The organism is Micromonospora sp. NPDC048887 (assembly GCF_040649715.1).
In the GTDB taxonomy this organism is placed as follows: domain Bacteria; phylum Actinomycetota; class Actinomycetes; order Mycobacteriales; family Micromonosporaceae; genus Micromonospora.
Genome location: NZ_JBEZGA010000019.1, coordinates 53,838 through 110,274, shown reverse-complemented (window position 1 = coordinate 110,274; position 56,437 = coordinate 53,838). Strand labels below are relative to the sequence as shown.

At 71.1% G+C, this 56,437-nt stretch carries 49 protein-coding genes, 1 tRNA gene and 4 pseudogenes (2 of these 54 only partly in view); 27 read left to right on the top strand and 27 right to left on the bottom strand.

All coding sequences use genetic code 11. The features are described from left to right. The 3 genes from AB0C17_RS24945 to AB0C17_RS24935 form a co-directional block, all read right to left on the bottom strand. Positions 1-702, bottom strand: partial view of a carbohydrate ABC transporter permease gene (locus AB0C17_RS24945; RefSeq protein WP_357390666.1) — the 5' portion only. Its footprint begins 114 nt before the window's first position; 702 of the gene's 816 nt are visible here — the first part of the coding sequence; it begins with the start codon at positions 700-702; its stop codon lies off the left edge, out of view. Next, positions 699-1,646, bottom strand: coding sequence for a sugar ABC transporter permease (locus AB0C17_RS24940; RefSeq protein WP_357480675.1), 948 nt, complete (start codon positions 1,644-1,646; stop codon positions 699-701). Before AB0C17_RS24940 ends, AB0C17_RS24945 begins: the two co-directional genes overlap by 4 nt. Positions 1,647-1,723: 77 nt before the next feature. Continuing rightward, on the bottom strand, positions 1,724-3,010 hold the full coding sequence (locus AB0C17_RS24935; RefSeq protein ID WP_357480671.1) for a sugar ABC transporter substrate-binding protein: 1,287 nt from the start codon (positions 3,008-3,010) through the stop codon (positions 1,724-1,726). 136 nt (positions 3,011-3,146) lie between these two features. On the opposite strand from AB0C17_RS24935, the gene AB0C17_RS24930 reads away from it, so the two are divergent. Next, complete coding sequence (locus AB0C17_RS24930; protein ID WP_357390672.1) at positions 3,147-3,911, top strand: FCD domain-containing protein; 765 nt, start codon at positions 3,147-3,149, stop codon at positions 3,909-3,911. Positions 3,912-4,012: 101 nt separating this feature from the next. Here AB0C17_RS24930 and AB0C17_RS24925 read toward each other — a convergent pair whose 3' ends face one another. Then, positions 4,013-4,681, bottom strand: a complete 669-nt coding sequence (locus tag AB0C17_RS24925; protein ID WP_357390674.1) for a response regulator transcription factor — start codon at positions 4,679-4,681, stop codon at positions 4,013-4,015. Continuing rightward, positions 4,678-5,835: a sensor histidine kinase gene (locus AB0C17_RS24920; RefSeq protein ID WP_357471800.1), complete on the bottom strand. Its 1,158-nt coding sequence runs from the start codon at positions 5,833-5,835 to the stop codon at positions 4,678-4,680. The genes AB0C17_RS24925 and AB0C17_RS24920 overlap by 4 nt, the downstream gene beginning before the upstream one ends. A gap of 168 nt (positions 5,836-6,003) precedes the next feature. Between AB0C17_RS24920 and AB0C17_RS24915 the strand changes: the two genes are divergently transcribed. Both AB0C17_RS24915 and AB0C17_RS24910 read left to right on the top strand, forming a co-directional pair. Next, on the top strand, positions 6,004-6,765 hold the full coding sequence (locus AB0C17_RS24915) for an ABC transporter ATP-binding protein (RefSeq protein WP_357471803.1): 762 nt from the start codon (positions 6,004-6,006) through the stop codon (positions 6,763-6,765). Further along, the gene (locus tag AB0C17_RS24910; RefSeq protein ID WP_357471806.1) at positions 6,759-9,188 is read left to right on the top strand and encodes an FtsX-like permease family protein; all 2,430 of its coding nucleotides are present in this window, start codon (positions 6,759-6,761) and stop codon (positions 9,186-9,188) included. The genes AB0C17_RS24915 and AB0C17_RS24910 overlap by 7 nt, the downstream gene beginning before the upstream one ends. Positions 9,189-9,625: 437 nt before the next feature. On the opposite strand, the gene AB0C17_RS24905 is transcribed toward AB0C17_RS24910, so the two are convergent. The 3 genes and pseudogenes from AB0C17_RS24905 to AB0C17_RS24895 form a co-directional block, all read right to left on the bottom strand. Continuing rightward, a complete protein-coding gene (locus AB0C17_RS24905) occupies positions 9,626-10,888 on the bottom strand; it encodes an ATP-binding protein (RefSeq protein WP_357480668.1) in 1,263 nt (420 codons plus the stop codon). A gap of 141 nt (positions 10,889-11,029) precedes the next feature. After that, positions 11,030-11,454: pseudogene (locus tag AB0C17_RS24900) on the bottom strand (hypothetical protein). A gap of 93 nt (positions 11,455-11,547) precedes the next feature. Next, positions 11,548-13,896, bottom strand: a complete 2,349-nt coding sequence (locus tag AB0C17_RS24895) for a DEAD/DEAH box helicase family protein (RefSeq protein WP_355512341.1) — start codon at positions 13,894-13,896, stop codon at positions 11,548-11,550. A 61-nt stretch (positions 13,897-13,957) separates the two neighbouring features. On the opposite strand from AB0C17_RS24895, the gene AB0C17_RS24890 reads away from it, so the two are divergent. From AB0C17_RS24890 to AB0C17_RS24880, 3 genes are all read left to right on the top strand, one after another. Beyond that, the gene (locus AB0C17_RS24890; protein WP_262012688.1) at positions 13,958-14,269 is read left to right on the top strand and encodes a hypothetical protein; all 312 of its coding nucleotides are present in this window, start codon (positions 13,958-13,960) and stop codon (positions 14,267-14,269) included. Positions 14,270-14,275: 6 nt separating this feature from the next. Then, a complete protein-coding gene (locus tag AB0C17_RS24885) occupies positions 14,276-15,427 on the top strand; it encodes a hypothetical protein (RefSeq protein ID WP_262012687.1) in 1,152 nt (383 codons plus the stop codon). A gap of 679 nt (positions 15,428-16,106) precedes the next feature. Continuing rightward, a complete protein-coding gene (locus AB0C17_RS24880; RefSeq protein ID WP_223201434.1) occupies positions 16,107-16,226 on the top strand; it encodes an IS3 family transposase in 120 nt (39 codons plus the stop codon). On the opposite strand, the pseudogene AB0C17_RS24875 reads toward AB0C17_RS24880, so the two are convergent. Continuing rightward, positions 16,212-18,866 (bottom strand): annotated as a pseudogene (locus AB0C17_RS24875) (LuxR family transcriptional regulator); the annotation flags it as partial. The gene AB0C17_RS24880 and the pseudogene AB0C17_RS24875 sit on opposite strands and share 15 nt — an antisense overlap. A gap of 296 nt (positions 18,867-19,162) precedes the next feature. Between AB0C17_RS24875 and AB0C17_RS24870 the strand changes: the two are divergent. Continuing rightward, positions 19,163-22,606, top strand: a complete 3,444-nt coding sequence (locus AB0C17_RS24870) for a M28 family peptidase (protein WP_318528071.1) — start codon at positions 19,163-19,165, stop codon at positions 22,604-22,606. A 422-nt stretch (positions 22,607-23,028) separates the two neighbouring features. Here the strand turns inward: AB0C17_RS24870 and AB0C17_RS24865 are convergent, their stop codons facing one another. Beyond that, complete coding sequence (locus AB0C17_RS24865; protein WP_124778772.1) at positions 23,029-23,478, bottom strand: hypothetical protein; 450 nt, start codon at positions 23,476-23,478, stop codon at positions 23,029-23,031. Positions 23,479-23,483: 5 nt separating this feature from the next. Next, positions 23,484-23,831, bottom strand: a complete 348-nt coding sequence (locus tag AB0C17_RS24860) for a hypothetical protein (RefSeq protein WP_091113588.1) — start codon at positions 23,829-23,831, stop codon at positions 23,484-23,486. 353 nt (positions 23,832-24,184) lie between these two features. On the opposite strand from AB0C17_RS24860, the gene AB0C17_RS24855 reads away from it, so the two are divergent. The 5 genes and pseudogenes from AB0C17_RS24855 to AB0C17_RS24835 all read left to right on the top strand — a co-directional run. After that, on the top strand, positions 24,185-25,657 hold the full coding sequence (locus tag AB0C17_RS24855; protein ID WP_051611166.1) for a helix-turn-helix transcriptional regulator: 1,473 nt from the start codon (positions 24,185-24,187) through the stop codon (positions 25,655-25,657). After that, positions 25,654-26,196 carry a flavoprotein gene (locus AB0C17_RS24850; RefSeq protein WP_046569670.1) on the top strand — a complete coding sequence of 181 codons (543 nt, stop codon included), beginning with the start codon at positions 25,654-25,656 and terminating at the stop codon, positions 26,194-26,196. The genes AB0C17_RS24855 and AB0C17_RS24850 overlap by 4 nt, the downstream gene beginning before the upstream one ends. Positions 26,197-26,628: 432 nt before the next feature. Next, complete coding sequence (fxlM, locus tag AB0C17_RS24845; protein ID WP_043330488.1) at positions 26,629-27,867, top strand: methyltransferase, FxLD system; 1,239 nt, start codon at positions 26,629-26,631, stop codon at positions 27,865-27,867. A gap of 23 nt (positions 27,868-27,890) precedes the next feature. Further along, positions 27,891-28,028 carry an FxLD family lanthipeptide gene (locus AB0C17_RS24840; protein ID WP_082159628.1) on the top strand — a complete coding sequence of 46 codons (138 nt, stop codon included), beginning with the start codon at positions 27,891-27,893 and terminating at the stop codon, positions 28,026-28,028. 68 nt (positions 28,029-28,096) lie between these two features. Beyond that, positions 28,097-28,594, top strand: a pseudogene (locus tag AB0C17_RS24835) (lantibiotic dehydratase); the annotation flags it as partial. 702 nt (positions 28,595-29,296) lie between these two features. On the opposite strand, the pseudogene AB0C17_RS24830 reads toward AB0C17_RS24835, so the two are convergent. Then, positions 29,297-29,503: pseudogene (locus AB0C17_RS24830) on the bottom strand (helix-turn-helix transcriptional regulator); the annotation flags it as partial. A gap of 394 nt (positions 29,504-29,897) precedes the next feature. Here AB0C17_RS24830 and AB0C17_RS24825 point away from each other — a divergent pair. After that, positions 29,898-29,970: transfer RNA gene (locus AB0C17_RS24825), tRNA-Arg, on the top strand. Between the two features lie 237 nt (positions 29,971-30,207). On the opposite strand, the gene AB0C17_RS24820 is transcribed toward AB0C17_RS24825, so the two are convergent. Then, on the bottom strand, positions 30,208-31,002 hold the full coding sequence (locus AB0C17_RS24820; RefSeq protein WP_357471813.1) for a maleylpyruvate isomerase N-terminal domain-containing protein: 795 nt from the start codon (positions 31,000-31,002) through the stop codon (positions 30,208-30,210). A 289-nt stretch (positions 31,003-31,291) separates the two neighbouring features. On the opposite strand from AB0C17_RS24820, the gene AB0C17_RS24815 reads away from it, so the two are divergent. Beyond that, positions 31,292-31,582 (top strand): hypothetical protein, encoded by a 291-nt coding sequence (locus tag AB0C17_RS24815; RefSeq protein WP_357480665.1) that lies wholly within the window; start codon positions 31,292-31,294, stop codon positions 31,580-31,582. Positions 31,583-31,784: 202 nt separating this feature from the next. On the opposite strand, the gene AB0C17_RS24810 is transcribed toward AB0C17_RS24815, so the two are convergent. From AB0C17_RS24810 to AB0C17_RS24795, 4 genes are all read right to left on the bottom strand, one after another. Next, on the bottom strand, positions 31,785-32,447 hold the full coding sequence (locus AB0C17_RS24810) for a DUF6882 domain-containing protein (RefSeq protein WP_357471819.1): 663 nt from the start codon (positions 32,445-32,447) through the stop codon (positions 31,785-31,787). 75 nt (positions 32,448-32,522) lie between these two features. Beyond that, positions 32,523-32,696 carry a hypothetical protein gene (locus tag AB0C17_RS24805; RefSeq protein ID WP_357381221.1) on the bottom strand — a complete coding sequence of 58 codons (174 nt, stop codon included), beginning with the start codon at positions 32,694-32,696 and terminating at the stop codon, positions 32,523-32,525. Positions 32,697-32,971: 275 nt separating this feature from the next. After that, a complete protein-coding gene (locus AB0C17_RS24800; protein WP_357471822.1) occupies positions 32,972-33,796 on the bottom strand; it encodes a hypothetical protein in 825 nt (274 codons plus the stop codon). A 38-nt stretch (positions 33,797-33,834) separates the two neighbouring features. Then, the gene (locus AB0C17_RS24795; protein WP_357381225.1) at positions 33,835-34,920 is read right to left on the bottom strand and encodes a family 43 glycosylhydrolase; all 1,086 of its coding nucleotides are present in this window, start codon (positions 34,918-34,920) and stop codon (positions 33,835-33,837) included. A gap of 230 nt (positions 34,921-35,150) precedes the next feature. Here AB0C17_RS24795 and AB0C17_RS24790 point away from each other — a divergent pair, with 230 nt between their 5' ends. Together AB0C17_RS24790 and AB0C17_RS24785 are read left to right on the top strand one after the other, a co-directional pair. Beyond that, complete coding sequence (locus tag AB0C17_RS24790) at positions 35,151-35,927, top strand: HAD-IIB family hydrolase (protein WP_357381227.1); 777 nt, start codon at positions 35,151-35,153, stop codon at positions 35,925-35,927. 119 nt (positions 35,928-36,046) lie between these two features. Continuing rightward, positions 36,047-37,834, top strand: coding sequence for an adenylyl cyclase (locus AB0C17_RS24785; RefSeq protein WP_357381229.1), 1,788 nt, complete (start codon positions 36,047-36,049; stop codon positions 37,832-37,834). Positions 37,835-37,881: 47 nt separating this feature from the next. On the opposite strand, the gene AB0C17_RS24780 is transcribed toward AB0C17_RS24785, so the two are convergent. Together AB0C17_RS24780 and AB0C17_RS24775 are read right to left on the bottom strand one after the other, a co-directional pair. Further along, entirely contained in the window at positions 37,882-38,472 is a 591-nt protein-coding gene (locus AB0C17_RS24780) for an ATP-dependent Clp protease proteolytic subunit (protein WP_357381231.1), read from the bottom strand. A 125-nt stretch (positions 38,473-38,597) separates the two neighbouring features. Continuing rightward, positions 38,598-39,239 (bottom strand): helix-turn-helix transcriptional regulator, encoded by a 642-nt coding sequence (locus AB0C17_RS24775; protein ID WP_357480662.1) that lies wholly within the window; start codon positions 39,237-39,239, stop codon positions 38,598-38,600. 273 nt (positions 39,240-39,512) lie between these two features. Here AB0C17_RS24775 and AB0C17_RS24770 point away from each other — a divergent pair, with 273 nt between their 5' ends. Then, complete coding sequence (locus AB0C17_RS24770) at positions 39,513-40,526, top strand: potassium channel family protein (protein WP_357381235.1); 1,014 nt, start codon at positions 39,513-39,515, stop codon at positions 40,524-40,526. A gap of 23 nt (positions 40,527-40,549) precedes the next feature. On the opposite strand, the gene AB0C17_RS24765 is transcribed toward AB0C17_RS24770, so the two are convergent. After that, positions 40,550-41,032: a MarR family winged helix-turn-helix transcriptional regulator gene (locus AB0C17_RS24765; protein WP_357480659.1), complete on the bottom strand. Its 483-nt coding sequence runs from the start codon at positions 41,030-41,032 to the stop codon at positions 40,550-40,552. An 83-nt stretch (positions 41,033-41,115) separates the two neighbouring features. Between AB0C17_RS24765 and AB0C17_RS24760 the strand changes: the two genes are divergently transcribed. Continuing rightward, the gene (locus AB0C17_RS24760; protein WP_357471825.1) at positions 41,116-41,763 is read left to right on the top strand and encodes an NAD(P)H-dependent oxidoreductase; all 648 of its coding nucleotides are present in this window, start codon (positions 41,116-41,118) and stop codon (positions 41,761-41,763) included. A 79-nt stretch (positions 41,764-41,842) separates the two neighbouring features. On the opposite strand, the gene AB0C17_RS24755 is transcribed toward AB0C17_RS24760, so the two are convergent. The 3 genes from AB0C17_RS24755 to AB0C17_RS24745 form a co-directional block, all read right to left on the bottom strand. Next, the gene (locus AB0C17_RS24755; protein ID WP_357381241.1) at positions 41,843-42,877 is read right to left on the bottom strand and encodes a 2-oxoacid:ferredoxin oxidoreductase subunit beta; all 1,035 of its coding nucleotides are present in this window, start codon (positions 42,875-42,877) and stop codon (positions 41,843-41,845) included. Next, on the bottom strand, positions 42,870-44,717 hold the full coding sequence (locus tag AB0C17_RS24750) for a 2-oxoacid:acceptor oxidoreductase subunit alpha (RefSeq protein WP_357381243.1): 1,848 nt from the start codon (positions 44,715-44,717) through the stop codon (positions 42,870-42,872). The genes AB0C17_RS24755 and AB0C17_RS24750 overlap by 8 nt, the downstream gene beginning before the upstream one ends. A 196-nt stretch (positions 44,718-44,913) precedes the next feature. Further along, positions 44,914-46,320, bottom strand: a complete 1,407-nt coding sequence (locus AB0C17_RS24745; RefSeq protein WP_357480656.1) for a hypothetical protein — start codon at positions 46,318-46,320, stop codon at positions 44,914-44,916. Between the two features lie 124 nt (positions 46,321-46,444). Between AB0C17_RS24745 and AB0C17_RS24740 the strand changes: the two genes are divergently transcribed. After that, positions 46,445-46,822: an NADH-quinone oxidoreductase subunit A gene (locus AB0C17_RS24740; protein WP_030501070.1), complete on the top strand. Its 378-nt coding sequence runs from the start codon at positions 46,445-46,447 to the stop codon at positions 46,820-46,822. Between the two features lie 28 nt (positions 46,823-46,850). Here AB0C17_RS24740 and folP read toward each other — a convergent pair whose 3' ends face one another. Next, positions 46,851-47,720 (bottom strand): dihydropteroate synthase, encoded by an 870-nt coding sequence (folP, locus tag AB0C17_RS24735; protein ID WP_357471831.1) that lies wholly within the window; start codon positions 47,718-47,720, stop codon positions 46,851-46,853. A 161-nt stretch (positions 47,721-47,881) separates the two neighbouring features. On the opposite strand from folP, the gene AB0C17_RS24730 reads away from it, so the two are divergent. Genes AB0C17_RS24730 through AB0C17_RS24715 form a run of 4 tightly spaced genes read left to right on the top strand, consistent with a single transcriptional unit; the run spans position 47,882 to position 50,289 of the window. Continuing rightward, positions 47,882-48,511 (top strand): DivIVA domain-containing protein, encoded by a 630-nt coding sequence (locus tag AB0C17_RS24730; protein WP_357471833.1) that lies wholly within the window; start codon positions 47,882-47,884, stop codon positions 48,509-48,511. Beyond that, entirely contained in the window at positions 48,508-49,008 is a 501-nt protein-coding gene (locus AB0C17_RS24725; protein WP_355095947.1) for an SRPBCC family protein, read from the top strand. The genes AB0C17_RS24730 and AB0C17_RS24725 overlap by 4 nt, the downstream gene beginning before the upstream one ends. Positions 49,009-49,044: 36 nt before the next feature. Further along, complete coding sequence (locus tag AB0C17_RS24720) at positions 49,045-49,629, top strand: DNA-3-methyladenine glycosylase I (protein ID WP_357381251.1); 585 nt, start codon at positions 49,045-49,047, stop codon at positions 49,627-49,629. A 36-nt stretch (positions 49,630-49,665) separates the two neighbouring features. Continuing rightward, positions 49,666-50,289, top strand: a complete 624-nt coding sequence (locus AB0C17_RS24715) for a hypothetical protein (protein WP_357471836.1) — start codon at positions 49,666-49,668, stop codon at positions 50,287-50,289. A gap of 22 nt (positions 50,290-50,311) precedes the next feature. Here AB0C17_RS24715 and AB0C17_RS24710 read toward each other — a convergent pair whose 3' ends face one another. After that, entirely contained in the window at positions 50,312-51,103 is a 792-nt protein-coding gene (locus AB0C17_RS24710; protein ID WP_357381255.1) for an enoyl-CoA hydratase-related protein, read from the bottom strand. A 3-nt stretch (positions 51,104-51,106) separates the two neighbouring features. After that, positions 51,107-51,925 carry a PaaX family transcriptional regulator C-terminal domain-containing protein gene (locus tag AB0C17_RS24705; RefSeq protein WP_357471839.1) on the bottom strand — a complete coding sequence of 273 codons (819 nt, stop codon included), beginning with the start codon at positions 51,923-51,925 and terminating at the stop codon, positions 51,107-51,109. Between the two features lie 190 nt (positions 51,926-52,115). Between AB0C17_RS24705 and AB0C17_RS24700 the strand changes: the two genes are divergently transcribed. Continuing rightward, positions 52,116-52,283 (top strand): DUF3117 domain-containing protein, encoded by a 168-nt coding sequence (locus AB0C17_RS24700; RefSeq protein WP_013283866.1) that lies wholly within the window; start codon positions 52,116-52,118, stop codon positions 52,281-52,283. A gap of 145 nt (positions 52,284-52,428) precedes the next feature. Next, positions 52,429-53,907, top strand: coding sequence for a leucyl aminopeptidase family protein (locus tag AB0C17_RS24695; RefSeq protein WP_357471842.1), 1,479 nt, complete (start codon positions 52,429-52,431; stop codon positions 53,905-53,907). 31 nt (positions 53,908-53,938) lie between these two features. Here AB0C17_RS24695 and AB0C17_RS24690 read toward each other — a convergent pair whose 3' ends face one another. Then, positions 53,939-54,511, bottom strand: coding sequence for an O-methyltransferase (locus AB0C17_RS24690; RefSeq protein ID WP_357381262.1), 573 nt, complete (start codon positions 54,509-54,511; stop codon positions 53,939-53,941). 290 nt (positions 54,512-54,801) lie between these two features. Between AB0C17_RS24690 and AB0C17_RS24685 the strand changes: the two genes are divergently transcribed. Further along, positions 54,802-56,106, top strand: coding sequence for a trypsin-like peptidase domain-containing protein (locus AB0C17_RS24685; protein ID WP_357381264.1), 1,305 nt, complete (start codon positions 54,802-54,804; stop codon positions 56,104-56,106). 72 nt (positions 56,107-56,178) lie between these two features. Further along, positions 56,179-56,437, top strand: partial view of a preprotein translocase subunit TatB gene (locus tag AB0C17_RS24680; RefSeq protein ID WP_357381266.1) — the 5' portion only. Its footprint extends 164 nt past the window's final position; the window shows 259 of its 423 coding nt (coding positions 1-259); its start codon is at positions 56,179-56,181; the stop codon falls past the right edge of the window.

The following is a 56,437-nucleotide window of genomic DNA, read 5'->3' as shown; positions in this document are numbered from 1 at the left end:
GTCGATGCTGGCGTAGCCGACGAAGTCGAAGATCGCCACGGGCAGGGTCTTCGTGTCCGCACCGGAGAGCACCAGGGCGAACATGAAGTTGTTCCAGGAGAAGATGAAGGACAGGATGCCGGCGGTGGCGACGCCGGGCACGGACAGCGGCAGGGTGATCCGCCGGAACGCGCCGATGTGGGTCAGCCCGTCGACAAGCGCCGCCTCTTCCAGGTCCTCCGGCAGGCTGTCGAAGAAGCCCATCATGATGTAGACGATCAGCGGCAGCGACACGAACATGTGGCTGAGGATCAGCACGGTGTACCCGCCGACCATCTGCAGGTTCGAGAAGACGTAGTACCAGGGCACCAGGAGCGACACGCCCGGGATGATCCGGGCCATGAGCACCACGAGCGCTGACTTCTTCATGTTGAACCGGCTCATCGAGTAGGCGGCCGGCACCCCGAGGACGAGCGAGAGCAGCGTGGCGGCGAACGCCACCCACAGGCTGTTGCCGATGAACTGCACGTAGTTGGCCTGCTGGAGCACGTTGTCGTAGTTGTCCAGGGTGGGCGAGAAGACGAAGGCCTTGCCGGTGTCGTAGATGTCGACGTTGGTCTTGAACGACGCGGCGATCATCCAGAGCAGCGGCGCGATCAGCCCCAGCACCACGACGGTCAGGGCAACCGCCCGGAAGACCTTGAACGGCTTGCCCGGCTTCATCGGTCCAGCCCCTTCTTGCGGTAGGTCAGGGCCCACATCACCCCGATGATGATCAGGAAGAAGATGATCAGGACCGTCGACGAGAGGCCGTACTCGTTGTAGTCGAAGCTCAGCCCGTACGCATAGACGTTGAGCGTTTCGACCTCGTGGAACGACCCGCCGCCGCGACCCTTTGTGGCGTAGAGGATGTCGAAGGTCTTCAGCGCGTCGATGCCGCGCAGCAGGATCGCGACGATCACCGTGGGCATCAGCAGCGGCAGCGTGACGTGCCGGAACCGCTGCCAGGTGCTGGCGCCGTCGATGAGGGCGGCCTCCTGCGGCTCGTCCGACAGCGACGTGAGGCCGGCGAGCAGGATCAGCACCACCATCGGGGTCCACTGCCAGATGTCGATGAACATCGTCGTCGGCAGTGCGCTGTTCTGACCGGACAGCCAGGGCTGCGGGCCGATCCCGACCCAGCTGAGCACCTGGTTGGCCATGCCGATGGTGGGGTCGAAGATCAGCCGCCACATCATGCCGACCGCCACCGGGGTGGCGACCAGCGGCAGCAGGATGGCGACCCGGACCCAGCGCTCACCGCGGAACGGCCGCCACAGCAGCAGGGCGATCGCCATGCCGAGCGCCACCTCGACGGCGAGCACGACGCCGGTGAACAGGACGGTGCGCCACACCGCCGGCCAGAACCGGTCGGTGTCGGCGAGCACGTCCAGGTAGTTCTGGAACCCGATGAACTCGCTCTCGGCGCGGACCGATCCCTCGGCGTCGGTGAGGCTGAGGTATCCGGTCCACGCCACCGGAAAGACGATCAGCACGGCGACGAACGCCATGGCGGGAGCCGCGAAGAGCCATTTGCGGTGCGCGTTGGCCCAGCGCGACCAGCCCGACTCCGCCGGGGCCGCGCCGGCCTTCGACGGACTGTTGACTGGTGTGGTGACGGCTGACATGAGGTCTCCGAGTGCTCAGGGCCGGGACCCGGCGCGGGGACGGCGGAGCCGGTAGGCCCCGCCGTCCCGCGGTCGGGTTACTTCGCCTCGTCGTCGAGGAACTTCTGGAACGCCTCGTTCGCCGCGTCCGCCGAGGCGGCCGGATCCTTGCCGGTGATCGCGTCGACGATCGGCTGGCCGACGATCTCGCGGGCCTGGGCGACCTTCACGACCAGCGGACGGTCGTGACCGACGCCGTTGTCAGTGCTGGCCGTGGTGGCCTCGGCGAGGTCCTTCGGGTAGGTGGCGATGGCCTGCGGGTTGGCCCAGACCGAGGCGCGGGCGCCGGGGACGCCGGCCTCCTGCTGCGCCAGCGACTGCTCCTTGCCGGCCGCCCACTCGATGAACTTCCAGGCGTTGTCCTTGTTCTTCGACTGGTCGTTGATGCCCAGCGCCCAGGACGGGATGTTGTAGGGCTTCGAGCCGGCCGGGCCGGCCGGGAAGGGCGCGAAGCCGACGGTGTCGGAGACCTTCGACTTGGCCGGGTCGGTGGCGTTCTTGTAGAGCGAGTTGGCCTCGGTGTAGAAGGCCGCCTTGCCCTGGGTGAAGATCGCCATGGCCTCGGACCAGCTCATATCGGTGCTGACGTTGTCCGGGCCGTGCTCGCGCAGCAGCCCGCCGTAGTAGGCGTACGCCTGCTTGGCCTGGTCGGTGTTGACCGCGGCCTTGCCGTTGGCGTCGACGAAGTCACCGCCGAAGCTGAACAGGAAGCTGGAGAACTGGGTGACGGCGGCGGCCTTGCCGGTGCGGGAGACGAAGCCCGCGACGCCCGGGTTGTCGGCCTCGACCTTGGCGGCCTGCGCCTTGAGCTCGTCCAGGCTCTTCGGCGGGGTGTCGAAGCCGGACTTCTTCAGCAGGTCCTTGCGGTAGTACAGCACCTCCGACTCGGTGATGATCGGCACGCCGACCACCTTGTCGTCGTAGGTGGTGGCCTGCACCGGGCCGGCCTGGAAGTCGCTGAAGTCGAAGGCGCTGTCCGCCTTGGACCGCTCGGTCAGGTCGGCCAGGTACTTGTTCTTGCCGAACTGCTTGCCCTCCTGCAGCGGCCGGTACATCATCACGTCGAGGTCGCTGGATCCCGCGTTCAGCTTGACGTTGTACTGGTCGGACAGCTGGTCCTCACCGAGCTGGGTGACCTCGACCTTCAGGCCGGTCTGCTTCTCGAACTCCGGCAGCGCCTTCTTGACGTTCTCCGTCCAGACGTGGTTCACCAGCGTCACGCGCACGGTCTTCGAACCGCCGCTGTCCTCTCCACCGCCGCAGGCGGCCAGGCCCATGGCGACCACCACGGCCAGAGACGTACCGATTATCGATCGACGTCGCACGCCATCTCTCCATTTCTCGTGGTCGCCGCCCCGGGGGAAGAGCGCCACAACGCTGTAACGTCCGCTTAACTACGGGATGCTAGGTCGAAAAAGCTGATTTATTCAAGGGGTTGACCGAACTGATATGATCGTTGGCGTGGAACCGTACTCCTCCGGGGGCGTCGGCACCCAGCCCGCTCCGGCCGAGGTCGGGTTGCACGCCCGCGTCCTAGAGCACCTCGGCACCGCCATCTGCGGCGGAGAGTTCGCCCCCGGGGCGGTCCTCAACATCGACGACCTGGTCGACCGGTACGAGGTCTCCCGCTCGGTGGTCCGCGAGGTGCTGCGTGTCCTGGCGTCGATCGGGTTCATCGAGACCCGCCGACGGGTAGGGGTGACGATCCGGCCCGCGCACGACTGGAACGTCTTCGATCCGCAGGTGATCCGGTGGCGGCTGGCCTCGGCCAGCCGGCTCGCCCAGCTCCGGTCCATCACCGAGCTGCGCACCGCCATCGAGCCGCACGCCGCCCTGCTGGCCGCCGAGCGGGCCGGTCACGACGAGGCCAGCGACCTCGTCGGCCTGGCGGCGAAGATGTGGGCCGCCGGCAAGGCCGGCGACGAGGAGCGCTTCCTGCGCCTGGACATCGAGTTCCACCGGCGGGTGCTGCTCGCCTCCGGCAACGAGATGTTCGTCCGGCTGCAGGACCTGGTCGCCGAGGTGCTCACCGGCCGGCACAAGCACCACCTCATGCCGCACCACCCGCACGAGCAGGCGCTGCGCCTGCACGCCGAGGTGGCCCAGGCGATCCAGCGGCACGAGGGCGAACGCGCCCGGCTGGCGATGGTGCAGCTCATGGAACAGGCGTTCGAGGAGATGCGGTCCCTCTGGGAGCAGACCGCCGAGCCCCGCGCGATGAGCTGACCCGCCCCGGCGGGTTCAAGCTCGGAGAACCGGCCCGTGCCGACAGGCCTACTACGCCAGCCCGAGCACGCTTGGTGTCTCTCCGCGGCGGGGCGACGCTCTCAGCGCAGGCCGCCCGGTCCGACCAGGCCCGTCTCGTAGGCGACGATGACCAGTTGCGCCCGATCACGTACCGCCAGTTTGGTCAGCAACCGCCCGACGTGCGTCTTCACGGTGGCCAGGCTGAGACCGAGGTGCCCGGCCAACTCCGCGTTGGACAGGCCCCGGCCGATCAGTGTGAGTACTTCCCGTTCCCGTTCGGTAACCCCCTCCAGCTGTCGTGGCAGCGGCCGGGCCGGCTCCGGCCGACGCGCGAACTCGTCGATGAGCCGGCGGGTCACAGTCGGTGCGAGCAGTCCCTCGCCGGCGGCCACCACCCGGATGCCGGCAAGCAGGTCCGCCGGTGGGGTGTCCTTGAGCAGGAAGCCGCTGGCCCCGGCGCGTAGGGCTCCGTAGACGTATTCGTCCAGGTCGAACGTGGTCAGGATGACGACCCGGGTGCCGGCCGTGGCGGGGTTGCCACAGATCCGCCGGGTCGCCTCGATACCGTCCATCTCTGGCATCCGCACGTCCATCAGCACCACGTCCGGCCGGTGTTCGGCGGTCAGAGCCACAGCCTCGACGCCGGTGCCGGCCTCACCGACCGTGGTGAGGTCCGGGGCCGAATCGACCAACAGCCGAAAACTGCCGCGTAGCAGCGCCTGGTCGTCGGCGATCAGCACCCGGGTCACGCGGTCGCCCGGTAGGGCAGGCTGGCCGTCACCGCGAAGCCGCCGCCGGAGCGTGGCCCGGCACGGAACTCGCCCCCGTGCAACGTCACCCGTTCCCGCATGCCGATCAGTCCGTGTCCCTCCCCGCCGATCAGGACCGGACGGTCGCCGTCGTCCATGACCTCGACCCTGACCTCGCCGGGCGTGACGGTCACCGTCGCCCGGCAGACGGCCGGTGCCGCGTGCTTCACCACGTTTGTCACCGCCTCCTGCACGATCCGGTACACCGCCAGGCCCACTGACTCCGGCACCACGCCGGGCGAATCCTCCCGACGTACGTCGAGCCGTACGTCGACACCGCCCATCGCCGCCTGCTGCGCGAGTACGGGCAGCGCGTCCAGCCCGGGCGGCGGGGCGTACGGGGTGTCCTCGCGCAGCGCGCCGAGCACCCGGCGTACGTCGGTCAGGGCGTTGCGGCCGGTCTCCTCGATCACCCGCAGGGCGGCCCCCGCCTCGCGGGGATCGGTGTCGGCGACGTGGTTGGCGACGGCCGCCTTCACCACGATGAGGCTCAGCGTGTGCGCGACCACATCGTGCAGCTCGCGGGCCACCCGCAACCGCTCCTCGGCGGCGGCTCGGCGGACCAGGTGCTCGCCCTGGCGGGCGGCGACGCCCCGTCGCTCGCGGACCAGCCAGCCGATCATCCAGGCGGGCGCGATCATGGCGGCGGCGTAGACGACCCCACCGGTTCGCGACCAGAGGTCGCTCTCGGTCAGCGCCAGGGCGACGCTCACCAGCGCGAGGCAACCGGCGGCGCAGAGCATCGACCGGGGCGTACGTGTCGACACGGCCATCGTGTAGAGGGACAGACCGATGGCGAGCCCCGGAGCGGCAGCGGCGTAGCCCGGGATCACACCCGTGATCAGTGCGACTGCGGCGACGGAGCTGATCACGACGGCGACGGTGATCGGCCACCGCCGCCGGACGGCCAACGGCAACCCGAGGGCCATCCCGACGAGCACCGACACCCAGAGCGGTTCGCGCACCCCACCGTGCAGCGGTGACTCCAGTGCCGCGTACGGGCCGAGCAGCGTGCCGATCGCCAGGGCGAGTACGGCGTCCACGGCGGCCAGTTCCGCCGGTCGCAGCCGCCGGATCGGCAGGATGGCGGTCACCTGCCGAAGCGTATCGGCCGGCCGGCCGGGCCGCGTCCACCTGCGGTCGGTCATCCTCGGGTACGACGTCTGACGCTTTCCGATCCCCGGATCCCCTCAGGGGCGGGTCGAAGAGTGTCCACACCGGCACGACGCGCCGCACCCGCCGTGACCGGCACCCTGGCGGTCATGACCACACAAACGGTGATCCTCACCGGGCTGCGCGCGGTGTACGGCACCGGAGCCCGCCGGGTGGCGGCGCTCGACGGCGTGACGACCAGCTTCGCCAGCGGCACCTTCACTGCGGTGATGGGCCCGTCGGGCTCGGGGAAATCCACCCTGCTGCATTGTGCGGCCGGGTTGGACAAACCGACAGTGGGGACCGTCGAGATCGACGGCAGGCGCCTCGACGATCTGGGGGAGGACGAGCTGACCCGGCTGCGCCGCGACCGGATCGGCTTCGTGTTCCAGGGGTTCAACCTGGTGTCCACGTTGACCGCGGCGCAGAACGTCGAGTTGCCGCTGCGGCTGGCCGGGCGCCGTCCCCCGGTCCGGGACGTCGTCGCCGCGCTCGACGCCGTGGGACTGGCCGGCCGGTCCGGGCACCGGCCGAGCGAACTGTCCGGCGGTGAACAGCAACGCGTCGCCGTGGCCCGGGCGTTGATCACCCGCCCCGCGGTGGTCTTCGCCGACGAACCGACAGGGGCCCTGGACAGCGCGGCATCCCGGCAGGTCCTCCGGCTGCTTCGCGCACTCGTCGACGATCACCGGCAGACGGTCGTGATGGTGACCCACGATCCCACCGCCGCCGCGTTCGCCGATCGGGTCCTCCTGCTCGCCGACGGTCGCGTCGTGGACGAGATGACCGGCGGGATCACCGCTGCGGCCATCGCCGCGCGGATCGCCGAGGCGGAGATCACGGCGGGAAGCGCCGTGGAGCCGTCGTGCTGAGCGTCCGGCGGTCGGCCGGCGCGTTTGCGGCCGTCGCCATCGGCGTCACACTGGTCGCGGCGGCCACCCTGCTGCTCGCCTCCGGCCGCCCGCGGGTGCCCGACCGGCTGGCGAACGCGGCGGTCGTGGTGCAGAGCCCCGAGGCCGGTGCGCCGGCCGACTCGTTCGCGCCCACCCGGCCATGGTCCGCCGCCAGGTCGGCGGAACTCACCAGCAGGCTGGCCGAGGTGCCGGGCGTCACGGCGGCGGTGCCCGACCGGACCTTCTACGCTCAGGCGCTCGTCGACGGCCGGCCCCCGGGCACCGATGCACAGCGGGAGGACGCCCATCAGGGGCACGGCTGGTCCAGTGCCCGGTTGGGCGGACTCCGTCCCACCGCCGGCGAGCCGCCCCGGCGGGCCGGCGAGGTGGTCGTCGACCGCACGCTCGGGCTGCGTCCCGGCGGGCCGGTCACCCTGCTCACGGCGGCGGGTGCGCAGCCGTACACCGTCACGGGTCTGGTCGATGCGCCCGGCCTCTACGTCGCGGACGAGGTCGCGGCCGTGCTCGCGCCCGGAGTCCGGGCCATCGGCCTGCTCGTCGCACCGGGCGCCGACCCCGAGGTGGTTGCCGATACGGCTCGCGGTCTCCTCGGCCGCGACGGGCGGGCGCTGACCGGGGACGACCGTGCCGCGCTGGAACCCCGGGGGGATGCCCGTACCCGCTGGATCGGCATGCAGGTGCTTACCGCCACGGCGGCTCTCGCCGGCTTCGTCACGGTCTTCGTGGTCGCCTCCACCTTCGCGTTCACCGTCGCGCAGCGCCGCCGTGAGCTGGGCCTGCTGCGCGCCGTCGGCGCCACCCCGCATCAGGTCCGCCGCATGGTGTACGCCGAGGCGCTCGTCGTCGGCGCCTCGGGCGGGACTGTCGGACTGCTGGTCGGCGGTGGGCTTGCGCCGCTGCTGGGCCCGCTTCTCGTCGACGCCGGCTTCGAACCGTCGAGCTTCCGGGTCGGGTACGAGCCCTGGCCGGTCGCGCTCTCGCTTGTCGCCGGGCCGGTGATCTCGCTGCTGGCTGTCTGGTCGGCCTCGCGCCGGGCGGCGCGGGTTCGACCGCTTGAGGCGTTGCGCGATGCGGCGGCGGAGCAGCGACCGATCGGGCGGCTGCGCATCGCCACCGGCGCGCTGCTCGTCGCGGTGGGGGGCGCGCTCAGCGTCGGGACGGCGACCGCCGACGAGGCCCGCGTCGCGGCGCAGTACGCCCTGTACGCGGTGATGGCCTTGGTGGCCGGTGCCACCGTGCTGGCGCCGGCGGCAGTCGGCCCGGTGGTGCGGATGCTGCGGTCGCCGGTGCGCCGACCGGGTGGCGCGATCGGGATGCTGGTCCGGGCCGGGGCGTTGACCGCGACCCGGCGGACAGCCTCGATCGCCGCCCCGGTGCTGCTCACTGTCGCGTTCGCGGTGCTGGTCTCTGGAATGGTGCGCACCACCACTGCTGCCTACGCGGCGGGCCGGGCCGACAACGTCAACGCCGGCTGGGTCGTCGTGCCCGACCGCGCGCCGGGCCTGTCGGACCAGGCCGTCGCGACGACCGGGGGTGCCGCCCTGCTACCGACGACGGTCTTCGATGCCAACCCGGACTCGTCGCCGGAGAACCGGCCACTGACCGCGCTCGGCGTGGACCCGGCGGGCTTCACCGCCGCGAACCGGGCGCTCACCGTCGTTGCCGGCTCACTGGATGACCTGAGCGGTGGTGACACGGTGGTCCTCCCCGCCTCGGCGAACCGGCAGCCGTCCGAGCCGTACGCGCTTGTCTTCGCCGATGGCGAGCGCGTGTCGCTGCGCGTCGTCGCGGTCGTCACCGACGACTCGATCCCCGGCGACCTGCTACTGCCCCGGTCGCTGGTGCGGGCGCACGACCCCTCGGCGCTCACCTCCGCCGTGTACGTCCAGGACCGGGTCGATCCTCCGGTCGGAGCGCGGATCGTCGACGTTTCGGCGTGGGCGGCCGAGGCGGACCGCGCCGAGGATCGCCTCGTCTGGCTCTTCACCCTGCTGCTGATCGGTGTGTCGGCCGGCTACGGGGCGGTTGCGGTGGCGAACACGCTGCTGATGGCCGCTGCCGGCCGGGTGGCTGATCTGCGGCTGATCCGGTTGGCCGGTGCGACCCGGAAGCAGGTCATGTGGCTGGTCACTGCCGAGTCAACCCTGGTGGTCCTGATCGGCGCGCTGCTCGGCGGGGCTGTCGCCCTCGTCGGTCTGCTGAGCATCCGTGCCGGCCTGGCCGAGCAGGTCGGCGTACCGGTCGACCTGGTGGTGCCGTGGCCAGTGGTCAGCGGGGTGGTGGGGCTCTGCCTGCTCCTGGCGGTGCTGGCGAGCGCACTGCCGACCTGGCGGTCACTGCGTCACCGTCCCGCGCGGTCCCCCGTCGGCGTCTTGGGGTAAACCCTGTACATCGTCCTTCGGATGGCGGTCGGGCCGCTACCCGCCCCCTGACGCGAACCGGGTTCGTATGCTCCGGGTGTGCTCCTGGGCTGGGAGAACGGCGGTCCGGGCAACGTGGGTGAACGCCTGTCGCTCCCTGCCACCCCAGGTGAACCCCCAGGTCGCTAGACTGGGCCCTCGCGCCCTCGTAGCTCAGGGGGATAGAGCATCGGTTTCCTAACCCGACGCTCCGTTTGTGTCCGCAGACTGATGACCTGCGGATTTTCTCTTTCCAGGGTCCTGCGCCGGTCGCACGTGCGCGCCGCTGTGATCGCCTGCGGAAGCTCAGCGAAGTGCGTAAGTGCTGGTCAGCTCTACTTTTCATCGACCGTCGTAGTTGTCTACTGCGACGTGCTGCGCTCGGCTCGGCGTTGGGTCGCGTCCACTCTGGGCCGAGCTTACTCTCTGCCCGAGGCGGAAACCTGCCATAGGGCGCTGACCGGCATGGCGCGGAGTTTGTCGCCGAACGGCAGCGTGGCGGTTCCGGTATAGAGGACGATGCCGACGATGAAGTCGTCGCCGAGGCGGTCGGCGAGTCGGCGTAGGCCGCGGAAGTCGTCGGGTCCGACGGTGCTGGCTGCTTTGACCTCGATCCCGACCACCTGACCAGCTCGGTTCTCGAGCACCGCGTCGACTTCGTACCTGCTCTGGTCGCGGTAGTGAGACAGGTCGACGAACTGCTCGGACCAGGTGAGCTGCCGGGACAGCTCGGACAGCACAAATGACTCGAGCAGCGGCCCGAACGGTGCGCCCGGCCGGAGCAGTGCCCGGGCGTCGGTCGCGATTTCGTTGGCGGCGATGCCCGAGTCGACGAAGATCAGCTTTGGCGCGGCGGTGGCACGGGTGCCGAGGTTGCGGGACCAGCCGGGAATCCGTTTGATCAGGAAGATCTCTTCCAGGGCTTGGAGGTAGCGGACGATCGTCGGCCGGCTCAGTCCGAGGGCGGATTCGAGGGAGTTCGCGGCGATGATGGTCGCGGACCTGGCCGCGAGGAGGCGTACCAGCCTGCGTAGCTCGCCCTTGTGCTGGATGTCGGACAGCTGCCGGACGTCGCGGTCGATGAGCGCCTGGACATAGGCGTCGAGGAACCGTTGGCGGCGGCGCGGGTCGGTGCGGGCGGTGGCCTCGGGTAGGCCGCCTCGCACGATCCTAGCCGCGTAGTCGGCGCGGGTCACGTCCGACTCGTGTCGCAGGTTCGGGCCGAGCGCGAAGACGGCGTCGATAAATCCGTCCAGGGCTCCGTCGAGTTCGCCTTGGGAAAATGGCCAGAGCTCGACGGTTTCCATCCGACCAGGCAGCGCGTCCGGCGCAGCCACCATGCCGAACAGCCGAGACGATCCGGTGAGCAGGTACCGGCCAGGACGGGGATCCTCGTCGACGGCAGCCTTGATGGCCAACAGGAGCTCCGGAGCGCGCTGGATCTCGTCGATGACCAGGAGTTCGGAGGAGTCCACGAACCCGACCGGATCGGCGATCGCCGCCGCCCGGTCCTGAGCCCGATCAAGATCGCGGCGCTCGGCCAGACGATCGCCGGCAACGAGGCGGACCAGGGTGCTCTTGCCCGCTTGGCGTGCCCCGCTGATCAAGACGACGCGGGTGTCCGCCAGAGCAGCGTTGACCTGCGCGGCAGCGTGGCGGGGGACTAGATGCGGTGTGGGCACGGCGTCATCATAACCGCCGCATTTTCGATCTGCGAGGGCGGTTGCTTTCGATTTGCGGCACCCGAAGCGTTCGATACGCGGTCATTCGATGTTCGATTTGCGGGCCAGGCGAACGGGGCGGTTCGTGGAAGGGGTCCACCGCTACGTCGCGTTGCTGCGAGTCGGGGCTAGTTCGGGGAAGGCGTCTTCCCAGTGCTGGCGGAGCTGGGTGGCAGCCACAGGGTGGGCCAGAGCCGCCGCAGCAGGTCGGCATTGAGCCAGGTGTGCAAATCCTCGACCGTACTGGCTTCGGTGAGCACCACCTTGTACATGCTGGCCAGGCGCGTGGGCCGGTTCAGGTCGTACTCGGCGTGCCCGGACCAGTCGAGGTGACGCGGAAGCGTCACCGCGCCGTCGGTGGGGCCGTGCAGCGCGGCAAGGGTTTCGGCCACCACGTAGGGCTTCCGGTTTCCGTAGGGCTGGTAGTCCGCCCGCAGCTGTTCGTCCCGCTCGGTCAACCCGGCCGCCCGCGTCGCCTCGTACCGGGAGACAACCGCCTGCAGCTCATCCTCCGAGAACCGGCCCATGGCCGTTAGCCTGCCATGTTAGGCCCAGCGCGCTTGGCTTCTGTCAATCTCTTTAACCGGCGGGCCAGTGATGGTGATCGCTATGGGATGCGCTCATGTTCTGGTGAAGCCGAGGGCCCGGTATCCGGGCATGCGGCGTGGGAGTGAGGCGGCGAGGATGGGTGTGGCCGGGTCGTGGTAGTCGTGGACCTCGGCAAGGTCCTTGCCGGGCGCGGCGCGGATGACGCGGCCGGCGCATTGGACGAGTAGGCCGTCGTAGGAGATCGGGCCGGCGAGGAAGAGGGTGTCGAGGGCGGGGGCGTCGAAGCCTTCACCGATGAACGGTGTGGTGCCGATGACGAGCAGGCCGTCGCCGGCCTTCGCGCCGTCGAGCCGGTCAACGATGGCCCGCCGGTCGCGGGTGCTCACCGCGCCTTGGAGCACAAGCGCCTGATGTCCGCGTGCGGCGAGCAGAGCGGTGAGTGCCTCGACCTGGGCGACCCGTCGGGTCAGCACGAGACAGTTGCGACCGCGGGTCAGGGCCGCGGCGACGTCGTCGGCGATCTGGGTGTTGCGGGGTTCGTCGAGGGCCAGCCTTCGGTGCACCTCGGCGAGCGCGCCGGGCGCGTCAAGGTCGACGTCGCCGGGTTGGAAAGTGGTCTCGTGGATGAACAGCGCTCGACGGGGGCCGGCATCGGTGTGCATCGCAGCCGCGAGGGTGCCCTGTTCCTCGTCGGTCAGGGTGTGGCGGACGGGGCCGAGTTGCCAGGTGACGAGTTGGCCGAGGCCGTCGCGTCGGGTAGGGGTGGCGGTGAGGCCGAGCCAGAACTGCGCGGCGATCCGTTTGACCGAGTGCTCGTACGCGGCGGCGCCGAGGTGGTGGCATTCGTCGACGATGACGTGCCCGTACCCCTGGGTCAGGGTGGCGACGTCGTCGCGCCGGGCGAGGGAGGGCAGCAGTGCGATGTCCACCGTGCCGGTGAGCTTGCGTCGGCCGCCACCGAGTTGGCCAGGCTTGATGTCGAGGAACTGTTGGATGCGGGTGCGCCACTGGTCGGCGAGAGCTTTGCGGTCGACGAGGACGAGGGTGGAGGTGTTGCGTTCGGCGATCACGGCGCAGGCCATGACGGTCTTGCCGGAGCCCGGTGGGGCGACCAGGATTCCGTCGTCGTGGGCGAGGAGTGCGCCGACCGCGACGGCCTGCTGGCCAGTGAGTTCGGCGGTGAACGCGGTGTCGATCTCGGTCCCGGAGTTTCGTACGTCGGCGACGGCCAGCCGTGACCCGGTGCGCTCGACGATCGTGGTGATGGTGTGCCGTAGGCCCCGCGGAAGGATCAGGCGACCATCGAGGGTGAGGTCATAGCCCTGGATGAAGCGTGGCGTATCCCAGGTGGACTTGCGGAGTCGTTGCAGCTCGTAGAACTTCGGGTTGGCCATGGCGGCGGCGTGTTTGAACGTGGCGAGTGCGGCGGGGGTGAGCTGTCCGGCGTCGATGCTCAGCCCGGCACCGGCCTCCGCGTGGACCACCGGAGGCAGTGGAGGGTGGACCTGCGTCGCGGCGGACCGGCTGATCGTTGCGATGTCGGCACCGGTGACGGATTGTTTGGCCTGCCGGGCGATCTGTTCGGCGTCGCCGGGGCTGAGCCGGTCCAGTGTCGACAGGAATGCCCACTGGTCGGCGTACGGCTCGAGGGTGCCGAGGTCGAGGAAGGTGGTCAGTCCGTCCTTGCGGCGGCGGCCCTGTAGCGGCGCGGCGATGAGGTTGCCGAAGCCACCCTCAGGAAGGACGTCCTGGTTGGGGAAGAGACGGTCGTACGACCGCAGATCCATCGACCCGCGCAGCACCATCGCCTCGCGCAGCAGGACCGTACCCACGGCCCGCGCGGTGGCCGCGGGAACAGCGCCGGTGAAGAAGACCCACACGTGGGCTCCGCGGCCCGACTGGGAGATCTCCAACGCGGCGGGCACCGCGCTGGCCCGTGCCGCCTTCACGTATGCGAGGGCGTCGAGCATCGCCGTCGGGCCGTCGAAGTCGGCCACGACGAAGTGGCAGGTGTTGCCGGGCATCAGCGGGTACAGGCCCATGAACACGTCGCCGACCAGATGTGCCGCGACGACCTCCGTCGTGCGGGGCAGGTAGGTGGCACCCCGCCGGTCCATACCCTTGCGCCAGCCGCCCGCGACCGCGGGCATCCATCCGGCTGCGCCGGTACGGGCGTTGTCCCACCGCACGGCGTACACGTCGGCCCGGGCCCGGAACCGGTCGGTGAACAACGTCAGCTTGTCCCGGGTCGGCGAAGCCATGGTGACCAGCCCTGGCGGCTCAACCGGAGCGGACAACTGCTCCGGCGCCGCAGTCGTGTCCTGGCCGCGCAGCTCCAGCAGACGCCCCAGCCGGGCGTTCTCCGCCCGTAACCGCTCCACCTCCCGCCGAAGATCGACGAAATCGGCCACCGAACCCATGCCGACCATCCTCGCGCATCGGGCTCCGAACACCCCGACACCGGTCCGCTATCCTCCGCCGATGGCATCGAAGGGGACCGCCGCGTTGGAGGCGATGATCGAGGAAGCCACCGTCGACACGGACGGTCACGAGGACCAGCGTGCCGGCCTGTTCGCCATGATCGAGGAGCATCTGGCGGTGCCGTTCACCACCACCGTCCTCGGCGTCGAGGTCACCATAGGCAAGATCGAGCTGGCCGCGGACAGCATCGTCGCGGTCTGCGCCCGAGGCCGCCACCGGCAACGGGTCGGTCTTCTCGACCTTCCGCTACCCACCCCTATGCCGGACGGTGCCGCGTGGATCGACGCCTACCGGCACTGGGCCGGGAGGTAGGCCACGATGAGCGAGTACCAGTACTACGAATTCACCGCCGTCGACCGTCCCCTCACCGTCCGCGAGCGGGCCGAGCTGCGGTCGCTGTCCACCCGGGCCGACATCACTGCCACCAGCTTCGTCAACACCTACGAGTGGGGCAACTTCAAGGGCAACCCGCGCACGCTGATGGAACGGTACTTCGACGCGCACCTGTACCTGGCGAACTGGGGCACCCGCCAGCTCATGCTGCGACTACCGAAACACGTGCTCGACCCCGCCACCGTCTCCCAGTACTGCCAAGGTGACAGTGCATCCGCGTGGACCGCCGGCAAGCACGTCATCATCGACCTCCACGACGAGGACGAGGACGGCACCGATGAGTGGGACCTCGACGGTCACGGCCTCCTCGCCTCCATCATCCCGGTCCGGGCCCGCCTCGCCGCCGGCGACCTGCGCCTGCTCTACCTGGCCTGGCTGCGCTGCGTACAGTCCGCCGAGATCGCCGACGACGAGCCTGAACCGCCCGTCCCCGCCCGGCTGGGGACCCTCGACGCGTCCCTCACCGCCGTCGCCGAGTTCCTACGCATCGACCCCGACCTGATCGCGGCCGCGGCGGCCGGATCGGCGCCGGCCACCTCCGGCGAACCGACCGCTGCGCAACTACGCACCTGGGTCGTCGGGCTGTCCGCGCGGGACAAGGACGCCATCTTGACCGACCTGATCACCGGCGGCGACAGCCAACTGCGCAACCGGCTGCTGCGCCGCTACCGCGACGCACACCGCACTGATACGCCCACCCCGGCAGCCGCCCGTACCGCCGGGGAACTGCTCGCCACCGCCGCGGAGTTGCGCGCCGAACGGGAACGACGGGACGCCGAGCAACGCGAACGCGACCGGATTCGCCGCGAACGGTCCGCCGCAGCAGCCCGGCAACGGCACCTCGACACCCTCGCAGTCGACCAACCCGCCGCCTGGCAGCGAGTCGACGAGCTCATCGCCACGAAGAAACCCCGCGAGTACGACACCGCCGTGCAACTCCTCGTCGACCTGCGCGAACTCAGCGAACGCGACGGGGACAGTTCGTCGTTCCAGCACCAGCTGGCCGAGCTACGGGTGGCGCACGCCCGCAAGCCCAGTTTGCTCGAACGCCTCAACCTCGCAGGCCTCGACAGCTGACGCATGGTTCCCCGCTGACCGTCGCCAAGGTGTGGCGAGGATCGTGGATGGCCGGTGCGGCGTGCCAGCGTGACGCCCCAGACAGTCGACGCCGGCGGCGGTCCGCTCCCCGACGCGACCCCATCGCGCCGGACACTTCATTCTGCCCGCCAAGATCAACCGGGGTCACCTGGAGACTCCTCCAGCGGATGCCGACCGGGGTGAACCGGTGCCAACGTGGGTCACCATGGCCGACCGCCGGTCGCGAACCGGGGTTCGTGTGCGCCGGGTGTGGTCCTGGGCTGGGAGAACGGCGGTCCGGGTGACGTGGGTGAACGGGGGCCACTCCCTGCCACCCCAGGTGAACCCCCACGTCGCTAGACTAGGCGCTCGCGCCCTCGTAGCTCAGGGGATAGAGCATCGGTTTCCTAAGACCGTCATCTATGCATGTCGGTAGGCCGACTGCCTGCGATTCAGCCGTTCATTACCTCTGTTTGTTGGTCGCATTGGATAGCTGCTGCGCTCCGTTGCTGGCGGTTACAGTAGCAAACCGGCCGCCTCTGTTGCTTTTTGTGTCAACTTTCTCGATTCTAAATCCTCGTCACGGCATTTTGCGACTTGACGTAGCGAGGATGCTGTCCGGGGAAGCACGTGCGATCCTCGCCCAACCCGCTCCTTTACGCCGCACGCCGAGTTACGCCTGGGCACCGGAGTCGGAAGTGGGCGCAAACGCGTTGCCAGGCTGATGCGCCAGGCCGGGCTGCAGGGCTTCTGCCGGCGCTGCCGTCAGGGCTGCAAGGTGCGCGAGTTGGACGCGTGAGTGGATGCCGAGCTTCCGGTAGACGCGGGTGAGGTTTGCTTCGACTGTTTTGACACTGATGGTGAGGGCGGTGGCGATGTCGCGGTTGGTCGCTCCGCTGGCGGCGAGCTCGACGCAGCGCTGTTCGGCGGAGGTGAGGCAGGGGAGCGTACTGCTGTGCGCGGGGACGGGCTCCAGTTGGTGGAGGGTGCGGGTGGCGGCTTCGATCCAGGGGTGTGCCTGGTGCGTGCTGAAGAGGTCGGCGGCGCTCTGCGCCGCGGTGCGGGCGCTGGCGCGTCGGCGTCCGCGTCGTTCGGTGTGGCTGAGGGCCAGGAGGGTTCGACCGTGTTCGATGGGCAGGTGGCGGAGGTGGTCGGCTGCTGCGGTGAGGAGGTCGGCGGCCGCATCGTAGTTGCCCAGGGTGGCTTCCAGGAGTGCCTGGGAGCGGTCGAGCACGGGGAGGACGCAGCTTCTATCTAGATCAGTCGCGGTGCGACGGGTATCGGTCAGCAGTTTGCGGGCTTGGTCGAGGTAGCCGAGGGAGATGAGGGCTTGGGCGAGGTCGGCGTGCCAGCGCAGGACGGACGGGTCGCGGACCTGCTGGCGCTTCTCAAGCGTACGGACCTCTTCCAGCGCCTCCAGGGCTTCTTTCGGACGCCCGGTGACCAGGAGAAGATGTCCGAGGACGAAGAGGTTTCGGGAGAGGAAGACTTTGTTGTCCTCCCGGCGGGAGGTGTCCGCCCCGCGGCGTGCGTGAGCGAGGGCGGAGTCGGTGCACGAGGCGGTGCCCTCGACCAGGGCGGAGGTGTAGCACGTTGGTGCGGGGTCCAAGGCGGCTCTGTCGGTAAGCGACAGGGCGCGGCCGGCGTAGTCGAGGGCCAGTCCGCACCGTCCGGCGCGGATCTCGACTTCGGCGAGGCTACGCAGGACATCCACGGTGGCTTCGGCGTCTCCGGTCCGCTCGGCTTCGACGAGCAGAGGCAGCAGTGCGCTGCGGGCTTCGTCCAGACGGTCGTCGAAGATGGCGTGCCGGGCGGAGAGCTGTTCGGGCCTGGCGTTGACGGGGATGTGAGTGCTGCGTGGCAGGGACAGGGCGTGGCCGAGCGTGGTCTCGGCTTGGGGGCGGCCGAGGATGCGTTGGATGCGGGCCTGCATCGTGAGGGCCATGGCGGTGGTGGCGGTGTCGCCAGCGCTCCGGGCGAGGCTGGCGGCCCGGGCAGCCTGGGCGCACGCCCGGTCGGGATCGCCGTTGACGTTGGCCCAGATCGCCTGGCGGACGAGGATCTGCGCGGTCAGGTCCGGATGTCCGGCCGCTTCGTGAAGTGCGTCGGCGAACAGCTTGTCGCCGTTGTACAGGTGCTGTCCGCCTGAGTCGATCAGGGCGATGAGGGCGTTGACGCGGTTGGCGGGGCTGCTGTCGTGGTTCAGGACGAGGCGGACGGCAGCCTGGCCGCGGGGCAGGTCGCCGTTGTGGGCGGCGTCGCGTACGGCGGTCAGCGCCCGTTCGGTGAGCAGGTCGGCGTCGGTCTCCGGGGTACGTTCGGCGGCGAGCAGGGAGAGCTCGGCCGCTAGTGCGGGTTCTCCGCGCAGCCGGGCGCGGGCGGCGGCGCGGTCGGCGCAGTCGGCCGACTGCGGGTCGTTGGTGTCGGCCGCCAGCGTGGTGTGACGGTCGCGGCGGATGCTGTCGCGGCTGGCTTCGGCCAGGCGGGCGTGCAGGAGCCTGCGTGTGGCGACCGGCGGTCGGGCCGCGAGTTCGGCACCGATCGCGGCGGCGGCGAACCGGATCTTCCCGTCGACCTGCCCGATGTTGATCAGTCCGGCTGCCTCGGCCTCTGCGAGAAGGTTTTCGGCGGGCGGGCCGGCGAGGCGGCTCAGCAGTTCGCGGTCGGGCCGGTCGTCGAGTGCGGCGACCGTCAACAGTTCCTGAACTTCGGCCGACACAGTGCCCAGCCATTCGTTCACCAGTCGGCGGGCGGCCGGCGGCAGGACCAGGTCGTCTACGAGACCCTGAGCGGCCGGCAGGTCGGTGGCGCGGCTGCGGGCCCCGGCGAATGCGAGGGCTAGGGCCGGGTTCCCTCCGCTGCGGATGTGGGTCTGCGTGACCTCGTAGGGGGTTAGCCGGTACGGCGACAGCAGGGTTGCGACCTGATCGGGTGTCAGCGCCGGGATGCGTACCGCACAGGGGTCCTCGCCGCACCAGTGGCCTTCGCTCCCCGGGCGCCAGATTCGCTCTGCGGCTATGACGGGAAGGTCGGGAGCCAGGCGCAGTGCCCAACGCAAGACGGCCGCGCTGGCCGTATCCAGCCACTGGGCGTTGTCCACCACCAGTGTCAGAGGCGGGGTGTCCAGCAGCAGGGTGGCGGTCAACCGGCGCAGCCGTAGAGCGGTCCCGGCGGGATCGGCAGAGCCCGGCACTCCGACGGCCTTGTCGATTCCGGTCGCGAGTTCCCGCGCGGCCGGCAGCGGTTGGAGGGCCAGTGCGAGTTCGAGCAGTCCGGTGTAGGGGACCTGGGCGTCCTGTGGGCTCGGAGCCAGCCTTAGGACAGGCATGCCCAGCTGCTGCCCGAGTACACCGGCCGCAGCGGTCTTGCCGATCCCGGGCGGACCGAACAGCACCACCCGACGGGCGCCGCGCACGACGCCCGGTACCACCGGCAGCATGGTGCCGGTGGCCCCCTGATGCGCATTCACTGCCGTCGCAGAATCTGGCACCGGATCATAGTGCGCCCGACGGTCCTTCGCGCACCAGAGCAAGGGGTTGCCCTGATTTCGGCCAGCCTCCGCCGTTCCTAGTGTCATCGCCAAAGCCGAGCTGTCACCGGTTGCCGGAGATCCCATCAACACGGGCCCTGCTGCCACACCCCTCAACCCATCTCGGCGGGAGGATTGCGATGTATCGAAGAACTGCCATGGCGGCCGCTGTCGCGGTTGCGCTTACCCTGGGCACCGTGACCGGGGTGGCCACCCAGTCGACCGCAGCCACCCCGCCCCCTACACCCACGGTTGCGCAGAGCCCGCTGTCGCTGGCGATCTCTGCAGCCGACCGCGCTGCCGACGGCGGTCACGACGCGCTGGCGAAAGGCCCCTTCGAGCAGTACGACCGTCGCATGGTGATCCCGTGGGTGGACGGCCTGTTCTCCATTGCCTACGAGCGCACCTACCGGGGCCTGCCGGTGGTCGGCGGCGACGCCGCCGTACTCGCCGACGGCCGGGGCGCCATCCGGGCGATCTCGGCCGCCACCAAGACGAAGATCAACGTCTCCGTCGTGCCGACGGTCGCCGCCGACCGCGCCGAGCAGACCGCCAAGGGCCTGCTCACCAAGGTCGACCAGGTCGAGTCGCGCACCCTCGTGGTGCACGTCAAGGACAGCACCGCGCGACTCGCGTGGGAGGTCGTCGTCGCCGGGCGCACCGCCTCGGCGCCCAGCCACCTGCATGTCTTCGTGGACGCGCGCAACGGCCAGGTGCTGGCCAAGCAGGAGGACGCCGCGGCCGGTTCCGGCACCGGCAAGTGGAACGGGCCCAGCCCACTGTCGATCACCACGTCGCAGTCGGGCAGCACGTACTACCTGCGCGACACCACGCGCACCGGCCTGAACTGCCAGGACTACAGCACCAGCACCGTCTTCTCCGGCGCCGACGACAGCTGGGGCAACGGAGTGGGCACAAGCAAGGAGACCGGCTGCGTCGACGCACTGTACTCGGCGCAGAAGGAATGGGACATGCTGTCGGCCTGGCTGGGCCGCAACGGGCACAACGGCAACGGCGGCAGCTGGCCGATCAAGGTCGGCCTGAACGAGCAGAACGCCTACTGGGACGGCTCGACGATCACGATCGGCAAGAACTCGGCAGGCAACTGGATCTCCTCGATGGATGTGGTGGGTCACGAGTTCGGCCACGGCATGGACCAGAACACCCCCGGCGGCACCAGCTCCGAAGCCGGCCTCGGCGAAGCCACCGGCGACATCTTCGGCGCCCTGACCGAGGCATACGCCAACCAGTCCAGCGCCTACGACGAACCCGACTACCTGGTCGGTGAGGAGATCGACCTCGTCGGCGACGGCCCGATCCGCAACATGTACAACCCCTCGCTGGTCGGCGGCCACCCGAACTGCTACTCCTCGTCGATCCCGAACACGGAGGTACACGCGGCCGCAGGTCCGCTCAACCACTGGTTCTACCTGCTCGCCGAGGGCAGCGCGCCGGGCGGCGGCAAGCCGAACAGCCCCATCTGCTCGGGCGGCCCGTCGTCGGTCACCGGCGTGGGCATCCAGTCCGCCGGAAAGATCTTCTACGGCGGCATGCTGCTGAAGACCTCCGGCATGACCCACAAGAAGTACCGCACCGCGACCCTGACCGCCGCGAAGAACCTGGACTCCTCGTGCGTCCTGTTCAACCGGACCAAGGACGCGTGGAACGCGGTCGCGGTCCCGGCCCAGACCGGCGACCCGACCTGCACCGGTTCCAGCACCGACTTCTCCGTCTCGGTCAGCCCCACCTCGGGCAGCGTCAACGCGGGCTCCTCGGTCACCGCGACGGTCAACACCGCGACCGTCTCCGGCAGCGCGCAGACCGTGTCGCTGACCTCCTCGGGTGCCCCGTCGGGGGTCACCGTGTCGTTCAGCCCGACGTCGGTGACGTCGGGCAACAGCTCCACGATGACGGTGGCGACCACCTCCAGTGCGGCTGCGGGCACGTACACCATCACCGTGACCGGCACCGGTTCGATCACCCACACCGCGCAGTACACGCTCACGGTCAACGGCGGCACCCCCGGTGGCACCGCGCCGGACATCGACGTCGCCAACGTGCAGGCGCACCTGACACAGCTCAGCACCATCGCCACCAATAACGGCGGCACCCGCCGCTCGACCGGCCAGGGCTACCTGCAGTCGGTGGCGTACGTCAAGGGCAAGCTGCAGGCCGCCGGCTTCACCGTCACCGAGCAGCCCTGCACCTCCGGCTGCACCAGCGGTGCAGGCCCGAACCTGATCGCCGAGTGGCCGGGCGGTAACGCGAGCAACGTCTACATGTTCGGCGCCCACCTGGACGGCGTCTCGGTCGGTCCGGGCATCAACGACAACGGCTCCGGCTCGGCGGCGCTGCTCGAGGTCGCCCTCGCGCTGGCCGCGCAGAACCCGACCATGCTGAACAAGGTCCGCTTCGGCTGGTGGACCGACGAGGAACAGGGCCTCAACGGCTCCAAGTTCTACGTCAACTCGCTGACCAGTACCCAGCGAACGGCGATCAAGGCCTACTACAACTTCGACATGATCGCGTCGAAGAACGGCGGCTACTTCATCAACAACATCACCTCGACCGCGTCGCAGCCGATGAAGGCGTACTGGGACTCCCTCAGCCTGCAGCCGGAGGAGAACGTCGAGGGCCAGGGCCGTTCCGACGACTACTCGTTCCAGAACGCGGGCATCCCGACCTCCGGTTACGCGATGGGCGCCAGCGCCACCAAGACGTCGGCCCAGGCGTCGAAGTGGGGCGGCACGGCCGGTCAGTCCTACGACTCCTGCTACCACTCCTCGTGCGACACCCTCAGCAACATCGACGCCACCGCGCTGAACCGGGCTGCCGACGGCATCGCCTACACGCTGTGGAACCGGGCGGTCGGCACCTCGACGCCGACCAACGACTTCTCGATCTCGGCCAGCCCCTCGTCGGGCACCGTGAACGCGGGGTCCAGCACCACGACCACCGTCGGCACCGCCACCACCTCGGGCAGCGCCCAGACGGTGACCCTGACCGCCAGCGGCGCCCCCACGGGCGTAACGGTCTCGTTCAGCCCGTCGTCGGTCACCTCCGGCAGCTCGTCGACCGCCACCATCGCGGTCGGCTCGTCGGTGGCCGGCGGCACCTACACCATCACCATCACCGGCACGGGGTCGGTGTCGCACAGCACCACGTACACGCTGACCGTGACCGGCGGACCGGGCGGCTGCACCGCCGCCCAGCTGATCCTCAACGGCGGGTTCGAAAGCGGCACCTCGCCGTGGACCGGCTCCACCGGCGCGATCGGCACCTCTATCGGGCAGGTGCCGCGCAGCGGCACCCGGTACGCGTGGCTCGGCGGATACGGCTACACCGCGACCGAGGCCATCAGCCAGACCGTCACCATCCCGTCGGGCTGCACCAGTGCGGTACTGACCTACTGGCTGCACATCGACACGAGCGAGTACGGGGCGCTCGCCTACGACGTGTTCACGATCAAGGCCAACGGCACCACCGTGGCGTCGCTGTCCAACATGAACGCTGCCACGGGCTACACGCAGCGCACCGTCAACCTCGGCGCGTACGCCGGCCAGACGGTCACGCTGACCTTCACCGGCACCGAGGACGCCTACCTGCAGACCAGCTTCGTGCTGGACGACGTGACCCTGCAGATCGGCTGAGTTCAACGGCAGGGTGGGGCGCTCGCCCCACCCTGCCGCAGGTCCTGCGCCCCTGTTCCGCTGCCGGACCGGACCTTAGCCTGAATCCGTGGATTGGATTCTGGGTGCGTTGTCGGGTTGATCTAGCCGATTGGGGGTGTGATGGATCCGCTGGCCCTGGTCTCCGTAGAACGCCAAGTAACCCGGCTCCGCCTTGACCTGGCGAGAGGCGAAGTCCATCGCCTCCGGGCGCAGATCTGCCCAACCTCGCGGGAAGCGGCCGTACCGGTCGTAGAACCTCCGCAACAGCGCGAACCCGGCCGTATCTCGCCATGCTTGGACGCAACCAGGTCCAGCTCAGCAGGGACAAGGGTCCAGTGCTCGACCAGCTCGCCGATGCTCAGAGGAGATCGACTCACAGCGGTCAACCACCGTGGCAGCGATCAGGGACCGCGCAGACCCCCAAAAAGATCAACTATTTGGCCCCTGGTCGCAAGATCGGCGTGGTTGGTCGTGAAGGGCCCGTCGGCGTGTGACCAGGTCCAGCGAAGCCGTCGGTGGGTCAGCCACGCACTAGCCTGGCCGGCGAGGTCGCGGTGCCGGCGCTGGGTCCTGTTGGTGTCGCCGCCGTCGGTGGTGAAGGCGAGCAGGGCGTAGCCGCCGGGGATGCCGGCGTGGGGCTCGCCGGGGTGCCGGCTGCCGTCGACGGGGAGGTGCACGCTGGCCAGGGCCGGTGCGCCCTGTCCGGGCAGGGTTTGCAGCATGTGGACGCGGCCGTGGTCGACCAGGTGCCATCGGCCGTCCAGGGGCAGCCTGAGCACGGTGCGGGCGTGGGCGAACAGTTCGTAGGCGTCGACGGGGTCCTGCACGACGAGGGTGGTGGTCGCGGTCATCGTGGTCACCGGGCCCAGATCGCCAGGGCTGCGGTGGTGGCGGCGCCGGCGTACCCGGCGAGCAGCAGCGGCACGGCGCGGGAGATGGCGGTGTACTTGGCCCGTACGGCGCGGGAGAGCCACCACAACTCGCGGGCGCGTGCGAGGGGGGCGGTCTGGGCTCCCGGGTCGGTGTCGCCACCGACAACGCGGACCAGGACGTCCTGGGCGGTGTCGGTGTCGGCGTAGGCGACGAACCCGAAGTCCCCACCCCGAAATCCCGGTACGCGAAACCCGCGTCCGGCACCGGTGGGGCTACTGAACCGCCGAAAGCCCTTGCGGCAGGGCTGGCGCCGCGCGCCCTTTATGGGCATCACCGCACGCTCTTCCGCGCTCGTCGAAGAGGGCCGATGCCCACCGAACTCGCACATCGTGTCCGGGGTGTCTGTCGGTGACGGCGGCAGGCTGAGGTTGCCGTGCCCGTTGGGCCGGGAGTGGGGATGGCTGAAGTGTGTTCCGCCGTGATCGTGGCTGACGTTCGAGGTGCCAACCCCGCTCCCCCCCCCCCCCGGTTTTCGACACAGGCGCCCTCTCTGCCAGGCCAGCACGCCATTCGCACCAGCTCCACGCCCAGGTCGCGTGCGATCCGCTAACGTCGAATCGCCGTGCGTCGGGGCGCCGCAACAGTCGGCTCGACGCAGGTCGATGCGAACGGAAAGGCGAGCCCATGATTGATCGCCAGGATCTTCAACAGGCCAGGGACGATCTCGGCCGTAAGCTCGCCGCCCTGCGTAGGTCGAGGGGACTCATTCAGGAAGCCCTCGCACGCCAGGTGCACACGACGCGCAGCACCCTGGGAATGGTCGAGCGGGGCCGGCAGGTCGTGGACCGGATCTTCTGGCTGCAGTGCGACACCCTGCTGGACGCCCAGGGCGAGCTACTCGCCGCCTACGACGCCTACCGACACCTCCAGTCCCGGTTCCAGGCACAGCAGGCCGAGGCGGCACAGCGGGCGCGGTGGGGAGCGGTACCCGAGGCGGTGATGGCAGCCGGCGAGGCCACAGGCGAAAGGTACGGCGAAGTCGGCGACAATCGACGCCCGCCGGACCGGTTCCACGGCGAGCGCCCGGAGGCGGGCCGCACCACACGAACCGGGCAGGTCTCAGTCGTCAACGCGGTAGCAGGCCGTGGCGAGGAAGCCGACCACGATGCCAGGTCGCGACTGCTGGCCGAGCTGCGCCGGCACCTGCTCGCACCTGCCGCACCGAAACAGCCGGTCGAGCCTCTCACGCTTTCGGAGGTCCGTCAGCGGGTGGCCCATCTCCATAGCCTTTACCAGCGTGGCAACTATGCCGAGGCGGTCCGGGCGTTGCCCGACACGTTCGAGCAGGCGAACCTGTTGACCCGGACCTGCACCGGCACGCAGCGCGCCCTGGCCGTCGGGTCGCTGGCGGCGGCGAATCTCGCCGCCGCCAAACTCACCGTGAAACTCGGCGATCCCAGCCTTGCCTGGGTGGCGGCGGACCGTGCCGCTCGTGTCGCCGCCGAGCAGGCCGAGGATGTTGCGCTCGTCGCTGCGGCGGCGTTCTCGGTGGGTACTGCGCTGCTGGCGATGCCGGACCGCGTCGGCGATGCCGAGGAGGTGGTGCTGGCCGCTCTCGATGGTGTGACGGACACGAGGGACTCCGCGTCGACGGGTCCGCGTGTCCTGTCGGCCCACGGGGCGTTGACTCTGCTCGCGGCGCTGATCGCCGCCCGGCAGGCCCAGCCCGCCGCTGTCGAGCGGCACCTCGACGACGCGAACGCCCTGGCCCGGCGGCTCGGCGCCGATCGTAACGACCTGTGGACCGGGTTCGGTCCGACGAACGTGATGATCCACCGCATCAGCATCGCCGCCCGAACGGACCAGCCTCAGCTGGCGATCCACCTTGGAGAACAGCTCGACACCTCGTCGCTGCCGGCGGCCCTGGTGAGCCGCCGCGCCCGGGTCCACCTCGACCTCGCCGCCGCCTACGCCTGCTCGCCCGGCAACGATCCCGCAGCCGTGCTGCACCTGCTCGAAGCCGAACGCATCGCGCCGCAGACGGTGCACGTGCACGGCCGGACGCGCCATCTGATCGGCGACCTGCTCACCCGTGAGCGGCGCGCCGTCACCCCCGGCCTGCGGGCACTCGCCGAACGCGCCGGAATCGCCGCGTGACGTCCGGATCCGCGAATGCCCGTCTGCTCTACCTGGTGGTCTGTGCCGCGCCACCGGCCCGCCGCATCGTCGAGCTGGTCGAGGCGGTGCGGCGCGACGGCTGGGATGTGTACGTCATCGCGACCGAAACCGCGCACACCTGGCTTCCCAACGATCGGCTGGCCGCCGTTACGGGCAGGCCCGTCAGCTACCGGCAGCGGCATCCTGACGAACCGAGCGTCCTGCCACGCGCCGATGCCGTCGCGGTCGTTCCGGCGACGTTCAACACCATCAACAAGTGGGCCACCGGCATCAACGACAGTCTGGCCCTCGGCATCCTCAACGAAGCTCTCGGCGCAGGCATGCCGATCATCGTCTCCCCGTACGTCAAACCCACCCTCGCCCGCCACCCCGCGTTCGACGCCCACCTGCGGCTCCTCGCCGACCACGGCGTACGCCTCACCGCCACCGAGGCGCTGCGACCAGCTCACGACGATCAGCCCTTCCGCTGGAACGTGATCCTCGACGAACTCCACAGGCTGTCCGCCCGCCTGTCGTAGTCGGCCCCCGAGAGGCGCTGGGGCCGGTCTGACCGTGTCGAAATCCCGTGTCGAGGGTGTTCGACACGGTCAGACCGGCGTTGAGTGGTGGACATGACCGCTCGGCGCCCGCCGCTCAGGGGTCCCCGGCACCGCCCAACCCGAGGGGAGTTGATCCGTGTGACCCTGTACCGCAGTTTCTCGCCGCTGCCGAGGAATCCGGGACCGCTGGTGGCCGGGACGGCTCGGACCTCACGTTGACTGCGGCTTGATCGAACCCGGGCCGCCTTGCGTCGCCTTGCCGGTTGGGCACCCGGTGAGTTCGGCCTGCGTCCTGCCCAGCAGGGGAACAGTCCTCGGGCGTCTGAGGCCGTGTTCGTCCTTGGCGGATAACGGAAAGTGCGGGCCGTCCGCAACGGCGGCGGTCCTGACGAACAGGAGAGTGACGCGCACATGAGCGTCGACACGATGAGCAGCGACGACCTCCGTGACGCGATGGTCGACCAGCTGGTCGCTGACCATGCGGCCAAGGGGCTGACGATGCGGCCCGAGGTCGAGGCGGCACTGCGGGTGGTTCCCCGCGAGCTGTACACGCCGGGTGTCCCGATGGAGGAGGCGTACCGCAGCGACACCGCGGTCGTCACCAAGCGGCTCGGTGATGAGACCGTCAGTTCGGTGTCCGCGCCGTGGCTGATCGCGGAGATGCTCGGGCAGGCGGCTGACGCCCTCACCGGTGGCCTGCACGGCCGGCACGTGCTGGAGATCGGATCGGGCGGCTACAACGCGTCGCTGCTGCGCGAGCTGGTCGGGCCGTCGGGTTCGGTCACGACCGTGGACATCGACCCGGAGGTGACCGAGCGGGCGGTGGCGTGTCTGGCGGTGGCAGGTTACGGCGATGTCAGCGTGGTGTGCGCGGACGCGGAGCAGCCGATCGACCTGGGGCGCTGCTACGACCTGATCATCGTGACGGCCGGGGCGTGGGACATCCCCGCGGCGTGGATCGCGCAGCTCGCCGAGGACGGCGTGCTGGTGGTGCCGCTACGGACGTTCGGGATGACCCGGTCGTGGGCGCTGCGCCGGGTCGGTGACCGGCTGGTCAGCCACAGCCAGCGCCTCTGCGGGTTCGTGGCGATGCGGGGCACCGGAGCCCACGAGATGCGGTATGTCGACATCGCCGCCGGTGTCCACCTGCGGCTGGATGAGGGCCAGCAGGTCGACCCGGAATCGGTCGGTGGGCTGCTGTCGCAGCCGCAGGAGCAGGCATGGGCAGGGGTGGGCCTGCCGCCTCGTAGCGTCCTGGCCGACCTGGACCTGTGGCTGGCGGCCCGCCTCGCCGATGAGGTCGACCAGTTCGTGGTGCTCTCGGCGCAGCAGGAGGCCGTCGACGCCGGCATCGTCGCCCCTGCCTGGCGGTTCGGTACGCCCGCCGCCCTGCACGAGGGGACGTTCTCCTACCGGTCGACGCTGCGCTGGACCGACGACACGTTCGACCTCGGCGCCTGCGCTCACGGGCCCGACGCCGCCGCGGCGGCGGGACGGATGGCCGGGCACATGCGCGCGTGGGTGGACGCTGGCGAGCCCTCTCCGGTGCTGCACGTCCTACCCGCAGGTACTCCCGACGGCGCCCTGCCGGCCGGGACGGTGCTGGACAAGCGACACAGTCGCCTCGTCCTCACCTTCACCTCCGCATAGGAAGGAACACGCGAGTGGAGACCATGGAACTCGAGGAGTTCGACCTGGACATCACCCTGGTGGACGCCGGCCCCGCTGCCAGCGGGTACGCCACCAGCACCGACGACGGCTGCGGCTCGGGCAACACGGGCTCGAACGCCTGTTCCGGCGGCAGCAAGTAACCGTCCCTGACGATCCACCCCGGGCCCGGCGTCTCCAGCGCCGGGCCCCCGTCTTCGAGGGTGCGTTCATGTTCCCCACGGCCGGTGCGGCGCTGATCAGAGTTGCCGCCTACCCCAGCGGTCTGACCCTGCCCGCGTGGCCCGACCTGACGACGGATCAGCCCGAGCAGTGGCGGCAGTGGCTGGCCGCAGTGTGGGCGCTGCCGGGATTCGCCACCGCCGTCGCCGCTGCCACACCCCAGTTGGCCGAACAGATCACCCGGACCGTGGCCAGTGCGCCGACCACCGACCGCCGGTTCGGGCGCATGGTCGACTCGACGGTCCGGTACCTGCTGAGGTGGACCACCCGGGCGACACCGTTCGGCACCTTCGCCGGGGTGGCTCCGGTCGAGTTCGGCGCCCGCGCATCGGTTCGGTGGGGCGAGGCGCATCAGGTGGTGACCCGCCCTGACGGGACGTTCGTCGCCGAGCACACCGGGCGCGCCGAGCAGGACCTGGCGGCGCTGCGCGACGTCGCGGTGGTGACGAACTCGGTGGGGTACCAGCGCGGTCAGGACGTACGCCCAGAACTCCTGATCGTCGGCTTCCTGCGCCATGCTTCCCGCGCGGTCCAGCCAGCGGTCGCCCGCGGCCCGGTCGCCGAGATCGTCGCTGAGCCAACCCGCGAACTCGCTCCACCGTGCCTCGGTGCTGAGAAGCCGGTTACGAAGCTGTCCACGTGTCTGCCGACGCAGGGCGGCGATCAGCGCGATCTGCTGTTCGACGGTCGACAGGATGGTGAGGCCACCCAGCAGGTCGTCCGCTTGTACGAGGAGCGCGCGAAGCTCCGCGAAGTGATCGACAACGGCAGGGTCGACGGACCGTGGGTGAGAAACGCCTGTGGTGGTGACAACCGGCACGGCGGTGAGGCCAGCGGCCAGTTCCAGCAGAGCCCTCCGGCTTACCCGCAATGACATCGCCTGCCCATCGGACATGACCGCAAGCGTAACCGCGTCACCATCGTGAAAGTCCGTCTCACCTGCCACCGCGGCACCGGCGACCCGCGCGAGTGGTGCCGTCAGGCCGTTCGGACCACCGGCCGTCAGATCCGTGGCGGCGAGGTCGCGCAACGACTCCCGTGCCGGATCCGTCACCGGGACACCGTGAGTGCCAGCCGGTAGTGAGCGGTCCTCGACTTCGCCCCACCGCATGCGTTGTGCCGCTTCGACTTTCTCCTGATCAAGCTGCTGCTTCAGGCGCCGATAGTCGTCGTAGTCGGCCAGCAACTCTCCACCAGCGGCTAGGGCCGCTTCACAGCGCTGCCAGAAGATCCGGTCCGGGCATTGCTGCCCGCGCTCGACGCCCGCGATCGTGGTCCGGGAAACCGGCACCCGCCTCGCCAATGCCAACTGGGTCAGCCCACGCACGTTGCGCCAGGCGGCAAGCCTTGCACCCAGTGCCCGCTTCGCATCGTCTACCCGCTGCGGATCGATCATGACGCCCGTCCCTTCACAACCCCGTACGGACACGACGGCTGCATTGACGCAAAGCGACGTTACCGTAACCGATCTCCGCCAGAACCGGCCAGCGCCTCAACAACCCCGGCGCCGACGTCCTTGTCCGCGCCGAGCAACGTCTATCGGCGGGCGACCCGAGACCCGACTCCGGACCTTCGATGATGTGCGCGGTGTGTGCTCGAGAGCGGATGCCACCGTGGGGCAACCGGTGCCACCGGATGCCACGGCGGGTCAACGGGCCGGGTCGCTGCCGGGGTCCGTGTGCTCGGGGTGTGGTCATCGGTCGGCCCTGACCAGGGCGACGACGTGGGTGAACGTGGGCCACTCCCTGCCACCCCGGGTGAACCGGCAGGCCGCTAGACTGGGCACTCGCGCCCTCGTAGCTCAGGGGATAGAGCATCGGTTTCCTAAACCGTGTGTCGCAGGTTCGAATCCTGCCGGGGGCACCTCGATACACCGCCGAAACGCCGCCTGTATCCGGCCCTGTCGGCTACCTCGGTTGCCGGCAGCGGGGGCCTGCCCGTGACGCTCGCGCCGCATCCTCACCACGGACTCGTCGGTTGCCCGGCGCCGTGCTCCTACCCGTCCCGCGTCAAGACGAGGTTGACCCCGCGATCGTCCAGGCCATCCTCGTCCTACATCACGTCCAGACCAGCCCAGCCTCAGGATGAATGGGATCGTCGCTACACCGACGGGTCCCAGGCGATGAGCTGGTCGAAGATGCGACGGTCGCCGTCCAGCTCCAGCTTCGGAGAATCCAGCGGTACGCGGCCGTAAAAGAACAAGACCAGGTCACTGGCCGTGCCCCGGGCGGAGACGTCGGCCGTGTCCGGGTCCTCGCTGGCAGCCGACGTGCCGAGACGGGCGGCCCGTGCGCCCTCGCGGGACAGCCGAAGGCGCCAAGAGCGGCCCTCGGTGGCGTGGTATTCGACGACCGCGGGGGCGTGCGGCCAGGCGACATCCGTCGAGCAGAGGGTGAACTGGCAGTCGTCGAAACCCTCGAGGGCGACCTCCTCCGGTAGCGGTGCCGGGTTCCCCACGGTGAGCTGGGCATCGTAGGTGTGCACCGCGATCTCGGGCACCTGGCGCCGAGCCCATGCGCCGGAGGTTTCCGGTGACTGCGAGTCACCCCAGAACGTCCAACAACCGCGGTCCGGGCCGGCCTCACGCAGCGCGCTCGTCAGTCGCTCGACGGACTCGGTCCACCAGGCCAGCAGAGCCTCGCGTTCCCGAGGCGCACCCGCGCCGTCGTCCCAAGCGGACTTCTCCGGGGGAGCGTCGGCTGGCCCGGCGGCGACGATGGCGGCCGACCTGCGACGGCCCATGCCCAGGTGCTGCACGAGATCGAACAGCGTCCACTCCGGACAGGTCGGCACCGGCACGTCGAGGCTGGGCGCCGCAGCGACCGCGGCACGGAAGGCGGTCGACCGTTCGTCGATCAGCCGCAGATGATCAGCGAACGTCAAAGTCTTTTGCATCCCGGCTTTCTACCAGTGTGTTCCGATAGCGGGACAGCGATTTTCGCAGCTGGCGCGACCGCGGCATTGGCGCGCCACGGTTCCACCTGTCGTGACTCGCACCGTTTCCGTGCCGAGGCCGCTGCGGGCCTGTCGACCGATTCCCGTGGCACACCTGCGCGGCTAGCGTCCGTGTATGCCCCCCTCTCATCCGCCTCGACCGTCGAGTCAGCCCGGTGGTCCCGCCGGGACGCACCTCCCGATGCCGGAGGGTGGCCGTTCTGCCCCCGTTTCCTATCGAGCGGTGTACGTGTTGGCGATCCTGGCGACGTTGTGTTGGGGAGGCGCGGCATACGGCGGTTGGCTGATCTTTTCCGGCCGCGACATGGTCGAGGGCCTGCTGAGCTTCATCGGACTCCTCTGGCTCGCCGCGTTCGAGATGTTCGCGTTGCTGTTCACTGTCACCGCGGCTTTCGAGCTGCGTCGGCGCCACTCGCCTCGTGCGGCCCTGGTGACCGGTCTGGTCGCAGTCGCCGGGGTGGTCGTGACGATCGTGTTCGTGCTCTGGGTCTCGACGGGGACAAGTCAGACGGGCCTGTAGCGAGGGTCGAGGTGAAGCTCGGGGATGGCATCGCCCCGACGACGGGCCCGATGGGACGGGACCCGAGGGTCGACGGCGGTCAGCTCCTGGAGGTGGGAGCCGCGCGGGTCCAGCGAGGTAACCGCCGTGCCGCTCTCGGCCGTGTCCACACGTGTTGAACCGCGTGCGGCAGGTTCGAATCCTGCCGGGGCACCAGATTCGCCTACGGGCTGACCGTCCCCGACATGTTGCTGACACGCCCCATCGCGTCGAAGTCGACGCGCAGGACGGAGCCGTCCTGACTCTGTGCCGTCACCGACATCGGTGCCCGGTCCAGGCGCCATCCCTGCTGGTGCAGGAACGCCTCGACGGTGACGCGGTGTTCCACCGGGAAGGACTGGAGGACCTGGGCCAGGACGGTCGGCACCCGCTCCGGCCGGACCGGCGCGGTGATCTGCGGCGGGGCGTCGTCGAGGTGGAAGAAGACCGCGCCGCCGTCGTACGGCCCGCGGTAGTAGCAGCGGCCGGTCAGGCCGGACGCCAGCAGGGCGAGCCGGTGTCCGTCGGCGCGCCGGAGCGGGAACGTGGGTTCGGTGAGTTCGGCGACCTGCTGGCGGTGCCCGTACTCGCGGAGCCAGCCGGCCAGGTGCAGCAGCGCCGGTGGGAGGTTGCTGGCCTCGTTCGCCCAGGCCCACAGCCAGGTGCCGTCGTCGTGACTTTCGGTGCCGAGGAGCTGGACGCGGTATCGCAGGTCGTTCCCGAACGTCACGGTGCCGTCGGGCACGTCGAGCTGCCAGTCGCGTTCGCCGAGGAGATCTGCCAGCGCCAACTGACGGGCCAGCCCGGTGCCGACGTGTTCGGCGAAGAGGCGATCGAAGGTCGGCATCGCCGCAGTGTGCCAGATCCTTGGGGAACGGGACGGCCCCGCGTCCGGCCGGAGCCGGAGCGCGGGGCCGGCGGGTCAGCGGACCAGCGCTGCCACCAGCGTCCCGATGCAGGCGACGACGGCGGCGATGATCGGACTGAGCGTCTTGATGTACGCCAGGATGATGCGGTGCCGGCCTGTCAGTTCGGCAACGGCTTCGTCCTCGTCCTCTGGTGTCTCGAAGTCTGACCCGTGAGGGATTACAGTCAACGTGACTCCTTCCGTTGCAGCGGTGGAGTCGAATGCGGCGTCCGGTGGCAGCCGGGCGCCGCCCTCTGTGTGAGGCGACGCTGTGCCGTTCGACGGTTCGAGCATGCTCCCGGCGGACGGCTAGCACAAGAGTCGGCATTTCACTGTCGGGTACCTGACAAGCAGATGCATCGCATCGAGAAAATTCCGGTGCCAGCTCTTGCCAAATGCAATTTTCCGTGAAGCAGTTCAACCGAGCGTGACTGGGTCGAAGCGCATGGTGAGCAGGCGTGTTGTCAGGCCCGGCGGAGCTGGAGCACCGCCACGCGGGCGTCGTGGCCGTCGACGTGCATGGGCACCGTCTTGCGGTTGCGCAACTGGATCTGGACTCCGTTCGACCCCTGGAGCCAGCCGATCTGGTCGATGCCGGCGTCGAAGGCGCGGGTCTCCTTCGCGGGGAACAGCTTCGGCATCGGGTTGCGGTTGGTGTCACCGGTCCAGATCACCGGGTGGCCACGGGCCTGCCAACTGGAGATCCGTTCCCGGAGGACGTCGAAGTGGTGCGCCCACTTGGTCCTGCGCCACTCCTCGTGCGGATCTTCCTGGCCGTTGAACGCGCCGGCCACGAAGTGCGTGTTGAGGAACGCGAACTGAAGCGCCGCGTCGTCGTTGGCGGCCAGCAGGACCTCGGAGATGACGCGGTTCACCGAGACGCCCGCCAGACCCTCGTGTACGGGTGTGACGTGCTTGTCGAGCACGTCGTACGCCTTGGGCACGGAGATCGGGACGTAGTGCCCGCCGTCGTCGAGGTGCACGTTGCGGTAGCGCTCGCCGAACAGCTCGTTGATCCAGCCCTTCTCCTTCGTGTCACCGTCACCCCCGCCGATCTCCTGCCAGCCGACGAGCGGACGGTCCTCGGGGCCGGTCATGTCGAGGGCGTTGCGGACCGCCGTGATCGCGGCCTTGCGCTTGTCGAGGTTCGCCCGGCCGATGTTGGCGGTGACGACGCCCAGGTTCCGCCAGGCGGTCGCCGCCCCGGCGGGTGCGGGGAACCCCAGGGCGCCGGCGAGCGCGACGCCGCCCGCGAGGCCGAGTGCCTGTCGTCTGCTGACGCGTTCCATGCGACTCCTTACTGGTCGGCTGCTACGTGGACGGCCGGCTACGAGACGAGGAAGCCGGTGGAGGGGCGGGTCAGGACGCCTGTCATCGGGAAGCGGGTGGTGCCGTTCCACCAGTGCCACACCACGCGCTCGCTGCCGTCGGCGGCGGCGAAGACGTCCATTCCGCCGGGGCCCTGGTGGTTGCCGGGCAGGTCGCGGATCGGGTTGAGGCCGGCGGCGCCGGTGAAGCCGAAGAACGGGCGGGACACGCCCTCGCGGATCGGGGTGCAGCGGGAGCCGGGTAGCGGAGTGGCGCCGCAGCGGGCGATGCCGGTGGAGTAGCGCGCGCTGTCCCAGTTGTTGCCCGAGTACATCAGGTACCAGTCGCCGTCGGCGGCCTTCCACATCGACGGGTTCTCGACCACGTGCGTACCGCCGCTGGTCTTGGCGGTGTCCCAGGTGATGTCGGTGCTCTTGAGCATGTCCCGGCGGGTGTCCCAGATGGCGCGGCCCTCACCGTCGGTGCGGACCGTGGAGATGCCGGTCTCGGCGCCGGAGGCGATGGCGTCGTCCCGGTAGGTGACGTACAGGTTCCCGCCAGCCACGAACGGGTTGGCGTCCAGTGCCCACCGGCCGGCGTCCGGGCAGGCCCACTCGCCCTGGTTCTGGAACGGGCCGCGGGCACTGTCGGAGACGGCCCGTCCGATGCACTTCTGCCCGGAGCCCTTGCGGGAGGCGGTGTAGAACATGAAGAACCGGCCGTCGAAGCGTGCGACGCCGGGGGCCCAGACCGCGCCGCCGGGTTCGGCCCAGGCGCCGGGACCGGACGGCAGGGCGTCGTGGGAGGCGCAGTCGGCCATGCCGACGCTGTTGCCGGAGCCGTGGACGAGGACCGGTACGTACAGCCTGCCGGTCGCGCCGCAGCGCGCGCCGGTCCCGGCGCCGACTGTGGTGCCGTAGGTGACGTAGGAGCCGTCCTTCGCCAGCAAGGTGTCCGGGTCGGCCAGCGGGAAGGTGGACGAGCTCGCCAGCGTGGACATGTCGCCGGCGGGCGCGGCGGTGGCGGGAACCACGCCCGCTGTGGTGGCCGTCAGGGCGGTCGCGGCGAGGGCAACGAGGCATCCGCGCATTCGAAGGAATCTCACCGGCGCACCTCCATCGATGAAAGTAATTATCGGCCGAACGCTATCGATGTTCGACGATCCCGTCAACGGGGGAGCGTCGAACGTCGGGAGCGGGAAGCGGGGCCCGCCCGGAGGCCTGCCGCGTTACTCTCCGTCAAGAGGGCGTGCCGCCTGCCGGGTCCTCAGGCCGGTGCCAGGACCCGTCGGTACCCTGGCATGTCCTGGCCTGTCCGCGACGACATGAGGTATTCGTGAACGATCTTCGAGTGGTGGCGTTCGATCTCGACGACACCCTGGCGATTTCCAAGTCCCAGATCGATCGTCGGATGGCGGAGTTGCTCGGCCACCTGCTCACCGAGGTGGACGTACTGGTCATCTCCGGTGGCCGGTTCGAGCAGTTCCAGTCGCAGGTGCTCGCCCACCTCGAACTCACCGAGGAGCAGCGCCGCCGGCTGCACCTGATGCCGACCTGCGGCACCCGCTACTACCGGTGGTCCGACGGGGACTGGCGGCAGGTCTACGCCGAGGACCTCACCGAGGCCGACAAGGCCCGCGTCGTCGCCGCGCTCACCGAGTCGGCGCAGGCGCTGGGCCTGTGGGAGACGAAGACCTGGGGCGACATCATCGAGGACCGGGGCAGCCAGATCACGTTCTCCGCGCTGGGGCAGTCCGCCCCGCCGGCCGAGAAGTACGGCTGGGATCCGGACGGCGACAAGAAGCGGCGGCTGCGCGACGCGGTCGCGGCGAAGCTGCCCGACCTGGAGGTGCGCGGCGGTGGCTCGACCTCGATCGACGTCACCCGCAAGGGCGTGGACAAGGCGTACGGCATGCGCAAGCTGCTGGAGCACCTGGATCTGAAGATCGACAACGTGCTCTTCGTGGGTGACCGCCTGGATGTGGGTGGCAACGACTACCCGGTCAAGGCGATGGGCATCCGCTGTGCGGCGGTCACCCGCTGGGAGGAGACCGCCGACTACGTCGAGAAGCTCGTCGACGACCTGGTGAAGCGGCGCGCCGAGCGCGCCTGAGCACGGACCGCAGCAGGGCCCGCCGGTTTCGGAACCGGCGGGCCCTGGCGGTATCGACGGCGATGGGGTAGGAACAGCGAGAGAGCGCTCTCCCGTCCCATCACCGAACAGGCAGGCAGATGCGATCACCCGACCCCTCCCGCCGCCGTTTCCTCACCCTCACCGCCTCCGCGGCCTCGCTCACCGCCCTCGGCCTCCCGGCCGGCGCCGCAGCCGCGTCCCCGGCCGCGCGCCCGGCCCGCGAGCCCGACTTCGGACCGAACGTCTTCGTGTACGACCAGGACACGCCGGTCGAGGAGATCCAGTCCACGCTGGACCGGCTCTTCACCGCCCAGGAGCGCAACGAGATGGGCTTCGACAGGTACGCCGTGCTGTTCAAGCCCGGCCGCTACGAGGTGGACGCCCGGCTCGGCTACTACACGACTGTCGCCGGTCTCGGTACCCACCCGGACGACGTGGAGATCCACGGCGCGGTCCGGGTGGTCGGCCAGCCGGACCCGAACTCGCCCGCCGGCATCTCCGCGCTCACCAACTTCTGGCGTTCGGCGGAGAACCTCGCCGTCACCCCGACCGACTGGTCGAACCAATGGGCCGTCTCGCAGGCGTCACCGATGCGCCGGGTGCACGTCAAGGGCGTGCTGTGGCTGGAACCCGGCAACGGCGGCTACTCCAGCGGCGGCTACATCGCCGACTCCAAGGTGGACGGCATCACGATCAACGGCTCACAGCAGCAGTGGCTCACCCGCGACAGCGAACTCGGCGGCGAGTGGACCAACGGCGTGTGGAACCAGGTCTTCTCCGGCGTGATCGGCGCGCCCGCGCAGGGCTTCCCCGACCCGCCGTACACCACGCTGCCGAGCAGCCCGGTGACCCGGGAGAAGCCGTACCTGTTCGTCGACGCCCGGGGCGCCTGGCGGGTCGCCGTACCGCGCCTGCGCCGGAACACCGCCGGCACCACCTGGGCCGCCGGTGGCGCTCCGGTGCCGTCGCTGCCGCTGTCCGCGTTCTTCCTGGCCCGGCCCACCGACTCGGCGAAGCGGATCAACGCGGAACTCGCTCGCGGCCGGCACCTGCTGCTCACCCCCGGCGTCTACCACCTCGACCGGGCGCTGCGGGTACGCCGCCCGGACACCGTCGTGCTCGGCCTCGGCATGCCGAGCCTGGTGCCGGACCGGGGGGACGCGGCGCTGCGGATCGAGGACGTGGACGGGGTCCGCGTCGCCGGGGTGCTCGTGGACGCCGGGCCGGTCGAGTCACCGGTGCTGGTCGAGGTCGGCACGCGGCACTGCCACCGGTCCCACGCCACGAACCCGATCTCGCTCCAGGACGTCTTCTTCCGCATCGGCGGCCCGTACGCCGGGCGGGCGGCTACCAGCCTGGTGGTGCACAGCCGGCACACGCTCATCGACAACATCTGGGCCTGGCGCGGCGACCACGGCCGGGCGGGCACGATCGGCTGGACGGTGAACACCGCCGCCACCGGCGTGATCGTCAACGGCGACGACGTGACCGCGTACGGGCTGTTCGTCGAGCACTACCAGCGCTGGCAGACGATCTGGAACGGTGAGCGCGGCCGGACCGTGTTCTACCAGAGCGAGCTGCCCTACGACCCGCCGAGCCAGGCGGCCTGGCGCAGCCCGACCGGCAACGGCTGGGCCTCGTACAAGGTGGCCGACCACGTCCGCACGCACGAGGCGTGGGGACTCGGCGTGTACTCGTACTTCAACCAGGGCGTGGACATCCGCTGCGACCGGGCGATCGAGGCGCCGCGCCGGGCGGGCGTGCGGTTCCACGACGCGATCACCGTGTTCCTGGACGGCAGCGGCGGCATCGAGCGCACGATCAACGAGGCCGGCACTCCCGTCGTCGGCTCGTACGGCACCAGCCCGGTGGTCAGCTACCCCTGACCGGCGTCGGGACGGCCCGGCCGGATCATCGGCCGGGCCGTCCCGGCTCACCCGGCGAGCTGGTCGACGCGGGTGAGCACCTGGTCGACGAGGCCGTACTCGCGGGCCTGCTCGGCGGTAAACCAGCGGTCGCGGTCCCAGTCGCGCTGGATTTCCTCCAGCGTGCGCCCGCTGTGCTGGGCGATCAGCTCCTGCATGGTGCGCTTGACGTGCAGCATGTTCTCGGCCTGGATGGTGATGTCCGCGGCGGTGCCGCCCATTCCGCCGGACGGCTGGTGCATCATGATCCGCGAGTGCGGCAGCGCGAACCGCTTGCCGGCCGCCCCGGCGCAGAGCAGGAACTGCCCCATCGACCCGGCCATGCCGAGCGCCAGCGTCGCCACGTCGTTCTTGACGTACCGCATGGTGTCGTAGACGGCCATGCCGGCGCTGACCGAGCCGCCCGGCGAGTTGATGTAGAGGAAGATGTCGCGCTCCGCGTCCTCGGCCGCGAGGAGCAGGATCTGCGCGCAGATCTGGTTGGCCGACGCGTCGGTGACCTCGGTGCCGAGGAAGATGATCCGTTCCTTCAGCAGCCGCTCGAAGACCCGGTCACCGAACGCCGGCTGTCCCTCGTCGAGCATCCAGATGCCACCCATCGCCGCCCACCTCCGTGCCGCCGGTGGGCGGGGGACCGCCCGGGAACCGGCGGTCTCCAGCGTCCGCCGGACGCACCCGCGCGGCCCAGGCTTTCTGCCCCGGGCAGATTCGCTCTGGGCAGAAGCTACGCGGCGACCGGCCGCCGCCGGCCGGCGCGGGCCCGTCGCCGGGCCACCGCCGATGAGATACGCGGACGGGGGCGGACGGCCGGGGCGGAGGGAGCCGGCCAGATCCGGATGCCGCCGGAGAACCCGATCGGCGTGGCGGCGTCGAACGCCGGACCGAGCGGCGCCGGCCCGAGCCCGACGGGCCGCAGCGCGCCGCCCAGCAGTTGCGTGGCGGTGACCGGCCGGCGGGCGACGTGCGGCCGGAGCGAGACGGCGGGCCGGCGGGACACGGGCGGCCGGGGCGACACGACCGGGCGGCGCGTGACGGACAGCCGCGGCGGGCCGACCCGCAGCTGTGGCCCGGTGCGCGCGGCCGGCACCCGGTCGAACCGGGCCGCCGAGATCCCGGGGCCGACCGGTGTCGGCCGCTCCCGGCGCAGCTCGTCGCGGGCCTCTTCGAGCAGGTCGGCGAGGTGGATCCCGAGCGCGCGGCAGATCGCGGCCAGCACCTCGGAGGAGGCCTCCTTGCGCCCGCGTTCGACCTCTGACAGATAGGGCAGGGAGACGCCGGCGGCCTGGGCCACCTCGCGCAGCGTGCGGCCCTGGCGCAGGCGGATGCGCCGCAGCACCCCGCCGATCACGCGTCGCAGCAACGACATGCCGGCCTCCTCGCGGTCGCCGTCCGGACGTCCCCATCATGCCCCGTCCACGCCCCCGGCACCTGCCCGGTCAGCCCCCGTGTACCGACCGGGCAGGTGTGGATCAACGCGGGACGACCGGTCGGTCATCAGTCTCACCCGTGACGGCGCCGATGGATGTGACGAAATCCTTACCGCTCGCGGCGACGGACCGGCCCCTGCCCGACCAGCCGGCTCGGGGCGTACCCGCTATCTTGAGGGCGTGCAGGCGACGGTGGCGGAGCGGGACCGACGGTGATCCATTTTCCCGCGCAGCGGCGGGGGCCGCTGAGCGCGCTGAGTCTGCGCCTGCTCGCCGCCCTCGGCCTGGTCTTCGCCACGGTGTTCGTGGTGTGGCTCGACCGCGACGGCTACCGCGACGTCGACGAGAGCGGCCTGACCCTGCTCGACTGCTTCTACTACGTGGTGGTCTCGCTCTCCACCACCGGGTACGGCGACATCACCCCGGTCAGCCCGTCCGCCCGCCTGGCCAACGTCCTGTTCATCACCCCCGCCCGGGTGCTGTTCCTGATCATCCTGGTCGGCACCACCCTGGAAGTCCTGACCGAGCAGTACCGCACCGGGCGTCGCCTGTCGCGGTGGAGGAGAACCGTGAAGGACCACGTCATCATCTGCGGCTACGGCACCAAGGGCCGCAGCGCGGTCTCCGCCCTGCTGGAGAACGGCACGGACAAGTCCAAGATCGTGGTGGTCGAGCGGAGCGGGCCCGCACTGCGGCAGGCCACCTCCAACGGGCTGGTGACGATCGAGGGTTCGGCTACCCGGTCGTCGGTGCTGGAGCAGGCGCACGTGCGTACCGCGAAGTCGGTCATCATCGCGACCGACAGCGACGACGCGTCGGTGCTGGTGGCGCTCACGGTCCGGCAGCTCACCGCCGGCCAGGTCCGGATCATCGCGGCGGTACGCGAGGCGGAGAACGCGCCGCTGCTCAAGCAGAGCGGCGCCCACCACGTGATCGTCTCGTCGGCCACCGCGGGCCGGCTGCTCGGCCTGTCCACCTCGGCCCCGCCCCTGATCGACGTGGTGGAGGACCTGCTCACCCCGGGGCAGGGCATGGCGCTGGCCATGCGGTCGGCCGAGCGTGACGAGGTGGGCCGCTCACCCCGTGAGCTGGAGTCGCTCGTCATCGCGCTGGTCCGCCGGGGCAAGGTGGTCACGCTCAACGACCGTGCGGGCGCGGTGATCGAGACCGGCGACATGCTCGTCCACGTCCGGGACGACCGGCCGCAGGCCACCACCGCGCTCTGACCGCGCCCCGCTGAGCGCGACGTTCAGCAGGCGCCCGGGCCGCCCTCCGCGAGCACTTCGCCGCACGTCGACGACCGGCCCTGGGTGGCCCGTCGTAGCAGGTCGTAGAGCAGGTCCCGCTCGCCGGGAGCCAGCGCGCCGAGGACCTCCTCCTCGGCTCCGGCGAGCGCGCACTCGGCCTCGCGGAGCCGCCTGGTGCCCGCCTCGGTGAGGCGTACCTCGTGCCGTCGGCGGTCCTCCGGGGAGCGGCGGCGCTCGGCCAGGCCGTCCGCCTCCAGGTCGTTCAGCAGCCCGACCACGTTCGTGCTGTCGATCTGAAGCGTGCCGGCGAGCGCCTGCTGGCTGATGCCGCCGGAGTCGCGCAGCACTGTGAGCGCCACCAGGTGGCGTGGGCGCAGGCCCAGCGGGGTCAGCACCGACTCGGAGCGCAGCCGCATCCGCCGGGCCAGATGGTCGAGCAGGGGCCCGGAGCGGCGCTCGGACTCCTCGACCGGTACGGCGGACATGTGACCCAGTTTACGCGCCCCGGGAAACATCGACCTGCTATAAATAGTTTGTTCTACACGAACGATCGATGGAGGAGAAAGAAATGGCTCACCTGCTGCACATCGACTCCAGCATCACGGGGGAGCGGTCGATCAGCCGACGGCTCACCGCCCGTGCCGCCGCCGCCTGGCGCGCCGCCCACCCGGACGGCACCGTCACCTACCGCGACCTGGGCCAGAACCCGCTGCCACACCTGGACACGGCGAGCGGTCTCGCGCGCATGGTGCCGCCGGATCAGCACACCCCCGAGCAGGCGGCGTCCTGGCGGCGGACCCAGGAGGTGGTGGCCGAGGTGAAGCAGGCCGACACGGTCCTGCTCGGGCTGCCGCTCTACAACTACGGGCCGCCCAGCAGCGTGAAGTCCTGGGTCGACCACCTGATCGCCCCCGGCATCGCGTACGACCCGGTGACGAACGCCGGGCTGCTCGGCGACCGCCAGTTCGTCGTCCTGGTCAGCCGCGGCGGCGGGTACGGCGCGGGCACCCCGCGGGAGGGCTGGGACCACGCCGAGCCGTGGCTGCCGCACGGCCTCTCCCTGACCGGGCTGGAGCCGCGGTTCATCTGCGCCGAGCTGACCCTGGCCCCGGTCAACCCGGCGATGGCCGAGCTGATCCCGCTGTTCGAGCAGAGCCTCGCCGCTGCCGAGCGGGCCGTCGACGAGCTGTGGGTGCCCGCCTCGGCGGCCGCCTGACCAGGCTGCGCCACACGCGAAGGGCGGGCCGTTCCGCGGGGGAACGGCCCGCCCTCTCGCGTGACGGGTCAGCGGCGGATCAGAGGATCGTCCAGGTGTCGCCGCTGCCGAGCAGGGCGGCGAGCTGCTGCTCCGGGGTCTGGTCGACGCTAGCCCTGGCGGCCGCGACCTGCTCCTGCACGGTGCTGTCGTAGGAGGGGCGGCCCACCGAGCGGAACACTCCGATCGGGGTGTTGCTCAGGTCCAGGCCGGGCAGCCGGGACAGCGCGAACGCGTACGCCGGGTCGGCCACCGTGGCATCGTGCACGACGATCTCCTCGGCCGGGGTGTTCGCGGTCTCCCGCACCTCCAGCCCGAAGCCACCCGGCGGGTGCACCACGCAGAACTGCCCGTCCTTGCCGAACGTGATCGGCTGCCCGTGCTCCAGCCGGATCAGGAAGTCGTCCCGGGTGGCCGGCTCCTTCAGTGGGTCGAACGCGCCGTCGTTGAAGATGTTGCAGTTCTGGTAGATCTCCACGAACGCCGAACCCTCGTGCTGGGCGGCGGCCCGCAGCACCGACTGGAGGTGCTTGCGGTCCGAGTCGATCGTCCGGGCCACGAACGTGGCCTCCGCGCCGAGTGCCAGCGACAGCGGGTTGAACGGGGCGTCCGCCGACCCGACCGGCGTCGACTTGGTGATCTTGCCGACCTCGGAGGTCGGCGAGTACTGGCCCTTCGTGAGCCCGTAGATCCGGTTGTTGAACAGCAGGATCTTCAGGTTCACGTTGCGGCGCAGCGCGTGGATCAGGTGGTTGCCGCCGATGGAGAGCGCGTCGCCGTCACCGGTGACCACCCAGACCGACAGGTCCGGCCGGGACACCGACAGGCCGGTGGCGATCGCCGGGGCGCGGCCGTGGATCGAGTGCATGCCGTACGTGTTCATGTAGTACGGGAAACGCGACGAGCAGCCGATGCCCGAGACGAAGACGATGTTCTCCCGGGGGATGTTCAGCTCCGGCATGAAGCCCTGCACGGCGGCCAGGATGGCGTAGTCGCCGCAACCGGGGCACCAGCGCACCTCCTGGTCGGACTTGAAGTCCTTGGCGGTGAGCTTCAGGGCGACGGGCTCAGACATTCTTCAGGACCTCTTCCAGCATCGTCTCCAGCTCGGCGGCGGTGAACGGCAGGCCGCGGACCTGGTTGTAGCCGATCGCGTCGACCAGGTACTTCGCCCGGATCACGTGGGCGAGCTGGCCGAGGTTCATCTCCGGCACGACCACCCTGTCGTAGCGGCTCAGCACCTCGCCGAGGTTCGCCGGCATCGGGGCCAGGTGCCGCAGGTGGGCCTGGGCCACCGAGAGCCCGCGCTGGCGCAGGCCACGGCAGGCGGCGCCGATCGGGCCGTACGTCGAGCCCCAGCCCAGCACCAGCACCCGGGCGTCGCCGTCCGGGTCCTCCACCTCGACGTCCGGCACCGGGATGGTCTCGATGCGGGCCGCCCGGGTCCGCACCATGAAGTCGTGGTTGGCCGGGTCGTACGAGATGTCGCCGGTCTTGTCGGCCTTCTCCAGGCCGCCGATCCGGTGCTCCAGGCCGGCCGTGCCGGGCACCGCCCACGGGCGGGCCAGCGTCTGCGGATCCCGCAGGTACGGCAGGAAGGTCGTGCCGTCCTCGCCGTTGGGCTCGGTGGCGAACTCGACCCGCAGGTCGGGCAGCGACTCCACGTCCGGCAGCAGCCACGGCTCGGAGCCGTTCGCGACGTAGTTGTCGGAGAGCAGGATCACCGGGGTGCGGTAGGTCAGCGCGATCCGGGCCGCCTCCAGCGCCGCGTGGAAGCAGTCCGACGGGGACTTCGGCGCGATCACCGCGACCGGCGCCTCGCCGTGCCGGCCGTACAGGGCCATGTTGAGGTCGGCCTGCTCGGTCTTGGTGGGCATGCCGGTGGACGGCCCGGCCCGCTGCACGTCGACGATGACCAGGGGCAGCTCCAGGGCCACCGCCAGGGAGATCGTCTCGCTCTTGAGCGCCACGCCCGGACCGCTCGTGGTGGTCACGCCGAGCGAGCCGCCGTACGACGCGCCGAGCGCCGCCCCGACCGCGGCGATCTCGTCCTCGGCCTGCATGGTGACCACGCCGAACCTCTTGTGCTTGCTCAGCTCGTGCAGGATGTCCGAGGCCGGCGTGATCGGGTACGCGCCGAGGAACACCGGCAGCCCGGAGCGCACCCCGGCGGCCACCAGACCCAGCGACAGCGCCGCGTTGCCGGTGATGTTCCGGTAGGTGCCCGGCAGCATCCTGGCGGGCTTGACCTCGTACCGGACGGAGAAGTCCTCGGTCGTCTCGCCGAAGTTCCAGCCGGCCCGGAACGCGGCCACGTTCGCCGCCACCAGCTCGGGGCGGGCCGCGAACTTGCGCTCCAGGAACCGCAGGGTCGACTCGTACGGGCGGGAGTACATCCAGCTCAGCAGCCCGAGCGCGAACATGTTCTTTGCCCGCTCGGCGTCCTTCTTGGACACGTCGTGCTCGGCCAGCGCGCCCACGGTCATCGAGGTGAGCGCCACCGGGTGCACCGCGTATCCGGCGAGCGAGTCGTCGTCGAGCGGACTCGTCGCGTAGCCGACCTTGGCCAGGTTGCGCCGGGTGAACTCGTCGGTGTTGACGATGATGTCCGCCCCGCGCGGTAGGTCGGCCAGGTTGGCCTTCAGCGCCGCCGGGTTCATCGCCACCAGCACGTTCGGCGCGTCACCCGGGGTCAGGATGTCGTAGTCGGCGAAGTGCACCTGGAAGCTCGACACGCCGGGCAGGGTGCCGGCGGGAGCGCGGATCTCGGCGGGGAAGTTCGGCAACGTGGAGATGTCGTTGCCCAACTGCGCCGTCTCCGAGGTGAACCGGTCGCCGGTGAGCTGCATGCCGTCGCCGGAGTCACCGGCGAACCGGATGACCACCCGGTCCAGTTGACGGATCTGCTTGGTCACACCCGCACCTCGCTTAACTGAGCGCCGTCACCCTCGCCGGTCCGGCCCGCTCCGATTCTCACGTCAGAGCCTACGTCGCCACGTTAGGGCCACCTTGGTCGAGGTCCGACGTATGGGACTGGATCGGGCTGCTGTATGCCCTGCTTTGCAGCGTTTAGTACCTGGGCCCGTAACCCAGATCACCACATATCCATGATCACCTGTCGGCGACCGGCCGCTCCGGCGCGGTGATGTCGCTGCGGCGGCGCAGCGAGCGGGTCGCCAGAGCCAGCGCGAGCACGACGAGGAGACCGGACACGGCGATCAACGCGATGGCGGCCCCCCGGACCGAGGTGCCGTCACCGTCGCGTTCGCCGGCGGCGACGAGCACGCCCTGCGAACCGGTCGGGGCCGGCGCGGCGACCGGTGGCGTGGCGTCCGCCGCGGCGGCGCTGATCCGGAAGCTCATCTGCACCTGCCGGTCCCGCCCGCTGCGCGGGTCCAGCCGGCCGATCACCGCGCCGGACAGCGGTGCCAGCCGCTGGGCCTCCGCCGAGGCGGTGAGCGTCAGCCGTACGCCGCCGGTCCGCCCCGCCGCCAGCACGCCCAGATCGCAGCGGGTCCGGGCGGCCGAGATCGGGGCGCAGCCGGGCTCGCTGCCGGCGACTGTCACCCCGGCGGGCAGGAGAACGTCGATCCGGCCGGCCGCGTCGACCCGGCCGGTGTTGCCGAGCCGGACGGTGAGCGTCGCGGGAGCGCCGCTGATGTCGAACAGCACCTCGTCGGCGCGGAGCGAGATGCCGGGTACCGGCGGCCCGGGCGGGAACAGCACGGCGAAGCCCTCGTCGTCGTACGCCGCGTCGCTGACCCCGGGTGCGACGGCGGTGACCTGGACCGACCCGGCCAGCGGCATGGTCCGCCAGGCGTCGCCGTCGACCCGGACCCGGATGGTGGCGCTGAACCGGGCGCCCGGCTCCGCGTCCCACCCGGCGCAGCGGTGGTTGCCGCCACCGGCCGGCTCGCAACCGGGGGTGCCCGCGTCGGACAGCCCGGGCGGCAGCGTGTAGCCCAGGCTGATCCGCTCCGCCCGCCCACCGGTGTTCGTCACCGTCACCCGTAGCGCGGCCACCGTGGCGTCGGCGTTCCAGTAGGCCGGCGGCAGCACCACGTCGCCGGTGTTCACGCGTACCCCCAGAGGGCCGCCGGCCGGCTGCGCCGGCGGGGGCGGTGGTGGCTTGACCGGCGGCACGACGGGCGGCGGCGCGGGCGCCGTGGTGGCCGGCGCGGCGGTGGTCGGCGCCGGATCGGCGGGCGCGCTGGCCGGCGGCGCGGCCGGCGAGGTGGGGGCCGGCGCCGGGGGCGTGGTCGGTGGCGCCTCGGTCGGCGGCGGGGCCGTCGCCGTGGGCGCCGGGTCGCCGCTGGGCGCCGGACCGGACGGCTCGCCGCCGGGGTCGCCGCCCGGCTCCACCGGCTCGATCGCCCGGAGCGCGGCCGCCGGGCCCGGGTGCGCGACCGCCCCGGCGGGCACCACCGCCACCATCGCCGCGACGAGCACGGGCGCCAGCACCGCGAGGGTACGGCGGAACGCGGCCCGCCGATCGGGCGCAACGCTGGGGCGGGGCATCTGTCCTCCGGACGATCAACGGGATCCCATTATTCGGTGATACTTGCCATCAGGCACTAGTCCTGCCAGGAAACAAATTCGTAACGTGTCCGGGACATCTGGACGAGACCGGTACGCTCCGGTCGTGACCGGATACCTCGGCTCGTACGCCACGCTCGGTCTGCTGCTGCTCGCCGCCGTGCTCTTCTTCGTGACGGCGTTCTCGGCGAACCGGGTGTTACGTCCGAGCCGGCCGGCCGAGCCGTGGGGCAAGCGGGCCACGTACGAGTGCGGCATCGACCCGGTCGGCGGCGACTGGGCGCAGATGCAGATCAGGTACTACGTCTACGCGTATCTCTACGTGCTCTTCGCGGTCGAGGCGGTCTTCCTGTTCCCCTGGGCGCTGGTCTTCGACCGGCCCGGATTCGGCGCCACCACGGTCGTGGAGATGGGCGTCTTCGTGGCGATCGTCGCGCTCGGCATCCTCTACGCGTGGCGGCGCGGCGTCCTGCGCTGGACCTGACCAGCGGCCCGGCACCGGGCCCGGCCCGCTAGGCCAGCCCGCGCCGGGTCGCCGCCGGCGGCCGGTCGCCCCGGATCGACGCCACCATGTCCAGCACCCGGCGGGTCTCGCGGACCTGGTGGGCACGGAACACCCGGGCGCCGAGCCAGGCCGAGACCGCCGTGGCGGCGAGCGTCCCCTCCAGCCGCTCGGGCACCGGCAGGTCGAGCGTCTCGCCGATGAAGTCCTTGTTCGACAGCGCCACCAGCAGCGGCCAGCCCGTGTCGGTCAGCTCCGACAGCCGCCTGGTGATCTCCAGCGAGTGCCGGGTGTTCTTGCCGAAGTCGTGCGCCGGGTCGATCAGGATGCCGTCCCGGCGCACACCCAGCCCGACCGCGCGTTCGGCCAGGCCGGTCACCGTGCCGAGCACGTCGGCCACCACGTCGTCGAAGGCGGCCCGGTGCGGCCGGGTACGCGGGGCGAGCCCGCCCGCGTGCGAGCAGACCAGGCCGGCGCCGGTCGCCGCGGCGACCCGGGCCAGCGCCGGGTCCGCCCCCGACCAGGTGTCGTTCAGCAGGTCCGCGCCGGCCACTACCGCCTCCACCGCCACCTCGGCACGCCAGGTGTCGATGGAGACGACCACGTCCGGGAAGGCGGACCGGACCGCGGCGATGGTGTCCACCGTCCGCCGGATCTCCTCGGCCACGTCCACCTCGTCGCCCGGCCCGGCCTTCACCCCGCCGATGTCGATGATCTCGGCGCCCTCGTCCACCGCGCGTTCCACCGCGCGCAGCGCGCTGTCCTGGGCGAAGGTGGCGCCCCGGTCGAAGAACGAGTCGGGCGTGCGGTTGACGATAGCCATCACCACCAGCTCACCGGGGCCGAACGTCCGTCCGCCCAGCCGCAACGCCCCGGTCATGCCCGCCTCCTCGCCGCCGGACCGCACCGGCCGGTCCGACGCTATCCGGTCCCGCCCGCGTCGCCCGCGCCGCCCGTGCCGGTACCGCGCGGCGGACGCATTCGCGGAACGGACGCCTCAGAGGGCTCGCCCGATCCCGCCCCGCATGCCACGATCTGTGCATGGGTGAGGTTCTGCTCCTCTTGGTCGTCGCGCTGACAGTCGCGGCTGTGGTGTTCGGGGTGACGGTGCTGGTCTCCGGCAAGGATCCGGGCCTCACACCGGCCGAGCCGGACGGCCGGGCCGTGCCACTGCCCGGCAGCCGTCCGCTCGACGAGTCGGACGTGTCAGGCGTCCGCTTCGACACGGCGCTGCGCGGTTACCGGATGAGTCAGGTCGACGCGGCACTGCGCCGGGCGGCGTACGACATCGGCTACAAGACCGAGCTGATCGGCGTCCTGGAGGCGGAGAACGCGGCCCTGCGGGACGGGCGTACCGAGGACGCCGACGCGCTGCGCCGGGCGCGCGAGGAGGCCGCCGCGACCCGCCCCGAGACGGAGCCGGCGCCCGGCCCGTCCGCCCCCGAGCCGGTGGTGATCGACCTGTCCGGGCCGGAGCCGTCGAGCCGGATCGACGGCGACGGGCAGCCGGACCGGCCCGACGCCGGCGGGCAGCCGGGACGCGCGCCGGCCGAGGCGGGTGTGGCGGAGGCCCCGGCCGCCGCGGCCACCGAGGACACCGTCTCCCCGGCGGACGGGAGCGCCGACGGTGACCGGGAGCGCGGTTCGGTGGTCCGATCGGAGTCGGCGTGACCGGCGCCGGCCGGCCGGCTGACGACTTCACCGAGGCGTCCCGGCGCGGTGCCGCCGAGGTCACCGCCACGGTGATCGTCGAGGCGCCGGCGGAGCGGGTGTTCGCCGCGCTCACCGCGTGGGAGCGGCAGTCGGACTGGATCCCGCTGACCCGGGTCCGGGTGGTCGAGGGCGACGGCGGCGAGGGCAGCCTGGTCGAGGCGGTCACCGCGCTCGGTCCGGCCGTGCTCCGCGACGAGATGCGGGTGGTCCGGGTCGACGCGCCGTACGAGGTCGGTGTGGTGCACTGCGGCAGGCTGCTGCGCGGCCCCGGCGTGCTGCGCTGCACCCCGATGGACCGCGACCGCACACAGGTGATCTGGCACGAGTGGTTCCACCTGCCGGGCGGGCGGGCCGGCCGGGTCGCCTGGCCGGTGCTCTGGCCCGGCTCGAAGTTCAGCCTCACCCAGGCGCTGAAGAAGTTCGCCCGGCTGGTCGAGCAGGGCCGCCTGCCCTGAGCCGGGTTGTCGGTGGGCTGACCTACCGTGGACGCCGTGACTGACCTGGTGACCGGCGCGGACGGGCTGCCGCGCTGCGCATGGGGGGCGAGCACCCCCGACTACGCCGTCTACCACGACGAGGAGTGGGGCCGGCCGCTGCGCGGCGACGACGCGCTCTACGAGCGGCTGACGCTGGAGGCGTTCCAGTCCGGCCTGTCCTGGCTGACCATCCTGCGCAAACGGCAGGCGTTCCGGGACGCCTTCGCCGGCTTCCGGATCGACGCGGTGGCCCGCTTCGGTGAGGCCGACGTGACCCGGCTGCTGGCCGACGCCGGGATCGTCCGCAACCGAGCCAAGATCGAGGCGGCGATCGCCAACGCCCGGGCGGCGTCGGAGCTGCCCGAGGGCCTCTCCGCGCTGCTCTGGTCGTTCGCGCCCCCGCCCCGGGCGGCGCGACCCCGGTCCTTCGCCGAGGTGCCGGCCACCAGCCCGGAGTCCGTGGCGATGGCCAAGGCGCTCAAGAAGCAGGGTTTCCGGTTCGTCGGCCCCACCACCGCCTACGCGCTGATGCAGGCCACCGGCATGGTCGACGACCACCTGGCCGACTGCCACGTGAGCGGTGACCGGGCCGGGGTGTGACGGAGCGCGCCACCTCCGGCGTGATGGGATTGGGGCATGACCGACACCGAGCCGCGTACGAGCGGGACGACAGACGGTGCGACCACCACCGGCGCCTGGGCGGTGCTGCTGCCCGCCGAGCGCTTCGAGGCCGAACGGCTGGTGCACCACGACCTGCTGGAGCTGACCGGGCTGGCCGAGGCGGCCCGCCCCCGGCCCGGCGACCAGGTGGCGGTGCTCGTCGACGAGCCGCTGCGTCTGGTCGCGCTCGGCAAGGTCGCGCCCGCGGTGTCCGGGCCCCGGGAGGACCCGGACGATCCGCAGTCCGACCCGGTGGACGCGCCGCTCGTGGTCACGTACACCCGGCGGGTGCTCGACGAGCCGGTGCCGGTCGACGGCCCGGCGCCGGACGGCCCGGTCGTGGCGCTCGACCCGGCCCGCTGGCGGTCGCTGGCCGACCGGCTCGGCCCGCCGCCGGCCCGCAGCACCTGGCTGGTCAGCCTGGACCTGCCGATCGAGGCCGCGTCGCGCGCCGAGGCGGTGCGGATCTTCTGGTCCTACGTGCAGGAGCTGGGCCCTCGGGAGCTGCCGGCGTTCGTCTCGCCGTACGGCGACGAGCTGGCCATGCAGGCGTTCGTGCTGGGCGTCGAGGCCAACCAGGATCCGGAAGAGGACGACTGACAGCCGGGGCCGGCCGGCGCGGTCAGCGGCCCTGGAAGACCGGCTTCTGCTTCTCGACGAACGCCATCGTGGCGGCCCGGTGGTCGGCGGTGGCGCCGCAGATCGCCTGTGCCTGCGCCTCGGCCGCCAGCGCGTCGGCGAGCGTGCCCGCGTCGGCGATGGAGAGCTGGCGCTTGATCGCCCCGTATGCGACGGTCGGGCCGGCGGCGAGCCGTGCGGCCAGTTCCTGCGCGGCCGGGAGCACCTGCTCGTCGTCGTCCACCAGCCTGGTCAGCAGGCCCAGCCGGCACGCGTCGTCGGCGCCGACCGGCTCGGCGAGCATCAGCAGCTCGACGGCCTTGGCGTGGCCGACCAGCCGGGGCAGCGTCCAGGAGGCGCCGGTGTCGGCGGCGAGCCCCACCCCGGCGAACGCCATCAGGAACCGGGTCTTCGGACCGCCGATGCGGAAGTCGGCGAGGAACGCCAGCGAGGCGCCCGCCCCGGCGGCCATCCCGCGCACCGCGGCGACCACCGGCTTGGGCAGGTTGGCCAGCCGGGCGGCGATCGGGTTGTAGTGCGCCCGCACCGTGCCCAGCGGGTCCGCGTCCGCTGTCTCGAGCGTCCGCACGTGCTCGCGCAGGTCCTGCCCGGCGCTGAACGAGCCGCCCGCGCCGGCGAGCACCACCGCCCGGCAGGACCGGTCGGTCTCCAGCTCGGCCAGGGTGTCCCGGAGCGCCTCCTTGAGCGCCACGTCGAGCGAGTTCATCGCCGTCGGGCGGTTCAGCGTCAGGGTGACGACGGCGTCGGTGCGGTCGACGAGCAGCGGCTCGGTCACGTTCTAACGACCCTTCTGTCGGGCGAGGCGGTTGCTGGCGTCGAGGCACTGCTCGACGTACCGGTCGGCGGCCGGCCGGAGCCGGGCCGCGTGCCGGTCGAAGAACGCGGCCGCGCTGGTGCCCGGCCAGCGCTCGGGCAGCAGTGCCGGGGGCAGTTGCGGATCCCGGAACAGGAACGTACGCCACGCGTGCACGAGCCGGAACCGGGCCGCGTACGCGTCCTCGTCGTTGCTGCGCACCGTGATGCCGGAGAGCAGCGGCTTCTGCTCGGCGACGAAGCGTTCGTACGCCCGGCCGATCTCGGCCAGGTCCCAGGCGCGGCGGACCACGCCCATCGCACCTGGTGTGCCCGCCGCGTGCGCGGCGGTGAACCGCTCGAAGCGCACACCCGCCTCGTCGAGCAGCAGGTCGACGTCCTCCGCCGGGCGGGTGGCCACCCAGGTGCAGTCGTCGAGCGTGCCGTAGCCGAGGAAGGAGAGGTTCGCGGCGAGCCGCTGCCGGTCCCGTCGGGAGGAGGGCGCGGTGAGCACCAGGAGATCGAACCGTCCGTCCCAATTGTGCCGCCCGGTCCGGTAGATCCGGGACGCCGCCTCGTCGAGTCGACGAGCCGCCTTCGGGGTGATCGAATATCCCGGTCCGGACGCGAGCCGGAGCGGTTCCAGCCAGCCCTGGCGGACCATCCGGGAGACCGCGGTGCGTACCGCCGGTGGGGCGATCCCCAGCGGGGCGAGCAGCTTGACCAGGGCGGCGACCGGTGCGCGGCCACCCCGGGCCCGGAGGTGGTCGCCGTACAGGTCGAAGAGTGCCGACCGTGCCTGCATGACCGCACATTGTGACAGGCCTATCCAAGATAAGCTAGATGCTGTTACATCAATGCTGCCTCGGTTTGGGTCCGGCGGTGTTCATCAGGGAAAATCGTTTGTCGAGCCTTCCGTGATGGCTGCGGACGGCGATGGCGAAGTGGCTGTGGGGCAACTCACCGACCCTGGTGTAGGTCTGAGGGGAGACAACATGGCGGCGATGAAGCCGCGGACGGGCGACGGTCCGCTGGAAGTCACCAAGGAGGGCCGGGGCATCGTCATGCGAGTCCCGCTGGAGGGTGGTGGCCGGCTCGTCGTCGAGATGACTCCCGACGAGGCCACCGCGCTCGGTGACGCGCTGAAGGCGGCTGCGGGCTGATTCGAGGAGTGTCCCGCGCGGCATCCGCCGCGCGGGCGGTTCGTCCTACCCTGAGCCACCGGGCTGCCCGGTGGCTCAGGGTCTTTCCTCGACGGGTGCGTGGTGAAACGTGCCTGTTCACCCCTTCTCGGAGGTACGGTCCAGCGTGCTGGTCATTCGTCTGGTGAGCGGGCCCGCGGGGCCCGACGCTCTCGTCCTGCCCGTCCGCTCCGGAGGGCCGGACTCGCCGGACCCCCCGGACTCCCCGGCCCGACTGGTGCCGACCGCCGTGCCGGTCGGCGACGACGTGCGGGCCGAGGCCGCCGCCGTACTGCCCGTCACCCGGCTCACCGGCGCGGCCGGCGAGGTGCGCGAGCACCTGCGTCCCGGCGGCTCGCCGGCGCGGCTGTGGCTCCTCGGTGTCGGCGACGGCGACGAGCGCGACTGGCGTACCGCCGGGGCAGCGCTGGCCCGCGCGGCGAAGGATGAGACGCAGATCACCATCGCGCTTCCCGGTGAGGCGACGGCGGCGCTACGCGGACTGGCCGAAGGGCTGCTGCTCGGCTCGTACCGTTTCCGCCTGACCGAGGCCGGCGGGCGGTCCGCCCTGGCCGGGGTTTCGGTCCTGGTCGACGACCCGGACGCGCTCGCCGGCACGCTCGCCGCCGCCCGGGCCACCGCCGAGACGACCCGGCTCGCCCGGGACCTCACGAACATGCCCTCGTCCATTAAGAACCCGGAGTGGTTCGCCGCGCAGGTGGCCGAGGCCGCGTCCGGGCACCCCGGCCTGCACCTGCGGGTGCGCGGCCCGGAGGAACTGGCGGCCGAGGGCTTCGGCGGTCTGCTGGCCGTCGGCGGCGGATCCGCGAGCGGCCCGCGCCTGGTGGAGCTGGACTGGCGGCCCGAGGGCGCGCGTACCCACGTGGTGCTCGTCGGCAAGGGCATCACGTTCGACACCGGCGGCATCTCGATCAAGCCGGTGCCGGCCATGAAGCTGATGCGCAAGGACATGGCCGGCGCCGCGGCGGTGATCGCCGCGACGCTCGGCGCCGCCGAGCTGCGCCTGCCGGTACGGATCACCACGCTCGCCCCGCTCGCCGAGAACATGGTCAGCGGCTCGGCGTTCCGCCCCGGCGACGTGATCCGGCACTACGGCGGGCTGACCAGCGAGAGCACCAACTCCGACGCCGAGGGCCGGCTGGTGCTCGCCGACGCGCTGGCGTACGCCGCCCGCGAGCTGAAGCCCGACCTGCTGATCGACCTGGCGACGCTGACCGGCGCGAACGCCGTCGCCCTGGGCAAGCGGCACGCCGCGCTCTACAGCGACAACGACGCGCTCGCCGCCGGCCTGCTCGACGCGATCACCGCGGCCGGCGAGCGGGCCTGGCGGATGCCGCTCGCCGACGACTACCTGGAATACCTGGCCAGCGACGTCGCCGACCTGCACAGCTCGCCGGCGCAGGGCGCCGGTTCGGTGGTGGCCGCGCTGTTCCTGCGGGAGTTCACCGGCGACCTGCGGGACCGGTGGGCGCACCTGGACATGTCCGCGCCGTCCTGGTCCGACGACACGCACGGCGAGCTGGTCAAGGGCGCCACCGGCTGGGGCGTGCGCGGGTTGCTCCGCTGGCTGGCGACGCTGGGCTGAGTCGGGCGTGCCGGGGCACGTGGGGGCCGAGTCAGGCCTTCACCGCGGCGAGCAGGCCGTGGCCGACCGGCAGCAGCGCGGGCACCCACTGCTCCGACTCGCGGATCGCCTTGATCGTCTCCCGCACGGTGACCGTCTCGACGTCGCGCGCGGCCGGGTCGCTGATCCGGCCGGCCGCCAGCGCGCCGTTGAGCGCGAGCACCCCGCCGGGGCGCAGCAGCCGCAGCGCCGCGTCCACGTACGCGGCGAAGCCGGTCGCCACCGCGTCCACGAAGACCAGGTCGTAGGCGCCGTCCGCGAGCCGGGGCAGCACGTCGAGGGCCCGGCCGGTGATGATCCGGGTACGTCCCGACGGAAAGCCCGCCTCCTGGAACAGCCGCCGGGCGATGCGCTGGTATTCGACCTCGACGTCGATCGTGGTGAGCACCCCGTCGGGGCGCATGCCGCGCAGCAGCCACACGCCGCTCACGCCGGTGCCGGTGCCGATCTCCACCACCGCCCGGGCGTTGCCGGCGGCGGCGAGCAGCCGCAGCGCGGCGCCCGACCCGGGCGTGACCGCTTCCACCCCCACCTCGTGGGCGAGGGCGCGGGCCGTGCGCAGCACGAGATCCTCGGGGACGAAAGACTCGGCGAAGTGAAGCGCCTGGGCCGTCGAACTGCCGTGACCGGCGACCGTGGCGATGGGACACCTCCGAGGGGCGGACTGGTGCGAGGGGCGGTATGCACTGTGAGCGTAGAGGCGGGCCGGTACCGGCGCAGCCGCGAGTCCGTCGCCGGGTGCTCACCGACGGCAACCCCTGACCCCATTCGCGCCATCCGTGTAATCCTGGATGGGTCCCGCGCGTCACTGTCGTCCGGCTCCGCCGGCCGCCGGCGCGGGGCCAGCGGGACGGAGTGGGAGGCACCGACGTGACCGACGGCTGGGACTGGCGGCGGCCCGGCGGATCGCCGGCACCGGGTGGGCCGGCGTCCGGACGACCGCCGCAGGACGCCCCGGGTCAGGTGCCGTCGCCGTGGTGGTCCGACGCGCTGGCCGACCCCTGGCGGGACCCGTACGCGCCCGCCGCCGTGGTGGTTCCGGCGACACCGGCGCCCGGTGCGGGGGAGCCGGAGCCAGTCACCGACCCCGATCTGCCGGCCCGGCCGGGGCTGCGGCAGGTGGTGCTGATCTCGCTGGTCACCGCGCTGCTGGCCGGTTCCCTGGGCAGCGCCCTGACGTACGCGTTCCTGCGCGGCGGCGACGTGCCGACGATCGGCGCGCAGTCCGGCCAGGCCCCGGCGCTGGCGCAGCGCAAGCCCGAGTCGCTGGCCGGGGTGGCCGAGCGGGTCCTGCCCAGCGTGGTCACCATCCGCGTGGTCAGCCTCGGCGGCACCAGCGAGGGCTCCGGCTTCGTGGTGACCAGCGAGGGCCACATCGTCACGAACGACCACGTGGTCGCCGACGGCCCGGGCAAGGCCACTGTCGTGTTCAACGACGGCAGCACCGCCGCCGCCACCGTGGTCGGGCAGGACCCGGAGTCGGACCTCGCCGTGATCAAAGTCTCCCGCGGCGGGCTGACCCCGGTGCAGTTCGGCGACTCCGACGCGCTCGCCGTCGGTGACCCGGTGCTCGCCATCGGGTCACCGCTGTCGCTCGCGAACACCGTCACCGCCGGCATCGTGAGCGCGCTGGACCGGACCATGCAGGCCGGCGAGCCGGGCGGGCCGACCCGCTACTACGCGGCGATCCAGACCGACGCCGCGGTCAACCACGGCAACTCCGGCGGCCCGCTGGTGGACGGCGCCGGGCGGGTGGTCGGGGTGAACTCGACGATCAAGTCGCTGGTGGCCGACGGGCAGGAGGCCGGCAACATCGGCCTCGCCTTCGCCATCCCGATCAACCAGGCGAAGCGGATCACCGAGGACATCATCGGCACCGGCAAGGCCCGGCGTACGGTGATCGGCGCCCAGGTCGGCGGCACCGGCGCCACCGGCGGCGGGGTACGCCTCAACGCGGTCGAGCCGGCCGGCCCGGCGGCGGCTGCCGGACTCCGTACCGGGGACGTGGTGCTGCGGCTGGACGGCCATCCGATGACCGATCCGACCGACCTGGTGGCCCTGGTGCGCAAGTACGCGCCCGGTTCGGTGGTGACAGTCGAGTACCGGCGCGGGTCGTCGCGCCAGAACGCGTCGGTGACGCTCGCCGCTGACGCGAAGTAAGCACCCGTCACCCCCTCCCGGATGGTCACCTGACGTGCGTAGTCTTGCCCTCACACGGACGAGGAGGCCGCGGTGTTCGAGAACCTGAACTGGTGGGAGATCGGCGTCCTGCTGCTCCTGGCGCTGTTGATCTTCGGGGACCGGCTGCCCAACGTGATCAGCGACGGCCTCCGGATGGTCCGCAACCTGCGCAACATGGCGCGCAACGCCACCGGCGACCTGAGTCGCGAGCTGGGCACCGACATCCAGCTGGAGGATCTGCACCCCAAGGCGTTCATCCGCAAGCACCTGCTCAGCGAGGAAGACGAGCAGGCGATCCGCAAGCCGCTCC

What these genes read in the sequence shown, in the direction of transcription:
- AB0C17_RS24800 (WP_357471822.1), bottom strand. Translation starts at nt 33,796, where the DNA reads ATGGAACGCGTCAGCAGACGACAGGCACTCGGCCTCGCGGGCGGCGTC.
- AB0C17_RS24780 (WP_357381231.1), bottom strand. Translation starts at nt 38,472, where the DNA reads ATGGGTGGCATCTGGATGCTCGACGAGGGACAGCCGGCGTTCGGTGAC.
- AB0C17_RS24775 (WP_357480662.1), bottom strand. Translation starts at nt 39,239, where the DNA reads ATGTCGTTGCTGCGACGCGTGATCGGCGGGGTGCTGCGGCGCATCCGC.
- AB0C17_RS24760 (WP_357471825.1), top strand. Translation starts at nt 41,116, where the DNA reads ATGGCTCACCTGCTGCACATCGACTCCAGCATCACGGGGGAGCGGTCG.
- folP (WP_357471831.1), bottom strand. Translation starts at nt 47,720, where the DNA reads ATGACCGGGGCGTTGCGGCTGGGCGGACGGACGTTCGGCCCCGGTGAG.
- AB0C17_RS24895 (WP_355512341.1), bottom strand. Translation starts at nt 13,896, where the DNA reads ATGGGTTCGGTGGCCGATTTCGTCGATCTTCGGCGGGAGGTGGAGCGG.
- AB0C17_RS24855 (WP_051611166.1), top strand. Translation starts at nt 24,185, where the DNA reads ATGATTGATCGCCAGGATCTTCAACAGGCCAGGGACGATCTCGGCCGT.
- AB0C17_RS24865 (WP_124778772.1), bottom strand. Translation starts at nt 23,478, where the DNA reads ATGACCGCGACCACCACCCTCGTCGTGCAGGACCCCGTCGACGCCTAC.
- AB0C17_RS24730 (WP_357471833.1), top strand. Translation starts at nt 47,882, where the DNA reads ATGGGTGAGGTTCTGCTCCTCTTGGTCGTCGCGCTGACAGTCGCGGCT.
- AB0C17_RS24755 (WP_357381241.1), bottom strand. Translation starts at nt 42,877, where the DNA reads ATGTCTGAGCCCGTCGCCCTGAAGCTCACCGCCAAGGACTTCAAGTCC.
- AB0C17_RS24840 (WP_082159628.1), top strand. Translation starts at nt 27,891, where the DNA reads ATGGAACTCGAGGAGTTCGACCTGGACATCACCCTGGTGGACGCCGGC.
- AB0C17_RS24785 (WP_357381229.1), top strand. Translation starts at nt 36,047, where the DNA reads ATGCGATCACCCGACCCCTCCCGCCGCCGTTTCCTCACCCTCACCGCC.
- fxlM (WP_043330488.1), top strand. Translation starts at nt 26,629, where the DNA reads ATGAGCGTCGACACGATGAGCAGCGACGACCTCCGTGACGCGATGGTC.
- AB0C17_RS24885 (WP_262012687.1), top strand. Translation starts at nt 14,276, where the DNA reads ATGAGCGAGTACCAGTACTACGAATTCACCGCCGTCGACCGTCCCCTC.
- AB0C17_RS24860 (WP_091113588.1), bottom strand. Translation starts at nt 23,831, where the DNA reads ATGCCCATAAAGGGCGCGCGGCGCCAGCCCTGCCGCAAGGGCTTTCGG.
- AB0C17_RS24705 (WP_357471839.1), bottom strand. Translation starts at nt 51,925, where the DNA reads ATGCAGGCACGGTCGGCACTCTTCGACCTGTACGGCGACCACCTCCGG.
- AB0C17_RS24700 (WP_013283866.1), top strand. Translation starts at nt 52,116, where the DNA reads ATGGCGGCGATGAAGCCGCGGACGGGCGACGGTCCGCTGGAAGTCACC.
- AB0C17_RS24745 (WP_357480656.1), bottom strand. Translation starts at nt 46,320, where the DNA reads ATGCCCCGCCCCAGCGTTGCGCCCGATCGGCGGGCCGCGTTCCGCCGT.
- AB0C17_RS24890 (WP_262012688.1), top strand. Translation starts at nt 13,958, where the DNA reads ATGGCATCGAAGGGGACCGCCGCGTTGGAGGCGATGATCGAGGAAGCC.
- AB0C17_RS24940 (WP_357480675.1), bottom strand. Translation starts at nt 1,646, where the DNA reads ATGTCAGCCGTCACCACACCAGTCAACAGTCCGTCGAAGGCCGGCGCG.
- AB0C17_RS24915 (WP_357471803.1), top strand. Translation starts at nt 6,004, where the DNA reads ATGACCACACAAACGGTGATCCTCACCGGGCTGCGCGCGGTGTACGGC.
- AB0C17_RS24810 (WP_357471819.1), bottom strand. Translation starts at nt 32,447, where the DNA reads ATGCCGACCTTCGATCGCCTCTTCGCCGAACACGTCGGCACCGGGCTG.
- AB0C17_RS24715 (WP_357471836.1), top strand. Translation starts at nt 49,666, where the DNA reads ATGACCGACACCGAGCCGCGTACGAGCGGGACGACAGACGGTGCGACC.
- AB0C17_RS24765 (WP_357480659.1), bottom strand. Translation starts at nt 41,032, where the DNA reads ATGTCCGCCGTACCGGTCGAGGAGTCCGAGCGCCGCTCCGGGCCCCTG.
- AB0C17_RS24820 (WP_357471813.1), bottom strand. Translation starts at nt 31,002, where the DNA reads ATGCAAAAGACTTTGACGTTCGCTGATCATCTGCGGCTGATCGACGAA.